Source organism: Thalassotalea nanhaiensis, from assembly GCF_031583575.1.
Classification (GTDB): domain Bacteria; phylum Pseudomonadota; class Gammaproteobacteria; order Enterobacterales; family Alteromonadaceae; genus Thalassotalea_A; species Thalassotalea_A nanhaiensis.
Window position 1 is genome coordinate 4,210,013 of record NZ_CP134146.1, and the last position, 57,671, is coordinate 4,267,683.

A 57,671-nucleotide genomic window follows, 5' to 3' on the forward strand; every position below is an offset into this window, starting at 1 on the left:
AGTTGGCATGATTCACCTCAACTAAAAGTAGTTCTTGTAAGTTATTTTGCATATATTTATCTAATGTTTCATTTGCACCCAACGAATTATCCATTGATAAAATAAACGCTTTACCACCTAAGTCTGAGAAGGTTAATTTGTTATATAACTGCAACGCTTTTACGTGTAATTTATTCGCTAAAAATGAATTGCCAACTTGATAAATAAGTCGAATTATTCTTTCTTTTCCTAATGAATTAACAATTAGAATCTGTTGATAAACAATCTGTTTTCCTGTTGCGAGTTCAACCTCCCCATTCGATATATCACTAATAGTCCAAATTGTTTCATCAAAAAGTTTGTTCTGAAAACTAATCAATTCCTTACGATCAGTTTCAAAATAATAAGTTGCAGTAAACACATCTATAAAACTTCCTTTAGTGCTTACTTTTTTATAATCCAATGAATCAGCATGTGGAAAAGTTGGTTGCCATTGTAAAGGTGGGAAATCCTTTTGTTTGCCATTATCGAGGGTAACTAATTCAGCTTTGATATCGTTTTCTTTTTGTTTATATATATAATTTAAAAATGGTCCAAAACTCATAAAAATCAACGTTAAAAAGATAAACCAGTAAGAAGGAAAGTTTACGTTTTTCTTAAAGTTAGATTCTTTGATGTCATACTGAGGCAGTTCTTTATCAGATAAACGATTTCCAATGACAAATAAAATTAATAAAATCACACAGAAGAAAAACCAACCATAAACCAAATGATCAAAGCCAACTGCAGCTTGCATGTCTGAAAGATAGCCTATTAGAATGATTAAAAAGGCCCTAATTCCATTTCCTACTATTGAGACAACAAAGCACAATGTTATGAACAGGGCTTTTTTCCAGAACCCCGTTAAAAACAGGTAAGAATATAAAACCCCGATGGTCACTGTAGAAATTAAAAATCTTATCCCACTGCAGGCCTCTGAGACCACGAACTTCCCGTTAGGGATCTGTATGTACATTCCATCTCTATAAATCGGAATGTTTAATATTTTAGTCAGTCCAACAGAGATATCAGCTGTGATAAATAATAAATAAGGGATCAGAAAGTCGCCAACAGGAATTGCAAATAGCAGAAAGAACAAGGGAAATTTCAAGGTTTTAGTTAGATCTAGACCTAAAAGTGCTAAGCAGATAGATGTGGGGATTAAAAATAAAAAAAACTGTTCAACAATATTGATGCCTGAAAGGGTTCCTACAAACCACATAATAGAAATAATAAGAGTTAAAAATACTCCTAGCCAAGATGGCCCAAATATAACTTCTTGTAGCTTATGCTTTTGTTGGTAAATCAGCCAAATTACTAAGGGAATAATAAAGAATCCATGGCTGTAGGTATTCGACTGAGTCCATGTATTTAGGAGCTTTTGAAACGTTGAATAAAAGATACTTATATAAAAGCCTGAAAATATGGCTAATGCTACAAATAACTGCGGACGAATGGTTTTACTATCCATCACAACTCCCAAGTATTACATCTTGCTTCGGATAAATTGGAAATGTTGAATTTGTAAGATAAACATCTTTCATTGTCGAAAAATTAAAATCTTGGATTAACAAACGAAGCTTATTCTCCATCCGATTTAAATTCGTATAATGTCTAATTTTTGATAATAAAGGAGCGTTGCTTATGCGAGGTTGGTTAGGGTCAATCTCCCATGGGTGAAAATAAAAATTATATGGATGAGTTTCGTGCTGATGGTATGAATTAATCCTATTTTTTGAAAAAAAATAGGGATATAAACGAAAATAGCCGCCACCACCAATACCTACATTTTTATTACCCTTTTTGATAGTTGAAATTGGGATTTCTAATATGCCCTCTTTTCTAGAGTGAGGGAATCTCGGCCAGGATGGCTCTCCATATAAGTCATGACAAATAGGGTAGGTGCTCGAACTATATTTTATCCCCAATTCTGCCAATACTTGATAAGCCCATACTGTTGTTTCATTAATAGAAAAACTCGGAGCTCTATAACCTAATATTTTATCGCCAATTATGTCTTCTATAGTAGATATGCTTCTTGAGACATCAAAAATATATTCATCTCGAGTTTGCTCTGTAATACGGGTATGTTCGAAGCCATGACTAGCAATTTCATGGCCTGAATTATGTATCGTGCGGATCAAATCTGGATATGCTCTGGCAACCCAGCCTAAAATAAAAAAAGTAGCTTTTACGTTATGCTGAGCGAACAAATTTAGGATCTTTTTAGTATTATATTCAACCGTAGGCTTTAATGTTTTCCAATCATTTTTATCTATGGTTTTGGCAAAAGCCGACACATGAAAATAATCTTCAACATCCACTGTCATAGCGTTTTTTACTTTAGCAGACACAGTATTTACCGACCTTTCCCAAATAGCACCACTTCTGCAGTCTGTATTAAAATAAGCAAATCAAGCATGAAACTTCGATGTTTAATGTAATACAAATCAAACTTTAATTTTTCTTGTGCATCTTTATCGTCAGCCCCATAAGGATATTTCAATTGTGCCCATCCGGTAATCCCAGCTTTTACATTATGTCGTTCATTATAATAAGGGATAATTTTCCTAAATTTTTCAACAAATTCAGGGCGTTCCGGCCTTGGACCTACAAAGCCCATATCACCTGCAAGTACATTATATATTTGCGGAAGCTCATCAATTCTATATTTACGTAGATAGTGTCCAACTTTAGTCACCCTTGGGTCACTTATGGATGTACATTCAGCGCCGTTAGGTTCAGAATCTTCTTGCATACTGCGAAATTTAACCATGTTAAAAATTCGCCCATTTAAGCCTACCCTCTCTTGCCAAAAAAAAGCTGGTGAAAATAAACCATTTTCAATCTTTATTGCAAAATATGCCATAAGCATGAATGGCCAAGTAATAACTAAAAGTATTAAAGATAAGCAGGCATTGAACAACCAATCTAATGAATTTCTAAGATCATTATTGGATGTAAAGCCTTCTGAATAAATCACCCAACTTGGATAAATTAAGTTTACGGCTATTTGCCCTGTTTCTCTTTCAATAAAATCCAAAATGTCTGAAACTAGTACTCCCCTAATCTTACAAGCGAACAGCTCATCAACAGGTAAATTCTCACGCCTCTCATCTGTCGCTACGACAATTTCATGTATATGATTATTCAGTACATATTCAATGATACTAGTGTCTAACTTTATTAAATTATCTTCATTAATAAAGACTTCTGTATCACCCGGCATAGAAACAAAGCCAAGTAAATTAAAACCTTTTCGATCAATCTCTCGGCGCATTCTCTTTTCAATAATCAATGCTCTTTGCCCGACACCAAGAACTAAAACATTGCTCCGCGCCAAACCCAACACGTTAAATGCAATCAAGATCAGGCGAAAACTAGCCGATAAAATTAAACTGAACAAGCAAGCATTAAAGAGGATTTGACCATGATAAAGCGGCGATTGAATAAATATCTGTAGTATATTTAACAGCACGAAACTGATGATAATCGCTAAAATCAAACGTTGAGCGATACCACCAAATTTCTCCCTTAGTTTTGATTTATACAAGCCTAACCCTAAACAAGAAAGTTGTAAGGTTATGGTAAAAATCACACCCTTACTGATAAAGTCAAATTGTAGGAACTGCTCAAAAGATTCAATTGATGCAAGCGTGAAGCTCCCGAAAAAAATGAGGACATCAACAAACAGTAAAATCTTTAACATCAAAGATAAGTAATGTGAGTTATTATTTTTCACCCTTAAACCGCCTTGTATTGTTTTTAATAAGCCTATCCATAACCTTTTTAATAATAGACCAACTTAATAAAGATGAGCTTATTTCACTCATTTTTTGGTTAAAAAAGCATCTATGAACTAGTATTTTTAATGTAAAAATAATTAAATTAAGAGTAAGGCTAAAAATATGACAAAAGGATTTTCTCTCTTATATTCAAGAATGTTAGCTACTTTGTTGTGTTTTATAATTTATGGTTGCAGTTCAACACATACGTTACCAACAGCTACCATTTACCCGGCAAAAACAGATACGGCTGCGGCGTATAACTATTTGATTGGCCCTGGTGATCAATTAAATATTTTTGTGTGGCGTAATCCAGAAGTTTCCGGCAGTTTTATTGTGCGACCTGACGGCAAAATTACTACCTCATTAGTTGAAGATATTTCCGCTTCGGGTAAAACCCCTACCCAACTTGCTAGGCTAATTGAGAAACGATTATCAACATACTTACGTGAGCCTATTGTTACTGTAACGATAAATAACTTTGTCGGTCCTTTTAGTGAACAAATTCGTGTTATTGGCGAAGCAACTCAACCTAGGGCGGTTAACTATGGTCAGAATATGACCTTACTTGATGTGATGATTGCAGTTGGTGGCTTGACAGATTTTGCTGACGGTAATGATGCCATATTAGTACGAATCGAAAATGGCAGGCAAAAACAATATCAATTAAACATTGAAGACCTAATAAAGTCAGGTGATATCAAAGCTAATGTGGATGTCTTACCAGGTGATATTATCGTTATTCCAGAAGCATGGTTTTAAACAATAAAAAGATTACTTTGAATGCATGAGCAAATTGAAAAATTTAAAGAAACATTACTAGGTGTTTGGGCAAAAAAACACTATGTAATTATTTCCACATGGCTGATCTGTCCTATAGGTTGGCTAGGTGTTGCTTCATTACCCGATCAGTATAAAGCTTCGGCAAGAGTTTATGTAGATACACAATCTTTATTACGCCCCCTAATGAAAGGCTTAATGGTTGAAACTGATCCCAACACTCAAATTAGATTAATGATAAAGACCTTGTTAAGTCGCCCTAACCTTGAACGTATTGTACGTATGACCGATTTAGACTTACAAGCCCAAAACAATGATGAATTCGAAAAGTTAATTGAAAACTTAAAAGAAGATATCATCATTGATAGTGCAGGTAGAGAAAATATCTACACACTTTCAATTACAGAGAAAGATCCACAACTTGCTAAAAATATTGTGCAAGCAGCGTTAACCGTTTTTATCGAAAACACTTTAGGTGAAACCCGCAGCGATACCGATACTGCTCAACAGTTTCTACAACAACAAATATCTGATTACGAACAACGATTAATTGCCGCTGAAAAACGCCTTACTGAGTTTAAACAGAAATACAGCGGAGTAATGCCAAATGATACCGGCGGTTTTTATACTGCCTTAAATAGTGCAAATTCAAAGTTAAAGGCAACTAAATTAGAATTATTAGAAGCACAAACTCAACTCAAATCAGCAAAAGCACAGCTTTCAAAAGAAAGATCTGTAGGTAAAAATATTTCTGAAAACATCATTAATGACAGCACAATTGCAACTACTTATGATGACCGTATTGTACAATTACAAACCGACTTAGATGCATTGTTAATCAGCTACACCGAACGCCATCCAGATGTTCGCGAGTTAAACCGTCGCTTAAACGAGCTTACGTCGCTAAGAAAAAAAGAGCTAGAAGAGTATTATCAAGCGTTATCCGATAATGAAGAAAGCGGTAACGTTACAGGCAATAATTCATCTAATAACAATCCTGTTTATCAAGAAATGCGCATTCAAATAAATCAGTTAGAAAACTTGGTGGCATCACTCAATGTACGAGTTGAAGATTATCAAAACCAAGTAAACCAACTGAATGCAAAGATACATATTTTGCCTGAAGTAGAAGCCGAATTAGTGGCATTAAATCGAGACTATGCAATTAATAAGAAAAAGTACGAAGAATTATTATCAAGAAGAGAAACCGCTGCTTTAGCAAAACAAGCAGATGCAACCTCGGATAAAATACAATTTAGAGTTATCGATCCAGCAAGAGCTCCTCTTAAACCTACAGGGCCATATCGTATTGCTTACTTTTTTGCAGTTTTTCTCATAGGTATTGTCGCAGGAACGGGCGTAGCTGTGTTAATGATTCAAATTACCCCTTTAGTGGTTTCAACAACACAATTAAGTAGAGAGCTGCAGTTACCAATATTTGGAGTTGTTAGTGCTACTGAAAAATTACATTTAAAAAGTGTTTATAAAAAGAAAACACGCTGGTTTATCACTTCTAATCTAATGCTTATTATTTTATTAATTGTATTTATTACTTACTTTTTGGCACCTGAACTTATTCAGCCACAATTGAAAAGGATTTTCTAATTATGTCTACAATTGAGCAAGCATTGGCGAAGAAATTAGCGGAAAGAGAAAGCCAGCATAGTGAAGAAAAGCAACCTGATAATTCCGCAGAAGTAAGTGGTATCCATAAAGAACAGGTAATCACTTCGACAGAAAGTACTGCAAATAATTACTTCGAAATTGATACACAAAAATTGTCTAACAATGATTTTATTATTCAAGATATAGAGGATAGCAAGCAAACATTAATTGCCGAGTTTCGACAAATTAAACGTAAGCTTTTAAATAATGCATTTGGCGCAGTTGCTAAAACACTACAAAATCCAAACTTGATCATGATCACCAGCCCGAAAGCGAATGAAGGCAAAACTTTTATCGCTTTGAATCTAGCGTTAAGTATTGCTCAAGAACAAGATAAAACCGTGTTATTAATTGATGCTGATGTACTAAGACCAAGTGTATTGAATGAGTGTGGAGTTAAGTCAAAACCAGGTTTAATTGAATACCTTCTGAATGATTCTAAAGACATTAGAGATATTATTTATCACACCAATATAGATAATCTTAAAATAATACCGGCAGGTACTCCTCATCATTTATCCAATGAATTACTCGCCAGCGAGCGAATGGCTAAACTGGCCCAAGAGTTATCCTCACGGTACCCAGACAGGGTTGTTATTTTTGATTCGCCACCATTACTTGGCATTTCAGAGACATCAGTATTGGCACAACTTATGGGCCAAGCATTAATCGCCGTTGAAGAAAATAGAACCTCTTTACATGATGTACAACAGGCAAGTGCATTATTACACGATGAGCTAGCCAAAGGACTGGTATTAAACAAAGCATTTCACGCACAAAAGGAACTATATGGTTATTACGGTTACGGATACGGTAAAAGAACACCTCAATAATTTTTGTTTTATTGCCGTTTGTATACTGATAATTTTTCCAAGCCATGCGAGTGAGTGGCGGGTTCAACCACGCATAGATTTTACAGAAATTTTTACCGATAACGTTGAGCTAGTTCCCGGTAATGCCGACAACAGTTTCGTTTCATTATTATCACCAGGTATCAATATATTTTATCAGTCTGGTGGCGCAAATTTAGAATTAGACTATGCCTATACACAAACACTCTATACCCATGATCACGATCTGGATGATAACTACAATAGTCTTACATCTTCAGGTTCTATTGACTTATGGCCCGATGGATTGGCATTTGATTTTTCCGCATCTATTAGAAATGTTAGTCAAAATACTGCTCGAAACTCTCTAGCAGATCTTGTATCTGCTGATACGGTTGAATATAAAAACTATCGAGCTGGTTTTTCATATAAAGCCGAGTCCTCAAGCTTCAAGATTGACTCAAAAATATCGTTCATACTAGATGAGGCTGAAGATGAAGTTGGCGACCGAGATGGTTATAACGCATATATAAAAAGTGAGAGTGGTAGCAATTCGCGCTATGTATTCTGGAATTTAGACAGCCAATATACCGATTATGAAAACAATGAACGCAAAGGTCGCTTTTATACGGCTGATGCAACTATTGGCTACATTACAAATTGGAAACTAAATCCATTTATCCGGTTTTATGAAGAAGATACCAGTGGCAACCTTAGAGACAGTAAAATACAAGGTACGTCCTCCATTGGAGCTGGCATACGTTGGCTGGCATCCGAACATTTAATTTTAGATGTAGCATATAACTCTGTTGACGAAAAAAGTGATGCTCAAGGGAAGGTTTCAGACAAACAAGATGACTATGTAAGCGGCTCAATAAACTGGCAACCATCTGCTCGCACCGATTTTTTCGCTAAGTATTATCAACGTTTCTTTGGTGACGCTTATCAATTTAACTATCGCCACCGCACTAAACGATTAACCACAACATTTTCATATAATGAAGCTTTGGATTTATTTGATCGCTTAGAATTAGTGCCGGTAAACGTGCAAGATGTATGGTGTATTACAGGAGCAGCAGTCGAAGTTGGTAATTGTATTTTTGCTCCTGATGAAAGTATCGATTTAACTAACTTTACTTTCGCAGGGTTTTATTCCGATCTAGAGCTGCAAGAATCCAACTCTTTTAATCTTAACCAAACCTTTAATTTAACATCAACGTTAGCGCTCAGTAGAATGACTTACCAGTTAAGTTTACGAAAATCTAAAAGAGAAAATCTAGAATTAGAAGACTATGATACTTATGATTTTGCCAGCTTCTCAATAACACGTTTAATGAGTAGAACCACTGAGTTAAACCTTAAGTTTTCATTTAACAAAAACAGTCTTGATCAAAATAACCCGTTAACGTTTGAGCAAATGGACTATTACCGTCTCTATAACATTAATTGGAAGAGACAATTGAACCGCACTCTTAGCGTTACCTTTTCTACGCAGCACCTAAATCGCAATTCCAACCGTTTTGGCTATAGTTATAAAGAAAATCGTGCGTCAATGCAGATAATAAAAGAATTTTAATATGTACGAACAACATTACGGTATGACCTTAAAACCTTTTCAGCTAAGCCCTGATCCAAGATTTTTCTATGCTTCTAATAAACATAAACAGGCACTTTCTTATCTTGAATATGGTTTAGAACAAGGTGAAGGTTTTATCGTGATTACCGGCCCTGTGGGTACAGGAAAAACCACTCTCGCTCAAAGTTTACTAAGCAATTTAGATGTTACAAAAATTCATGCGGTGCAAATCGTAACCAGTAAGCTTTCACCTGAAGATTTACTTTTGGTTATTGCCAAAGAATTTGGATTGTCACCATTATCGCCAGCTAAAGCGCATTTATTGCAAGCCATTGAAGAGCATTTAATGACCTTAAAATTACAAGGTATGCGAGCTCTATTACTGGTTGATGAAGCTCAAAACTTACCTTTGGATAGCGTTGAAGAGTTGCGGATGCTCTCTAACTTTCAAAGTGATAGCAAACCTTTATTGCAAAGTTTTTTACTGGGACAAGAAGAGCTTAAGAGTATTATCTTAAGCCCTGAACTAGAGCAGTTTCGCCAACGTATAATTGCTTCATGCCATCTTCAGTCATTAACAACCGAAGAAATTGAACAATATGTATTGCATCGATTAACGTCTGCTGGAATTGCAAATGCTGAGATATTCGAGCGTGATTGCTTCACTCAAATTCAGCAAATAACAACAGGCATTCCAAGAAAAATAAATCTACTGGTAGACAGGATTTTATTGTACGGTTTTTTAAATGATTTAACTCAATTCACCAGCAGTGAAGTACAAACAGTTATTGATGAAATGGCCGACGAATTAAGCGCCTCGCTTTCAATAAATAATCAACAGCAAGAACTATATAATAACCAACCTGGCGTTCATTTAAATAAAATGGAAAATCGCGATGCACTGCTTAGTTCATTACAAAAAGTTGATAATTATTTACAAGAAAACATCGATCAAAAAATAAAAATGAATCGCTATTTGGATAAGTTGCTAAAACAAAAAAACCTTACCCTATCTCAGTTTGAGAACCCTGAAGACAATTCATAACGGTCCCCCTTATTCTCCTTCCAGTGTTTTTAATTGCAAACCATATTTATCTACCAGTCCGTATAATGTTGGCCTGGTTATACCCAGTAATTCAGCGGTTTTACTCATATTGCCTTCGGCTAATGCAAAGGCTTGTTCAACAGCTTTTGATTCCGCTTTTTCTCGAACACCACGCAAATTAAATTCAGCGAGAGATATATTATCCGACTCTTCAACAAAACCTAAATCTTCACTGGTTATTTGCCCAGTAGCAGCCATGATCACTGCAGATTTTATTTTGTTTTGTAATTCTCGAATATTACCCGGCCAAGAATGCGACTTTAATGCCGCGGCAGCGTTGTCGCTAAACCCTTTGACTTTAACGTTATAATCTTTGCCATATTGTAGTAGAAAATATTGCGCTAAAATAAGCACATCAAAATCCCTGTCTTTTAACGGTGCAATCGGGATCACCATTTCACTAATGCGATAATATAAATCTTCTCTGAAGTTTTTTTCTTCGACCATTTGTTGTAAGTTTTGATTTGTTGCACAAATGACTCGCACATCTACAGCTAACTCTTGCCTACCACCAATTCGCTCTATCACTCTTTCTTGTAAAAAACGTAATAATTTAGCCTGTAAATTAAATGGCATGTCGCCTATTTCGTCAAGAAATAAGGTCCCACCCTCGGCCATTTCAATTTTACCTTTTGTCATTTTATGGGCGCCGGTAAAGGCACCTTTTTCAAAACCAAATAACTCACTTTCCAATAACGTTTCAGGAATTGATGCACAGTTAATGGCAATAAACGGCTTTTTACTTCGATTACTTTGTTGATGTATCGCGTTGGCAATAACTTCTTTACCGGTTCCGCTTTCTCCAAGTAGTAGGGCTGTGATTTCGGTAGGAGCAATACGTTTTACCATATTTCGTAGTTTATCCATCACCACACTACTGCCAATAATACCGCTATCAACGCCACCTAATTCTCTAATTTCTCTGTTTTCAGATTCTATTTTCGCCAGGTTAAATGCTCGCTCAACGATTACATTTATCACATCACCATCTAAGGGCTTTTGATAAAAATCGTAAGCACCTTTAGCCACTGCATCTAATGCGACTTGATGCTCATCATTACCCGTTATTACAATAACCTTGGTAAAAGGAGATAATGTTAAAATCTGCTCTAATGCTTTTAATCCCTCACTTGCATTTGCAGCATCAGGTGGTAAACCTAAATCTAACAACACAACTTTTGGTTCATGCATACGTAGACTTGATATGGCTTGCTCTCTATCACCAGCTAATAGCACTTCATACTGAGACAAACTCCATTTCAGTTGTTTTTGAATGCCTAAATCGTCATCAACAATCAGTAGTTTTTCCATAGCTTTACTCACTTTCCTTGCTTAACTCGTGTAACGGCAATTTAATGGTAAACAAACTGCCCTTTCCAATAGTGCTCTCAACGCTTATCTTGCCATTCATTTCTTCTATAAATTGCTTTGCTTCATAAACACCAATGCCCATACCCGCATTACCTTTTGTAGTACTGAACGGTTTAAATAATTGCTCTCTAATAAATTTGCTGCTCATACCATGACCATCATCCTCAATAGTAATGATTAGTCCATTAGTGTTAATTTTACCACTAACGTTAACCACACCGTCATGCTGACTTGCTTGTTGGGCATTTTGAATCAAGTGAATTAATACATTTAATAATCGCTCTTGCTCTATCCACATCAATAGGTTTTCATCGTAATGACAACTAACTTGAGGGTTATCTTGATTACATATTTCCACTGATTGTCTAATGACATCGCCAACATCTATTTCTTTCTTATTATCTTTGGGAGCTTCGTTACTTTTTTTTCTAAGCTGCAATACAACTTTGTTTAACCGTTCACTCGCTGATTCAACGGTACTAAATACATCGGCGACAAATTCAGGGTTGTGCTGATGTTGAGTCGCATTTTTTGTGATGAGAGACAACTGGGCTTGTATGTTTTTTAAATCATGGAGTACAAAAGCTGACATACGGTGAAATACAGAAAACTGTTGGCTCTGTGCAAGCTTCATTTGCGCGTTTTGCAATGATAGATAATTACCCAGTTGCTTAGACACGGCGAACAAAAAATCTCGATCTTCCCAGTTAAGCATAGGCTTTTCTTGCGGCCCAGGAAGAACAAAATAGCCCATTAAACTTTGTTGGCTATAGGTAGGTATAATTAAGTCAATATGACTTTTTAGTAAAACATTAGACTCAATATCTAAACTAGAATAGCGCTGTGGATAACGTTGATATTCTCGGACATCAACAATCCACTGTTGCTTTTCACAATACAAGTGAACATCGTGCAATTGTTTTAGCACTTGCGCGTTTAGATTTAACTCCCCCTGATAAACTACATCCAAGTCTTCACCGTGAACCTTAAGAAAAGCACAGTAATTTACCTGCAGGCATTCTCCCATTGCTTTGCATGCGCTAACAAATAGATCATTGGAGTCATCATTTTCAATTGCAGCAATTAATTTTAACCATTCAACCCGATAATCATATTTATTGGCAAAGAAGTGCTTTCCAATAAATACTTTTATTTTTGCTCTAAGGCTATTGGCAATAAGTAAAGCCACCAAAGCTAACAGTCCCAGTACCATAAATACAGTACTGAGCAAATCACTCCATTGGCCACCTATGTATCTAATTAAATAGCCTGAAAGGGCCAGAATTAATAAATAAAGGCCACTAAAAACGATAATACTGCTGTAAAAAACTACGTCTCTGGAAATAAATAAATCGGGGCTGCAATCTTTTAATCGTTTTGAGCTTAATAGCAATAACGGCATAACGGCAGCAGTGATAAAACCGCGCGCATACCAAAAATCAAAATCTAATCGATTAACCATAGACGCTTGTGAGTACATCACAAAATCAAAAATAAACAAGCAACCCAGACCTATCGTTAATGGCCAAAGAGCCCACCTTAATTGCTTCTGGTGATTTCTAAATACTTGCTCTAAATTCACCAAAGCAAATAAATTCAAGGCTAATAAAACAATAAACAACCATTCATATTTATTTAAGAACAGAACACTAATAGCACCAAACACCGATAATCCTAGCCAGATCAGTAGGTACTTTTTAACTTGTCGGTTGGCAATAAACTGCTGGAATGACTGCAACCCGGTATTAACGCTAATAAATAATAATGACCAAAATGCTATTTTTATTGCTTCAAAAATAAAGGTAATTTGTAGGGAAAATGATTGATAAACTTGTAGCGCGCACACTGCGACAGAAAGCAGAGTTGTTAAACAGGCATAGATCACTAACTGGCTAGCAAAGGTTTTCTGCCTTGCTACCATTAACAATAAGAAAAACACTAGATAAGCTATAGTCGCAACGCCATAACCAATCAGTCCGAGAAGCTCCATTTGATACTCAATTATTATTATAAAATCAAAGTTTGTTTGAATTTTAAACACTGAGTTTAATAATAGTTCATTTACTCTTATTTGCATGGTATTCCAATCACTTAGAAACTACACAGAGGTGTTTTAGATTTATGAATCTATATGTTTTTTAGGATTTAAAACAATGCAGGCAGAAGAATATTGATTAGAACTAATTTTATTGAAATGGCGCTCTCGGCAGGAATCGAACCTGCAACCTAGACTCCGGAGGTCCATGTGATATCCATTTCACCACGAGAGCGCGTTAGAAAAGGATTCTATTAGATTACCCTCGCCATTTCCATAAAGTTTTTGATATTTATTAGCTGTAGCATTACGGTTATTCAATTCGGTTCATTAAATTAACAATAAATACGATTTTTACGACAAACAAAAAGAAAAAGCACATAAAGATAAATATGTGCGTTTTTTGCGCCCTGTATTTTAGACAGCTTCTCTCAACGTTAAAAACTACATTTCTCAATTAAAAACTTTGCTTCATAGTGAAAGTATCAGAGCATGATTTTTCTAAATGACCGCGGATGCGACTTTAATGACCAAACGTTTATTTCACATTATCTTTTAGCGACGCTAAAGCCAATTTTAATTCTTTATTTTTTAAATAAGTGAGTAGCTGATTATGCTCTTCAAAACATTCTTTAGGTGTGCTGATACGTTTGTAGTTCATGCGCATACGATAAATAACAGGTTGCCATAAATTAACTAAATCATCACCACCAGCTTTGTGTACTATATATCGATGAAATGCCATATCAGTTTCGGTAACGAGTGAGTAATTTTCTTCTTCAAAAGCTTTGATCATAGTCGCCAAAATTTTATCAAGCTGAGAAAAATCTTCTTCTGTTAATTCATTAATAGTCATCTTTATCGCATGGGATTCAATTTTCACACGTAAATTAACCATTAAAGGCTGTAACTCAGCTTTTGGCGCACTGTTGACAATAACACCACAATTATTTTTTGAAATAAGTAAGCCTTCTTTAGTTAGCTGCAGTAATACATCACGCACGGGACCGCGAGAAACATTAAATCGAGCAGCTAGCTCTTGCTCTTTTAACTTCGTTTTTTCAGTTAAAACACCGTTAATAATATCAGCACGTAATTGACGCGCTATTTGTTCGCGTACTGAGACAATTGCAGTTGAGTCAAGCATGACTTATTCATCCTTCAAGTAACAGAAAATTATGGGGCACTATTTATTAGTAAGTGCCCATGATAACAAGGTTACAATAAATTGTTAACAATGATTTAGATAAACAGTCTTTTTATCAAGGTATTGCTCCAAACCATATTTACCATCTTCACCACCACAGCCACTCATTTTTAAACCATAATGAAAACCTTGATGTTGTTCACCAATACTACGGTTAACATAAATCTCACCTACTTCTAATTCATCTGTGCATTTTTCTATCCATGCCAAATTATTAGTATAAAGATAGGCAGACAAGCCAAATTCACAATCATTACTGAAAGCTATCGCTTGCTCTATCGAATTTATTTTTACCACCGGTAAAATTGGCCCAAAGCTTTCTTCATGAATAATGGTCATTTCTTGAGTAACATTTTCTAATACTGTTGGTTGATACCATGCGCCATTTTCATATCCTTCTACCTTGGCTCTAGCGCCTCCAAAAGCAATGGTTGCACCTTCTTCTACAGCTTGTTTTACTTGCCCGTCGATGAAGTCTACTTCTCGTTGATTAACTTTTGGACCCATTTCAGAGTCAGCAGCGAGTGGATCCCCTACCTTTAATTGGCTAACTCGTTTGATAAATTTTTGCATAAATTCATCATAAATATCTTCATGAAGATAGAGTCGTTCGGCACAGGTACAAACTTGCCCACAATTAGCAAATCTGGCCCAAAATAAATCTTCAACGGCATTGTCAATATTCACGTCATTCATCACAACAAAGGGGGCTTTACCGCCCAGTTCAAGCATTACATGGGTTAGATGTTCAGCACTGCTGTGATAAATTGATTGACCTGCTTTGGTACTGCCTGTCATGGTGATCATTTTCGTGATTGGACTTTCACAAAGGTATTTGCCGATAACTGAACCATTACCATTTACTATATTTAACACGCCTGCTGGAATTCCCGCTTCATTGGCTATTTTACCTAGCTCTAAAGTGGCTAATGGTGTTTCGGCAGTTGGTTTTATAACAATGCTATTACCAGTGATCAAAGCAGGTCCAATTTTTCTGCCTGCTAATGCTAAAGGAAAATTCCATGCGGTAATGCCGACCACAACGCCTTTAGGGTATTTGTGAATATAGAGTTTCTCACCTTCATTATCTGACGCTAAAATATCACCTTCCATCGTTAAGGCATTATCGCAAGCGTACTCAATAAATGTCGCTGTTGCTTCCACTTCACCTTCTGCAACCGAAAGCAACTTTCCTTGTTCTTGAACTAATAACCGAGCAAGATCATTTGCCTCTGCACGAATACCTGCAGCAAATTTTCGTAATATTTTAGCTCTATTACGGGCAGTAACTTTTTTCCATGATTTTTGCGCTTTATTGGCAATGTCTAATGCGTATTGTGCATCAGCAATACAACCTTCAGGAATGCTCGCTAGTTGCTCTCCTGTACTTGGGTTATATACTGGAATTTCTCCATCCGACTTAGAAGCAATATATTCGCCATTAATAAAATGTAGGTTATTTTTTATTTGATTCATTTTTATCTTCCCATCCAGCCACCGTCCACAAGGACAGTACTACCATTCATGTATGATGATGCATCCGAGGCTAAAAATACCACGGGACCCATAAAGTCTTCCGGTTTTCCCCAACGTCCTTGAGGAATACGGCTTAATATTGACGTACTACGTTCGCTATCATTTCTTAACGCCTCGGTATTATCGGTAGCAATATAACCAGGTGCAATCGCGTTAACATTGATCCCTTGCGATGCCCATTCATTAGATAAAGCCATCACCAACTGACCAATTGCACCTTTACTTGCCGCATACCCAGGGACATTTATTCCGCCCTGATATGTCAGTAGTGAGGCGGTAAAAATAATTTTACCTGCTTGTCGGCTCAACATCTCTTTGCCAATTTCCCTACTTAAAATAAATTGAGCATTAAGGTTAACTTCCATTACGGTATCAAACAATTCGTCATTATGTTCTGCCGCTGGCGCTCTTAATATAGTGCCTGCATTATTGACCAATATATCAATTACCGGATGATTTTCTTTTACTTTATTAATGAAATGATAAATATCATCACGTTGACTAAAGTCACATTGATAGGAGTGGAATTTCCTGCCAAGCTCAGTCACTAATGCCGAAATTTCAGAGCCTTCTTCTAATGAAGCCGAGACACCAATAATGTCTGCACCAGCTTCGGCCAAAGCTAAAGCCATAGCTTTGCCTATACCTCGTTTGCAACCAGTGACTAGGGCAACTTTACCCGTTAAACTAAATTTGTTTAAAATCATTGTTTCAATTTCCTACGGCTTACTTTAAATATTTGCTTGGCAAGAGACTAGTGCTTTCAGCCCTTGTGGATTACCCGACATTTGCGCGAACGCTTGCTTAATATCAGTTAAATCAGATACCGAAGTTATATAAGGTTCAATATCAATTTCTTTTTTAGCAATCAGCTCTATTGCTTTCTCAAAGTCTTGATGTTCATAAACCCGAGCACCTAATAGCTCCAGCTCTTTCCAAAAAAATTGAAATAGATCTATTGCCGGCTTTTCACTATGAATTGCTACCATACAGATACGAGCTCGCACAGCTGCAATTTCCGTCATCGCATCTATAGCTTGTTTCACGCCTGAAACTTCAAACACAACATCCGCGCCTTTGCCTTCAGTCCAGCTTGATACATACTCTGCAAGATCTTGCTCTATTGGATTAACCGTAAGAATGTCGTTAGCTTTGGCAAAATCCAATCGTGATTCATTCACTTCTGAAATAAGCACTTCTGCGCCAGTACTTTTAGCAACCTGTGCAACCAGTTGACCTATAGGCCCACCGCCAATAATCACGGCTTTTTCACCTGCAACTAATCGCGCTCTCGAAACATCATGGCAAGCAACTGCTAACGGCTCTATTAGGGCGCCCTGTTTAAGTGAAACAGTCTTTGGTAATTTATGCAGTGTCCTTGCTTTAACTGTCCAAAAATTCTGAAAAGCACCCGGGCTATCTATCCCCATAAATTTAAGGTTATGACAAATATGGCTATGACCTGAGTGACATGCAGGACAGTCGTCGCAATAATCTAAAGGTCTAACGACAACTTCATCGCCAAGGGAAAAGTCATTTACATCTTCACCTATTTCAACAATCGTTCCAGACATTTCATGACCAATGGTTTTAGGCGGAGCAACACGTTCGTCCATCACGCCATGATAAATATGCATGTCAGTACCACAGATGCCGACATAACCAACTGCTAATCGTACTTCATCAGCTTTTGGTGCGACCGTTTCTACTTCAGTAATTTTAAAATTTTTATTACCAATATATAGTGCTGCCTGCACAGTGTTTTTTTGATTTGTAGCTTGCATTAAAATTACCTTTTTATTAAATATTAATTCGATGAGGGCCTAATAAATCCATATCGAATATCACGCCATGGCCAGCATCCTGTGGGGCAACAGCCAAGCCTTCTATTAGCTTTAATGGGGTTTTGGTGTATCGATCGATTGGGAAAGAGTGTACTTCTAGGAAACCCGCGTGAGGTTGAGAGGCCATCAATGAGACATGTAACTCGTGCATACCATGACTACATACCGTTAAATTATTAGCCTGTGCTAAAGCCGCAACTTTTAACCAACCGGTAATTCCGCCAATATTAGACGCATCGGGTTGTAAATAACTGAGCTTAGCTTGGGCAATGGCATAACCAAATTCATAAATAGTATGTAAATTTTCTCCCATAGCGGTAGGAATATTAATGCTATCAGCAATACGACCAAAACCTTGATAATCGTCAGGTATGGTGGGTTCCTCAAACCAAGTAATGTCATACTGTTCAACGGCATTCGCTAACTTTATAGCTTGCTCAACTGACAATGAATAATTTGCATCGATCATAAATTTACGATCTTTCCCGAGTAAATTTCTAACCGCGGCAATTCGAGCAACATCAGTACGATAATCAGGTGAACCAACTTTTATTTTTACGGCATTAAAGCCATTATCTAAATAGTTTGAGATATTGGTGAGTAATTTTTCCTCTGAAAAATTCAAATCTATGCCGCCAGCATAAGCTTTGGTTTTATTGCTAGCCCCGCCAGCAACACACCACAATGGTTGATTTAAACGTTTGCAACGAATATCCCATAGCGCAATATCAACAGCTGAAATGGCAAATGAAACTAAACCTCCACGGCCAACATAATGTAAATGCCAGCCCATTTGGTCGTTAAGGTATTCAATGCGATTGGCATTTTCATTCATTAAAAACGGCTTTAGCTCATCTTCAAGTAATGAATAAATAGCTTTGCCACCTTTTCCACCCGTGTAGGTGTAACCAACGCCATGGTAACCATCTTGACAAGTTATCCGACAAAGAATTAATTCAAAATGAGTATGGTCACCATGCATCGCATCATTCAACACCTCATCTAAAGGAACTTGATAATACTCAATTTCAATATTTGTTATTTTACTATTACTATTTTTCATTACTTTGACAATCGTAAATTGTTAACAATATACTATACAGTGTACTTAATTATCTGATAAGGTCAATACATAGCCTGAAAAATATAGAGAAATAATCAATTTTCTATTTTTATTAACTGGCTAAAAGTAGAAGCTAAAAATTTATTAGTTAAGTTTTTCATCTTTATATTAGTTATGTCATTGATTGCTATTATGCTAGATATGAAAGATGAAAAAATGAAGAGTGAATTCAATAACAATCAAATGAAAGGAATAGGCTGATGCCCCACTTGTTAATGATAGGTGAGTGTATGATCGAGTTATCTCAAAATAATGAACTCGGTGAATATAAACAAAGTTTTGCTGGTGATGTATTTAATACAGGGGTTTATATTAAACGCTGCTTAAAAGACAGCGCACAAGTGAGTTTTCTATCAGTTATTGGAGAAGATAAATTGAGTACACAATTTTTGAATTTAATGGCTAATGAGCAAATTAACAGCCGTTATTTATATCGCTGTAAATCAAATAAAATGGGCCTGTATATCATTAATATTGATCAATATGGCGAACGAACTTTTGATTATTGGCGAGAAAATTCTGCCGCTAGACAACTGATGCAACTTATCAAGCAAGATAGTGACAAAATGGCTTTCAGCTCTGTTACTACTCTATTTTTTTCTGGTATTTCAATTGCGATTTTATCACCTGATGATTTGCAAGACTTTTGGAAATTTATTAAGTGTCGTCGCTCTCAAGGTTGCCAAATCGTTTTTGATCCTAATTATCGTCCTGCACTATGGCCTTCACCTGAACACGCAAAAGATGCATTTGAAATTGCTTACTCTCTATCAAACGTAGTATTACCTGGCGTAGATGATCATAAAAATTTATACAATCACCAAACTGCTGCTGAAATTGCCAGTCATTTAGAAGCGAAAGGCATAGGTGAAATCATTATAAAAAATGGCGATCTGGAGGTGCTTGTTAGTGCTAGAGGCAGACGAACTAAAATAGACATTATTCCTGTAACTGAAGTCGTAGATACTACTTCTGCTGGAGATGCCTTTAATGGCGGTTATTTGAGTGCCAGACAAAATGGTAAATCGGTAAAAGATGCGGTCATTTATGCCGCAAACGTTGCTGGTTGTGTTATTCAGCACAAAGGCGCAATTGTGCCAAAAGCTTGTTTTGACACTGCAATAACTCCTTTGGTGTGATTTACCCGTTTATGATTTCTTTGTTCGACCTTTGCTAATAATATCCGCTTTTATATGTGGCTCTAATGCCATGGTCGGCTGAAAAAAAGTGGCTTCATCATAACGCCCGACTTGATCTCTTGGGTTTCTAAAATACGCATTCTTTGAGCCTTGTTGCAAGTCACAATCAAACCTCACCAAAAATGAATTACTTTCTACTACCCGTCTAGCATCATTTGGATTAATGGTACTTTCACTAATATGGCTTAAGCCCCACGAGACACCTTGTCCGTTATTGCTGTCGTTAAATGCATCGGGACAAAATGGACCGCCAGCAACGGGTGGGCAAGTAACCGTTGCCATAATATTAAAATTAATGCCATCAGCAGCATACTGAATGGTATTTTTTTCGGGCCCATCAACACACAGTAATGCGGCAATACCTTCTTTGTATGGGAAAAGAAAGGTTTCATGGCCTGAATTTAATAATGGATTAATGTCAGGTTTGACATAGGGGCCATGTGGATTTTCTGCAATAGCAACACCTTGAGCTCTAACAAGCCAGTCTTTTTCTTTAGAAATTGGCTGTCCTTTATAGAATAACCAAATTCGTCCCTGATAAACGAGTGGATAGGGATCATGGATTGCTCCACCGTCCCACTCGTCATCGCTACCTAAATCAAGAATGCTATGCTCACATCGAGTCCAGGGGCCGTTGGCCGAATCAGCCCAAGCCATACTCACGTCACAATGATCACCTTTTTCACTCTGAAAAGTTCCAGTGAAGGTTTGAAAAAACAAGTAATACTTATCTTCAAAAACAAGGATATCTGGTGTAGTAGCTGATCTATCACCATATTGTCCTGCTGCAGTTCTTGATACAGCAACCCCTTGCTCTTGCCAATCAAAGCCGTCTTTACTGGTCGCATACCAAATATCAGCTAGATCCCAATCAACAGCAGGAAGCTCACCTGTACAACGATCCATGCCAACAGGGTTACTTTTAGTGGCGCGACGCGTATACCAAACGTAATAGGTGTCACCGACCAAAATAACTTTACTGGGATCACGTCTTGATACTTTCTCATCTTTACCAACGCCCGAGATGTAAGAGTATTTAAAGTTGGTAAAAAACTCATTATCTCTGTCATCAGGCTCTGGCCAAACGTCATAAAGCCGCTGCATTGCATGACTAAGCCCTTGAGGTTTATCTTTAGGAAGTTTTCCTAGCATTTTTGTTAACCCTAATTTTAATATTGTGAGCAAAAAATAAGGCTCTCTTTATTAAAAATAAAGAGAGCCTGTTTACTATAAATTAAACTTATTTATTAGAAAACAGCTCTTACACCTAAGCGTAACGTACGGCCATTATATGTTTGGTTGTAATTTCTATCTGTAGGTACGTCATCACCTTTAATTAAATTACCATCGGTACGTGCAGCAGAGAAAAATTCAGTACTTTCTTCTAATACATTACTTACGCTACCAATTAATTCAAAATTTTCTGTGAATTTATAACTAAACGATGCATCTAACTGACCATAATCATCGCGCCAAATAGCCATACCGTCTAAATTATTTATTGGATTCTCTAATGATTCTGAGCGCCAATTATAAGCAACACGAACCATTAAGTTATCATCTTCATAGAAACCCATAATGTTATAAGTATCTTCAGATTGATATTGATACGGTAGATCAACCGACTCATCACCAAAAGACTCTTTAAAGTAATCAGCTTCACTATCAGCATAGGTATAGTTCGCTTGAATACCAAAGTTTTCGAATCCTTTGATAAAGTCAAAATTAGTGAGGAAACCAAGTTCTAAACCACTGATTTTGCCACCTTCGCCATTAATAGGCATAGACACTGATTCAAAGAATAATGGAAATTCTTGTGGTGAAGGTAAAGCAACTTCACCTGCTAAAAAGTCTTCTTCAGTATAGAATGGTTCGCGAGTACCTATTTCAGTTTCATACCCTTCAACTTGTACTTTGCCTAATTCAACAAAATTAAAAATAAAAGTTTCAATATCTTTATAATATACCCCTGCAGAAAACATACCTGTTTCGCTGAAGTAATATTCATAAGAAAGATCGAATTGATTCGCTTCATACGGGTCTAACTTCACATTACCGCCAACGAATGAATCTTCATCAGCAACAGTCCAATCTGGATCATTAATGCCGTCGATATCATACCAACCATCAGTCGTGGTACTTGCCCCAGCTTTTGCTTGATTAAAATTAGGTCGCGCCATCACTTTAGCAGCTGCAAACCTAAGTACCATTTCACTATTAAGTTTGTAACTTAAATTAAGACTAGGCAAAACGTTGTCATAATCATGTTCTAAAGAAATTTGTTCTAATTCCATGCCATGAGTTGCTTCATAATAGCCGCCAGTTAAGGCTTTACTAGTAAGGTCTGTTTGGACATAACGTACACCAACATTACCTGTTAAGTCACCATCCAACATATCGATATTGGCTTGTAGATATACTGCCATGGTTTCTTCTTCATTATCTGCCGAGCCACGTCGATCAGGTGTCATCCCCATAGTTTCAAAGACGCTATCAAAGTCAGTAAAATAAGGAGTTGAACCATCGTCGGTGAAACCAAAGAGTTTATTCATATGAGCTGTATAGCTAGTGATAGCCGTATCAAAACTATGGATCGAATTCCATCCTGTAGGCACTCCAGAATTTGCATTTCCGCCCATAAAGTTTTTCGGGTCAAATCGCTCAGCATTCGCATCATGAAATAAAGGTTCAGCGCCCCATAAGCTCCAGCCACCATTATAATCTTCAAATGCGATTTCCCAAGGGCCAAGGTGCTGTGATGCACTTAGGGTTTCTTTAGTTCGTTTATTCCAACGAGCACCTACTTCAACAGAACTAAACAGTTCACTGCTATCTAAATCATATTCGGCGTCTACTTTAAATGAGGTGTCTTCATCGGTATTTTCTACCGGCAAACGCATAATTGGCCCTTGGTTCAAACGGTTAAGGTTAAAATCAACTAAGCCATCTTGCTCGTATGTTTCACCAGCATGGTTGTCAGTCTTAGCAGCATCGTAATATTCTGTTCCCCAAGGTAAATAAGAGTATTGACGATCAGAGCCAAGTTTAAATAACGCATCATGTTGATCGCCGTTTAACCACCAGTGGTCAAAATTATACAATTGTTGAGTCAGCTGTTCGGTTTCAGCTTTGGAATAACCAGCTGCAAATGAAAGGGTCCATTTTTCTAACTCTATTTCAGCACCAAGTTGTACAGTTAGCGTATCAATATCTGCGCCAATATTTTCATCAACAGGAGAAATATATAAGTTATCAACGGCAAATTCAGTCATGGTATTGGTACTAGGATCAGTAACAACAGAGTCTGCATCAATAGCCCCATAGCCATAAGGAATCCAGCTGGTAAATGAATGGGTTAGAAAATCATCTTCCACTTTGCTGTAGGTTACATCTAAATAGCTATCAATGTTGTCGGCTGGTTGCCACTGCAGGTTGACTAAAACAGAGCTACGTTCGCGCTCACGACCTTGGGCAGAAACGCCCCAACGAGTTGGGTAAAAGCCTTGCTCAGATTCTTCCCAACTCCAGTTTGACATAGAATCTGTTCGAGTATCTATTTGTTCATGTGATACCGCGGCAGCAATACCAAATGTATCACTTAGTGGCGTCATATAAGAAAAAGTAAAAGCGGGAGAGGTCTCTTCATTATTTTCATTATAAACAGCTTCAACAAAAGCCGTGCCTTTAGCTTCACCAACATCGAGAGGTCGAGCCGTTAAGATATTAATCGTACCACCGATACTACCTTCCATATGTTTTGCCATAGGCGATTTATAAACCTCTATGGCAGAGATCATAGAAGAAGGCATACTACTAAAATCAATGCCGCGTCCTTCACCTGCTGATGCTACTGTTTGACCATTAATTAAAGTAAGGTTTAGATTGTCGGCAATGCCACGTATAGTTACTGAAGTTCCTTCTCCGTTATCTCGAGCTATACCCACACCAGTAATGCGTTGTAATGCTTCGGCAATATTTCTATCGGGCATTTTACCTATATCTTCAGCCACTATAGTATCAGACACCACCTCGCTAAACCGTTTACGATTAACCGCTTCGGATAACGAACCACGAAGACCAGTTATTTGAATAACTTCGACTTCGTCGGTGCTTGCTTCGTTTGTTTCTTCGGCCGCAAGGACTGATGGTGCAGTAAGGGTTAGTACAGCTATAGCGTTTATACACGCAAGGTTTAACTTATTTCGATAGAACTGTTTCATGGCTTTGCCTGTTATTTATATAGTTATTTAGAAAACCAAACTAGAACTTTATTCATCCCATAAACTCAGTACTAGTTTTAGATAGTAACGTATCAAATTAAACATTGTCAAAACAAAACAATACAATTGCAGATTGTTAACAATATTAGATTTAATTAATTTATAACTTCCTTTTTACAGATTGTCAACAATTTACATAGTTTATTTTTTGCTCACGTATTTCATTTATATAAATCCCTATTCAGCATCGCAATTGTGTATTGTTGACAATGGGTGTGGGGTATGTAAAAAATAGTCGTTAAAGAAAATTAATAATGACTCGCGATAATGTTAGCCAGATAGTAAATAGCTAAATTAATACATGAATAAGCTGAAGCAGTATTGGCGGTATTAACAAAACTAAGAATAAGGTGAAAAAGTGAAAACGGTACAACTAATATATATCGCCATCTTTGGATTATTATTTGCGTGTGCTGAACAAGATAAACCAGAAGAGTCCACAGCCAAAACAGAAACTACTGCGAGAATAAAGCCTGAATCTTTTATTAGAAAATCCAGTATTTTTTTCACTCAACCGCTTCGAAATGAAATCTCAAACCATGATCATGGCAAATATACTGATTATCATGTTGATGCCACTATGTGGGGCTTCCTGCCTCCTTCTTTTACTAATTTTGATTTTCAAACAAATTTAACAACAACAATGAATAGTTATGTTACTGACACTATTAATCATGACCTTGCTGATGTTGGTTGGGTTTCACGCATAGAATGGGATGTTATTTGGAATGGGATGACATCAAAATATCCTCAAACTTTCCAACAAGCGATGGTTAAACGACTCGATGGCTCAAGTCTGGAAATAAAATGGTTTCCAGGTCATTATTTTTTTTCAACTCACCATCCGTTATTTCGCGAGTATATTGAATGGCAAATTCAAGATGTTGCTTTTTATGATAATGAAAACGTCATTAATAGAGTCGATGCTATCTTGTTTGATTCACAACATTCCAATCCAGCACAATATTATTTAGGTGGAGATTTTAGTGAACATTGCATGGCTAATTTTAATACTTGGTTGGTCAAAAACTTTAGTAATGATGAATTAATTGCACTTGGTATTACTAATATATCAACATTTCACTACGGTGACTTTTTAAAAACTGCTGGATATACCGCGGCTCAATATGAGGCTGAAACCACCACTATTCCCAATAAAATTCCGTTAAACAATGAATACCGCCATTTTTTACAAGATTGGAACAATAGCTACTTAGCTGAATTAGTTCAATACACTGATGAAGTTGCCAAGGCAAAAGGTTACCCCTATCAAGAAGGTGTTGGCTATATTGAGGTAGGCACCAGTTCACCGATACTTGATCCCTATTGGAATGGGATAAGAATGCCCTTTAATGATGAATTTGATTTCTATGTGCAAGAATTTAACCATCGTGCCACCGAGCAGAAAATTAATGGTGACGTAATGCTAATGTACAAACTAGCAGAAGCTATTAATAAACCTTTAGCTTTAACCGCACTGCCTTATCCTGATTGGAATTATATGGTTGATCATCCTGAAGCGGTTGATTTAGTGCGTACATGGATAGCACTCGCGTATGCTAATGGCCAAATTTTTATGGCACCTGAACATATGTGGGCTTATCAGGGGGCATTGCAGCGTTATTACGATCCAGCCATAGGGGATTACGATTATATTTATGCTTGGATAAACGAAAAGTCGCTCATGTTTGATGGCTATGAAACGGTCGCTAACGTTGGCTTAGTATATAGTCACAAAGCTTACCGTGAAACTCAATACGATGAGTTAGATGTATTTTTGGCAGCCTCAGATCTCATGGAACAAAATATCCCTTATAAATTATTAGTCGCTGGTGATAGCTGGTGGCCAAAATATTTAACCGATAGTGATCAAAGCCATGATATGGACAATTTTAACGTGATTGTAAAAACTGACTTTAATGGCGCAACACTTAGCTCATCACAAACAGCAAAGCTTAATTATTATCGAAATAAAGTTGTAAAGTGGTCAGGTAAAGCGTCAATAACTGATTTATTGCCAAAAGAGGTAGCCGTTGATGTTGCACAGGTTGCGCTGTTCCCTAGAGAAAATCCAACCTTAAATGCAACAATGAGCAATGCACCGCGCATTATGCATTTGGTAAACAGAGACTACAATGCCATAACGAGTAGCCTAAACCCAAAAACCAATTTAACCGTAACAATTAACGACAGTTTATATACTGATGTCACATCAGGTTTTGTTGGCGCCACTTATACTCAAGCAGGACAATCAGCCATTCAGTTAGATATCAGCTACGAAAATGGTATCACTAGCGTGAAAATACCAGAATTAAAAAGTTGGGGGTTAATTGAACTATACCCGTTACCATTCAAAGTGCAGTAATTCAGATGTACACATTAAAATCAAATTGATAGTAATTTAAATAAAAAATGTTTACAGCATGTTATTCAATTGCTACATTGGTTTGTAAATTGTTAACAATATTTATTTCTTAATTGTCTTGAATATTAAAAAACATTTCAATCAAAGGTAATAAACAATGACGACATGCACTGAAGTGGTTACTTCCTCAGATTCATATAAGGATATCATGCCAAGAACAACAAAAATTAACTATGGTATAGGAGATTTTGGCAATAACATTATTTGGCATACCATGGGGATATGGCTTGCGTATTTTTATACGGATGTTTACGGTTTAAGTGCAAGTCATGTTGCTGTTATGTATTTAATGCTAAGAATATTTGATGCGATAACCGACCCATTAGTAGGCTTATTGGTTGATAGAACTCGCACTAAACATGGTAGCTGTCGTCCATTTATTCTTTATGGCACTATTCCATTAGCAATAACTTTCATCATGTTATTTTATACGCCAGATCTCGGTGAAACAGGTAAGCTTGTTTATGCTTATGTAAGTTTTTCCTTACTTACCCTTGCTTATACGTTAGTCAATGTCCCATTTTCTGCAATGGCCGGATTTTTAACACGTGATTCAGACGAAAGAACCATGCTGCAATCTTTTCGATTTGGCCTAGGCATGCTTGCCTCAGTTTTTGTTTCATACAGCACACTATCTTTAGTCGGCTTATTTGGTCAAGGTAACGATCAACAAGGTTTCTTTTATACAGCAGTTGTTTTTGCTTTATTGATAGTCGGTTGTTTATATTATTGTTTTTTTACCGTTAAAGAAGTTTACCCAGCCCCTGCTTTAAAAAATGACGAAAAAATGGGGTTAAAAGATCTCATTGGCAGCATTAAAGAAGCCTTTAATAACCAGCAATTAGTAATACTTTTTCTAGGCAATATTCTCTTTTTTATCATTTTAACATTAAAGGCAACCCCTACTGTTTATTATGTCAAAGAAGTATTGATAGACGCTGAACATATGATGACAACTTTCATAACATGGGGAACTGTCGGTGCAACATTAGGGGCGGCATTGTCAGGATTAATGTGGACAAGGTTCGATAAAGTACGCGCTTACAAAATATTAATGTTTGTTTGTGGTGTACTTACTGCTATCCCTTACTGGCTACCAGGCGATGCTTTTTCATCGATATTAATATTAGGTACTGTTGTTTCATTTCTATCATTAAGCATGGTGCCACTTATTTGGAGTATGTTGAGTGATGTTGTTGATTATCAAGTCACGCTGACTGGCAAAAATATGTCAGGACTGTTTTTTGCCCTATTTCTATTTACCCTAAAAGTAGGGCTAGGTGTCGGAGGTGCATTAGCTCTTTGGATTATGGGTGAAACTGGCTATGTCGCTAATATTGCTCAACAAACTCCTGAAGTCGTCGAAAGTATAAATTTTATTAGTACCTTATTACCGGGCATTCTCTTTATTGTTGCAGGCATGATTATGATGTTTTACACCCTAGATAAAGAAAAACGCGCAGAAATAAAATTAAAGTTGTATGGAGAATAATTAGGTGAGTAAGTTAGACAAAAATATGAGTGCAGCAATGCAGCGTCATCAAATGGATGATAGTGAGAATGAATTATATACCCGGTTTCGCTATCAACCAGTAACAGGCTTAGGCTATGAAAAAGGGGTTAACCGTCGCGATCCCAGTACTATTATCAAGGCAAATGGAAAATACTATATTTGGTATACCCGAAATGAATACCAGCAATCAAGTTGGTTAGATGCTGATATTTGGTATGCAACAAGTGACGATGGCATTGCCTGGCAAGAACAAGGGCCGGCCGTAACAAGAGGGCCAGAAGGCTCGTGGGATGAATACAGTGTGTTTACCACTGAAATATTAGTTGCAGAAAACAAATATTATTTATGCTATCAGGCGAAGCAAAATAATGACCCGTTAAATCTCGTAGGTATGGCAACAGCAGAAAGCCCTGATGGGCCATGGACAAAATTAGCAGAGCCTATTTTAGAGCCTTGCCGTGATGGTAAACTTATTAACCCTAAAGAGCACGGGGACTCTAATTGGGGTGCGGCTTTAGAGATGGGTTCATGGGATAGCGGTGCAATACATGATCCCGGCATTATTAAATTTAATGGCCAATATTATTTGTATTATAAAGGACATGCTATTGGTGAAAAAATGTTTACCGATTCCAAATGGGGGCTAGCTATCGCTGATCACCCAGAAGGTCCATATGTTAAGCATGCAGCTAATCCTGTGTCTAATAGTGGTCATGAAACGTGGGTATTTCCATGGAAAACTGGCATGGCGGCAATCGTTGATTGGGCAGGACCAGAAAAAGGCACCATTCAATACTCTGAGAACGGTATAGACTTTGAAATTGTCACAACGCTTGAAGATATTCCCCCAGCAGGTGGTGCTTATGTACCAGACAAATTCTTAAATAACGGCGATGGACAGGGGTTCTCATGGGGACTTGCACATTACGGCGCTTCAGATTGGTGCTTTTTAGTCGGCTTTACGTGTGATTTAACACGTCATGGAGAAAAAGATTTAGGCTGGCACGGTTTCCCACACTACAGCACTATAAGAGATGTAATGAAAGAGCCTGAACGTTTTGGCATTACAAGAGACAATTTATTTCAAAAAAAGTAAATTCCCTAAGGAAAACAAAACCTAAATTGAGTTGTGCCATTAGCCACTTCCGCTTATGGCACAACCCTGCTCGATAAATAATTTACCAAGGATATAATTTTCGTTCTCGGAATAATTCTCCTGTTGGTCCATCCGCATCTATCGTTGCTAACCAAACTGGCGTATCCGCAGGTTCGACTCCTGTCGGGAAGGCCATTTCAAACTCAACGTTTTGAACTTTCTTTTGCTGTTATCAGCCAAGTCACCGCCTTGTTTTCTGATTATTATGCCCAATACTAATTACAGGCATAATTAAAAGGAAACAAATATGACACAGCTTAAAGTAAGCTATTTTGATGTAGATGGTGGCCGTGCAGAGCCAATAAGACTAGCATTTCACTTGGGTGGTATAGCATTTGAAGATTACCGCTTCCCATACACTGATTTCCCACAAGAAGCAGCAAAAACACCGCTTGGGCAGGTGCCTGTTTTATACGTAGATGACGTTTTAATCACTCAGTCGAGTGCAATTTTACGTTACGCTGGCAAGTTAACCAATTTGTACCCTGATGATGTATACCAAGCGCTAATTTGTGATGAAGTGATCGACGTAGCTGAAGACATTATTAACAAAATTGTGCCTACTTTATTTTTAGAAGGTGACGCACAAAAAGTTGCAAGAAAACAATTAGCTCAAGATGGTTTACCAAAATATTTAAGCCATATAGAGAGTAAGTTAATTCAACAAGGTGGTAAGTACTTTGCTGATAATAAACTTAGTATTGCTGACTTAAAAGTTATGTCGATTGTAGGCTGGTTAAATTCTGGAGGTTTGGATCATTTGCCAACGGATCTAGTTGCCAATATTGCGCCACAATTAAACCAACATATGCAACTGATCAGCAGCAATGCTGATATTGCAAACTATTATGCCAATCGCTAATTTATAATAATCAGCCAACCTTTCATCATCAATGTGAGGTTGGCCGCTCTACTTCCCTGAAGTAAGCCAAATAGATGAGCTAATGATAAAATTCAAAAAATATTCTCTTTTAGTATTCATCCTTGCAAATTTTTCTTATGATACTGATTAATGTTTAATCCCTGATTCATGTTATGACCGATAAAACCAGACCTATTGAAAAACCAGTAGAAAAACAACAGCAGTGCCATGTGGTTCTTGCAGGTAATTTAGTTGCCAAGCCTGAGATACGTTATCGAGCAAACCCTGTTGTGCCAATTGCAGAATTTGTTATTGCTACCAATCAGTCGTGGTTTGACAAAAAAACTAATTCGTTTAAAGACTGGACCAGCTACCATAGCTGTCATTTTGAAGGTCACGATGTAGAAAAGCATTTTTTATATGCCGATAAAGGACAGTTGCTTCTTATTCATGGCGCACTGGCCACAAGCAATAAACGACAAAAAGATTTTATCCAAATTGAGTCTTTATCAGTACTGGGCAAAGGTATTCACCTGGGCATCAATCAACTGATTTGTAATGCAACATTAGTGTCAGAGGTTAAATTAGTCACAACTGAAAATAACGTCAGCTTGGCGGAATTTACCGTAACCATTAATGAACCGGGGTTTGTTGAGTCCGATCATCACTTTAAAGGACAAAAAATTACTCGCCTTGTCCACCTTTGGGGGAAAAGTGCTGAGTTTTTTGCAAATAAAGCCAGCATTAACGAACAAATACTTATAGAAGGCACGGTAAGCTACCTTAGTACGAATAAAAAACAGCACCTGATAGAGGCGAAGAAAGTCATCATTTGTCCTGCCCTTTAGCTGCTGTTGTGCTGTTGATGAAATCATTTTGGTTAAAATATAAAGCCTCTATTACATTTTTAGGGGTGTTTTTTCTGATCAGTGCAGGTATCGCACTACTCTTTAATTTTTCTGGCCTGTTATCTCACTTTGACCAAGCTTGGGTTGATAACAACATTAACCAGCAAGGTACTAATGGCATAATATATTTTATTGCTGTAATTGCCTTAGCAACCAGTATAAGCCTGCCAAGACAAGTAGCTGCCTTTGCTGCAGGTTATGCATTTGGTGTCTGGCAAGGTACATTAGTAGCTACATTTGCCGCCGCACTAGGTTGCAGCATAACGTTTTACACTGCACGATTTATTGCCCGTCCATTGGTGATAAAACGCTTTAGTGACAAAGTTGAAATTTTTAATAATTTTCTGCAAAAAGACACCTTTCAAAAAACCTTTATTATCCGTTTAATTCCTGCCGGCAATAATTTTTTATTAAACCTATGTTCAGGTGTTGGTGACATTGACGCGAAACGGTTTATCAGCGCATCGTATTTAGGTTTCTTTCCACAAATGGCAATATTTGCTTTAGCGGGCAGCGGTATTCAAATGAAGTCTTATTGGCAAATTGGAGCAAGCGGTGCGTTAAGCGTTATTGCCTGTATTCTAAGTTACCGTTTGTATAAGCGTTACCAAAGCGAGCTTAACGCTCACCCCAAGACCATTAAATAATAGATGATTCTGTAATCGATAAGTTGATTTTCTTATTTGGAAAGTCAGCTATAAATCGCTAAAATCCTCCCAAACACTCAAATAATATCTGAATGAGATAAAGATGATCGAACGTATTGAAACCAAACAACGCATGAGCCGTATTGTAAAACATAACGGGACCATTTATTTATGTGGTCAAGTTTGTAAGGATGCCGAGCAAGGTATAACCGAGCAAACTCAAACCATGCTGGACAAAGTTGAAGACTTATTAGAACAAGCTGGTAGCGATAAAGAACACATTTTATCTGCAACTATTTACGTTAAAACGATGGATGATTTTGCCGCAATGAATGCCGTTTGGGATAATTGGGTGCCTGAAGGGTTTGCACCGGCAAGAGCCTGCGTTGAAGCAAGTATGGCTAGAGATGCATTGTTAGTTGAAATATCTGTAGTTGCTGCTGAAAAGTAAAACCTTACTCAAGAAACAAGCCCTCCCTTTCCCCCATCCCTGGTTTGGGAGGATAAGCACCTCCATGTGCAAAAAAGGCCCTGATAGGGCCTTTAATTTAAAACATAGTGTTTAGCTTATTTAAGCGTAGTTAAATGCAATACTAAGTTTTTGTAATCATTCAAAAAGTCACTACGGTTTAATCCGCCAGCTTCAACTTTATAACGACCATTAACGATAATGGTTGGTACACCAGTTAACGCGCCTTTACGAGTCATTTCATCTTGAAGTTTTTTCATTTGTTTCGCTTTTGAGTTAACACCAAAGCTAGACATTAATTTTTCAAATTTTTCACCGTCTGCGCCAACACCTTCAAATAACTTTCGTAATTCTGCAGTAGAAGCCAATGGCTTACGCTGAACTTGAATGGCATCAAACATTGCCGCAATTAGTTGCTCTTCTTGAGGCATATGCTCTGCAACAATCATTGCTTTAGTAATGTTGAACTGTACTTCAGGGCTTGCTGCACGTAAAAAATCAACATGATTCTTTTCAAAGCTCACGCCTTCAGGTAAAGACTTTTTAATGTCTTTCATTAGTGGTTCAAAACGTAAACAGTGTGGACAGTAAAATGAAAAATATTCACGTACTTCAGGTTTTGCTGAAGCAGTATCACTTACCACAGTGTAATGTGTGCCTTCTTTATAATCGGCTGCCTGTGAAGACGCTGACGCAAACAGGGCCACAAAAATCAAACTAATAAACTTTTTCATTACTTAACAAATTCCTTGCATATATTTTTATATTTATGACTTGGTGCTAGTTACCTAAGTTCAAACTTAAGCTTGGCTCTTGTAAAATAGCGTGCTGCTCTTTTAACATTAAGATCTGCTGCTCCCAGTATTTTTCGGTATTAAACCAAGGAAAATTTCTTGGGAACGCTGGATCTTGCCAACGCTTAGTTAACCATGCCATATAATTGATTAATCTCATTGAACGCAATGATTCTATCAGTGTTAGCTCATTATGTTCAAATGAAAAAAACTCTTCATAGCCCATTAATAACGTATCCAATTGTAACAATCTATTTTGACGATCGCCAGAAAGCATCATCCACAGGTCTTGAATGGCAGGACCAGTGCGACAATCATCGAGATCAACAAAGTGCGGTCCATCATCAGTCCACAGTATATTTCCTGCATGACAGTCACCATGTAAACGTATCTGTTTAGTTGGTTTATATTGATCTTTGGCAATATCTATCACCTGATCCAGTACCGTAAAGAATGGAAGTTGCAAGCCTGAACTTACCATATTGCCATCGGTAATGATTTCTCGGGCTTGAATTAAGCTTTCTTCGGTAGTTATTTGCGGGCGGCACTCAAATGGTTTAGTGCTGGCAACAGCATGTATTCTACCAACAAAGCGTCCCATCCATTCTAATTGGTCTAAATTATCAACTTCAAAAATTCTGCCACCACGACAAGGAAATACTGCGAAGGTAAAGCCCTGATGAGTAAAAATGCTTTGCCCATCTCTCACTAATGGTGCAACCATTGGTAACTCTGCTGCGGCAAGCTCTAAAGCAAAGTCATGTTCCTCTTGAATTTGCGCTAGGGTCCAGCGATTCGGTCGATAAAACTTAGTGACATACTTCACCAAATCATCATCATGAAATTGATAAACCCGGTTCTCATAACTGTTTAACGCCAGCAAACCACTGGCAACACTAAAACCTGCAGCTTCTAAACCATCAATAATGGTTTCAGGCCTAAGGGATGCAAAACTAAAATCTGCCAAATCACTTGTACTCATCGTTTATTAAAGAACACGCTGCTTTGTTTAATGACCACATCATTATCAGCAGGTTCCGTTTGATGGATAACAAACGAAATATCAGTCATATAATTTTTTAAGTCATAGGGGTCTACTGCAATACTGATGGCAATCGTATGTATTTCTGCGGCATTAACAGTAACAACTTTATCACCCTGCCATTCATAGTTGCCTAAACCTTCAACTTTAATTGCATAGGTCGCTTGATGTTGTGATTTATTCAGTATTTTCAAGGTGTACACATTTTCAATAAAGCCATCGATATTTTCCCGGGCGAGGGCATTTCTATCTCGGATAATATCTAATTGCAGCGGTACACGAGTGGCAATATCATTAATAAAAAAGCCCACCATAACCGTTAATACGATGGCATACATAAACAGTTTAGGTCGCAGGATATGTACGGTTTTACCTTTTAATACCGTTTCAGTGGTGTAGCGGATAAGACCTTTTTTATACTTCATCCGTTCCATTACGCCATCACAGGCATCGACACAGGCACCACAGTTAATGCACTCATATTGTAAGCCATTGCGTATATCAATGCCGGTAGGACAAACTTCGACACAAAGGTTACAGTCAATACAGTCGCCAAGCCCCAACTCTTTAGGATCGGCTTTGCGCCCCCTTGGTCCTCTATTTTCACCTCGGCCGTAATCATACGAGACGGTTACGGTGTCTTGATCAAACATCGCAGATTGAAAACGTGCATATGGACACATATGCAAACACATGATTTCACGCATCCAACCAGCATTACCATAGGTACAAAAAGCAAAAAACAAAATCCACAAGGTAATCAAAAATGACGCATTAAAAGTAAAGAAATCTATGGTGAGTTGCTGCATTGGGGTGAAATAACCAATAAAGGTAATTGCCGTTAATAACGAAAACAGCAGCCAACAGCCATGTTTAAGTGCTTTTCGCCAAAACTTATCAAAGTTCATCTTTTGAGAATCAAGTTTTTTACGCTTATTGGCAGCACCTTCAAACTTTTCTTCGAACCAAATGAAAATGAAGGTCCAAACAGTTTGTGGGCACAAATAGCCACACCAAACTCTACCGAGAAAGGTGGTGACAAAAAACAGCAAAAATGCGCCAATAATACAAATCCATGCAAGCAGGGTTAAATCTTGTGGCCAAAGAGTTAAACCAAAAATGTTAAACCTTTGCTCACCGATATCAAATAAAATGGCTTGTTGGCCGTTGTATTGCAACCAGGGAAGGGCTGCGAACATCGCCAGAAAGAATATATTCATTTTACGACGAATATTTTGGAAGAAACCTTTCACTTTGCGAACATAAATTTGATCACGCGGTTTATATTGCTCAACACTACCCGATTTAGGTCGATGTACCTTAATATTTTTAACAGGAATTGTTTGAGTTTGTACTTTTGCAGGCTTTTTATTGTCAACCATGGCCATTCCAAAATTGAGGCATATTTCTATCGCTCAATTATAACAAGGGTATTCACTAAAAGCGTGATTTAGATTAAGTTTTTTTAATTTTTTAACATTTGCTTAAAATGGGTTATTATCACTATTAATCACTAATTCCGATAAAATCGAGCGCACATGTTTAAAAATCTAATAATAATAATTGTTGCAATAGCGGTGTATTTACACTTTTATCCGAATGAAGAGTTAAATGAATGGTTCAGTGAAACAAAGCAACAGGCGCAAGAGGACTTCTCTGAGATTGCCGATACCAAAGCAAAAGTAGCACCAAGTAAGTTGATTTCAGTATTACAAACTGACTTTAAAAAGTTTTCGAAAAAAGAGGTCGCTTATGTAAAACAAGTTGCAGAAACTCGTGATTCATTAAAAGCATTTCATAAAGAGTACTGCGTAGAGCCTAAGGATAACCCAAGGTTACGCAGACAATATCAATTAAAAGTATGTTCGACTATCGATCAATACAGAATTTTGTAGCGTTATATTAAAAAGATTTTAGCGGTTATTACCTAAATCTTGTAACACCTGAGCAAATTTATCGGCGCTCGATGTTTGCTCTGCGTGTTCACCATTATTGATACACCAACACCCATTTACCATTACATCCTTTATTGGATTATCTTGACTGGCAAACATCATACTGTCTAAAACAAATTTATTTTGATTGGCAAATAAACGCGTCTTATTTTCGTCCAGCACTAATAAATCGGCTTGTTTACCTATCTCAAGCTCGCCAGTATTACTACTGGTGCTAAGTGCTCCGGCTTTCGCAGTATGTTGCCATAAATTTTGCCCGACAGAACGAGTGTCACTGGTTGCTAAGATGGCGCGTTGCTGCTTGATTAACCGTTGTGCATATTCAAGCAGTCGGATTTCTTCAATAGCAGATACGCTGATATGACTGTCAGAGCCGATAGCAACTTGCCCACCTTGGTCCATAAACTCAGTTGTAGGAAAAATACCATCGCCCAAGTTAGCTTCAGTGGTTGGACAAATACCGGCAATCGCTTGCGTTTTTATGATGCCAGCAACTTCTTGTTGATCAATATGAGTGGCGTGAATTAAACACCAGTGTTGATCCAGGTCCATATTATCTAACAACCATTGCACTGGTCGCTTGCCATAATGAGCGACACAATCCTGTACTTCTTTTTGCTGCTCACTAATGTGAATATGTATTGGCGCTTTGTCATCAAGGCTGCGCACATGCTGTACAGCCGCAACTAAAGACTCTTTATCAACTGCACGTAAAGAATGCGGCGCAATACCAACATTGGCATTGCGACTATCTTTGGCCATGGCAAAGCAGTCGCTTACTAATTGATTAAACTGTTCAATTGAATTAATGAACCGTTTTTGGCCATCATTGGGTGCAAGCGGTCCAAAACCACTGAAGCGATACATAACCGGCAGCATGGTTAAACCAATACCAGTATTGTTTGCAGCATTAAAAATTGCCTTAGCCATTGCAGCAAGTGGCTGATGATTTTCACCATCTTTTTGATGATGCAAATAATGAAACTCTGCCACTCGGGTATAACCCGCTTTCAACATTTCAATATACAGCTGCTTGGCAATAACTTCCGCTTGCTCAGTAGAGATATTATCTAAAAACTGATACATAATTTTACGCCAAGTCCAAAAGCTGTCGTTGCTCTCGCTGCCTTGCTCAGAAAAGCCGGCAAAACCACGCTGAAAGGCGTGTGAGTGACAATTAACCATACCTGGGATAACAGCCCCCTTTGCTACCTCGGCATCACTCGCTTGCCCATCGGTAATGTTGGTGATTACACCGTTATCGATGTGTAAGGTTTTATTTTGTTGCCATCCTGAGGCCAGTAAAATATTTTCAGCAAATAGTTTCATCATAATTTTTGGTATCTTGGGGTTATTTATTAACAGCGAACTTCGCCATTGCATCAACAAGCAGCGCTAATTTAGGTTTTACTAAGTTAGCCTCTTGTTCGTTGTACGTTAACGTATCTTCATTTAAGTAAGTACGCTGTGAAAGCTCAAGCTGCAGGGTATGTATGTTACGTTCCAAGTCAGCATATTGACGGGTAATATAACCGCCCTTAAAACGGCCATTGGTTACTTGGCTATAAGGAGAGTAATCAACCGCTTCAACAGCGTCGACTAACTCACTTGCACAACTTACGCCGTTATTCGTGCCAAAGTTGAAGTCAGGCAGTTGGCCGTCAAAAAACCTTGGCACTACAGAGGCAATTGAGTGTGCTTCAAGCATTACCGCCTTGCCAAACTGTTGCTGTAAGCTATCTAACGTTGATGCAATAGCTTGATGATAAGGTTGCCAATAAAGCTTCACCCGGCGTTCATTTTCAGCTTCATCGGGTAATTGTTCTGGTAAATACAGCGGTTTAGATTCAAAACTTGTGGTTGGGCATAACTCAGTGGTATCACTACCCGGATAGAGATTTATTCCCGTAGGGTCTCTGTTTAAGTCAATTACATAGCGACTATATTTAGGCATTAAGATATAGGCACCAAGCTCAATAGCAAAATCATACAACTTATCCATGTACCAATCAGTATCTTGCACCGACAAACCGGTTTCGGTCATCTTCGCTTTGATATCATCTGGGATCTCTTCACCATTATGCGGCATGCTTATTAACAGCGGGATTTTACCTTGAATTAACGTATAAGTAGTGTTGCTCATGAAATGCCTTTTATTGCCGTTGTTATCCAATACTGGTTAAAGCCAGCACCGAACACAAGTTGTATATACAAATTATTGAGTGCCAATTTAACATTTTGCCGGGATGCTGGCAAAGAAATTAAGCAGTTAAATTTGCAAAACCATAAAAGTTTTGTTTTAATCGCACATCTTTCGAAACGAAACTTAATGATTTAAACTGAAACTTATGTCAAAACGAAATACCCAACAACGCCGTCATAATATTCTTAACCAGCTAACCGAAGCTGGCGAGGTAAGCGTTGATCAATTGGCAGCACAGTTTGAAACATCGGAAGTCACTATTCGCAAAGATCTCTCTGCGTTAGAAAAAAGTGGTTTGTTGTTACGCCGTTATGGCGGCGCAGTACCATTACCAAAAGAAATCACCTCATCTGAAAAAGTATCGAACCAAAAGATGGCTATTGCCATCGAAGCGGCAAAACATGTTCGAGATCATAATCGTATTATTATCGACAGTGGCAGAACTACAGCAGCAATTATTCCTGAGCTAAAACAAAAGAAAGGCCTGGTGGTAATGACCAACTCATTATCAATTGCTGACTCATTGAATGAATTAGAAAATGAGCCAACACTTTTGATGACCGGTGGTACATGGGATAGCAGCTCAGAGGCGTTTCAAGGCAAAGTAGCTGAATTGGTACTAAGATCATATGACTTTGATCAGTTATTCATTGGTGCCGATGGCATTGATATAGAACGTGGTACAACAACCTTCAATGAGCTGATCGGTCTTTCGCAAGTTATGAGTGAAGTCGCCCGAGAAGTGATTGTTGTGGTTGAATCAGAAAAAATAGGTCGCCGCATCCCAAATTTAGAGTTGCCATGGCAACGCATAAACACGCTGATCACCGATGATGGATTGTCAGCAGATTTACAACACAAAATTCAAGCACAAGGCATTCAGTTGATTTGTGCTAAAAGTAATTAATATAAATTTAAGGTTTTAATATGTGTGGAATAGTTGGTGCAGTAGCACAACGTGATGTAGCAGACATTTTAGTAGAAGGGTTAAAACGCCTGGAATATCGTGGTTACGACTCTGCCGGTGTTGCCGTTATTGATGATAATAGTAATTTACACCGTGTTCGTCGTTTGGGGAAAGTGCAAGAACTGGCAAGTGCATTAGCAGATTCTCCAGTAAATGGCGGAACGGGCATCGCTCATACACGCTGGGCTACTCATGGCGTTCCAAGCGAAACAAATGCTCATCCACATGTATCAGGCACTAATATTGCCGTTGTTCATAACGGTATTATTGAAAACCATGAACAATTAAAACAACAATTAACCGCACTAGGTTATGTATTTGTCTCTGAAACCGACACAGAAGTTATTGCTCATTTAGTTCACCACGAACTCAAAACAGCTCAGTCATTATTACAAGCAGTACAAAGTGCCAGTAAGCAATTTGAAGGCGCATACGGTACGGTAATTATGGATACTAATGACAAAGACCGTGTTGTTGTTGCACGCTCCGGTAGTCCATTGGTTATTGGTTACGGTTTAGGTGAAAACTTTTTAGCCTCAGATATGATGGCACTATTGCCAGTTACTCGTCGTTTCTCATTTTTAGAAGAAGGGGACGTGGCTGAAATCACTCGTTTTGAAGTAAACATCGTCGATAAAGACGGTAACAACGTTGAACGTGAAATAACTGAAGCATCGGTTAGCCATGACGCCGGCGACAAAGGTGAATATCGTCACTTTATGCTTAAAGAAACCTACGAACAACCAACGGCTATTCGAAATACGCTGGAAGGGCGCTTCACTGACGGAAAAATTAATAGCGACGCGTTTGGACCAAATGCTGATGACATCTTTAAAGACATCGAACATGTACAAATAATTGCTTGTGGTACCTCTTACCATTCAGGCATGGTTGCTCGTTACTGGTTAGAAGAGCATGCCGGCGTATCGTGTAATATTGAAATTGCCAGTGAATTTAGATACCGCAAATCATTCGTCCCTAAAAACGCGCTAATCGTTACAATTTCTCAATCGGGTGAAACCGCAGATACGTTAGCAGCATTACGTTTAGCTAAAGATCTTGGTTATCGTGCCAGCCTTAGTATTTGTAATGTGCCAGGTTCATCATTGGTACGTGAATCAGACTTGGCATTTATGACTAAAGCAGGCGCAGAAATTGGCGTTGCTTCAACAAAAGCATTTACTACCCAGTTAGTTGGATTAATGATGATGACAATCGCCATTGGTCAGCACAAATGCATGGATGATGATGCTCAAAAAGCCATTATTTCATCACTTATGAGCTTACCTAATAAGCTTGAAGAAGTACTGACTTTGGCCAGCAGTATTGAAGGTTTAGCTGAAGATTTTGCCGATAAACAGCACTCGTTATTTTTAGGTCGTGGCGATCAATATCCTATCGCAATGGAAGGTGCGCTAAAGCTTAAAGAAATTTCATACATTCACGCCGAAGCTTATGCCGCCGGTGAATTAAAGCATGGCCCGTTAGCTCTTATTGATGCCGATATGCCCGTTATTGTGGTAGCGCCACGCAACGATTTAATTGAAAAGTTAAAATCAAACGTTGAAGAAGTTCGCGCCCGTGGTGGTTTAATGTATGTGTTTGCCGATGTTGACGCAAAATTTGCCAGTGACGATACAATGAAAGTAATCAACGTGCCACATTGTGATGATGTAATTGCACCAATCGTTTACACCTTGCCGTTACAATTATTGTCGTACTACGTGGCAATTATTAAAGGTACTGATGTTGACCAACCGCGTAACTTAGCAAAATCAGTTACGGTTGAATAAGCATTAACAGCGAACGTAATACCAATTCGGATAATGATGTGATCGTTAGGCGAATTGGTATTAACCAAAGGTCTTCATTTAACATTCACTAAAATCACTACCGGTAATAGGTTTTTGCGGATTATCAGGCGTCACCGAGTCATTTGGCGTGTAGTAATAGGTATAACACTTAGTAGTGTTCAGGTTATAACCATTCGGGTATATAACAAATCCACGTCCTCTTGAGGCACTATCGACGTAATCTCTATTAGGATTACGAAACCAACCACTATTACGATGACGGACACAAAAATCCATACCTTCTTCATCACAATCGTTTGAAGTTACTTGGGCAGTACTACTGATATCCACTAAATGAATAAAGGTATTATTCCATCGACCATCGGCATATCCGCCGCGGATACGAATTCGTTGGCCACTTTTTAACGTGAATCGACTTTTATTGGCATTTAAATTTTCTGGGTGCAGAGTTATTTGCACCGTAACCATATCTCTAGCGGCAGCTATGCTTGCTATTTGAGCTTTCATTACCGCTTGATCGGCAGACTTGGTTAAATCTATAAACTTAGGTACAGCAACCACTGCAAGTACCGCTAACAGTACAACAACGATGACCATTTCGACTAAAGTAAAGCCTAAAGATGGCTGTTTAGTTGTTCGAAAAGCAGCTAAATTGCAGGGGATAAAGCAAGTTCTATGCATCTAATATCGGCCATATAGAGTTAATATTTATAGTTGTTTTTCTATTAACTTAGAGCGTTAATAATTAAAACATACCAAAAACCAACTCAACAGGCACGCATTATAGGTAAGTAATATACTGTTAAACAAGCAAATAGCTCCATCCTACGGTAATGTTAATCCGCAACATTAATCACTAGTTTTCCAGTATTTCTGCCAGAAAATAATCGAGGCAATGCCGCTTGCGCATTTTCCAAACCATCGACAGTAGTATTGCGGTACTGCAATTTACCTTCAAGCAGCCATTGCTCCATGGTTGGTAATATTGTGTCCATTTGCTCTAAATAATCGAGTATTAAAAATCCCTCCATGCGTAAGCGTTTGGTCGCCAGCATAAAGCTATTTTTTAAACCGTAGACTTTCTCTTTTTCTTCCAAGGTTTGGTACTGAGAAATACTGCCCGACACCACAACAACGCCGTTCATTGCCATATTTTCAAGGGCAGCATCAAGCATTTCACCGCCAACGTTATCAAAAAACACATCAATACCATTTGGAAACTGTGCTTTCATGGCTGCCGATATATCCTGCTCATTGCGGTAATCAATAGCACCATCCATGTTAAATTGTGAACAGAGTAGTTCACACTTTTGCTCTCCACCGGCAATACCTACGGTATAACAACCTGTAGCTTTAGCAATTTGACATGCTGCTAGCCCAGTTGCACCAGCAGCACCTGAAACCAGTACCTTACTGTTAGGCGCTATGTTGCCTATTTGATGCATACCAACATAGGCAGTCCAACCGGTTAGACCCAATGCTGACACATAAGCTTCAAGGGGAATTTGCGGATTCGGATTAAACTTAATTGCGCCATTTTGCGCAGTTAATTGCGCTGCTGGTACTACCGCATATTGTTGCCAACCCAGCATGGCAAAAACATGATCACCAACCTTAAAATTATCATCTTTAGATTCTTCTACTCTACCAACAACTAAACCACGCATTACGTCGCCAATTTGTAGTTGCGGTAAATAGTCTTTCTTTTCGCTTAACCATAAACGGTTAGAGGGATCTAAACTCAACAGTAATGTTTTAATTAATACCTCGCCGTCATTTAAATCTGCAAGTGGGACTTCAACAAGTGATAATTCATTGCCCGTTAACTCGCCCTTTGCGTACTCATTAATGATCCACGCTTGTTGATGTTGCATATAGAAGTCCAGTATTAATACAAAGAATGATAAAAGTTTATCACTGTTCGTTATTTAATATGTATTCATTGCCATTACAATTATTATCAAAATCATCCAATCTATTTATTCAATTACAAACATCGATTTATATCGCTTTAATAAATTAACGCTGTGCAGGATAATTACTCCATCGAATTAGCAGACACCAAAGAAACGGTTGTCACCAACAATATTAAAATTTACCGGAGCACCTATGTTAGATATTAAAACAGGCCAATCAATCCCAAGCGTAACATTTCCAACTCGCGTTAATAACGAATGGAAAAACATAACAACAGAAGAATTATTTAAAGGTAAAACCGTTGTAGTATTTTCATTACCAGGCGCATTTACTCCTACGTGTTCGTCTACTCACTTACCTCGTTACAATGAACTAGCAAACACGTTCAAAGAAAACGGCGTTGATGACATTGTATGTTTATCAGTAAACGATACGTTTGTAATGAATGCATGGGCTGCGGACCAGGAAAGTGACAACGTAACATTAATTCCTGATGGTAATGGTGAGTTTACTGACGGCATGGGCATGTTAGTTGATAAAGCCGACTTAGGCTTTGGCAAACGTAGCTGGAGATACTCTATGTTAGTTAAAGATGGTGTGGTTGAAAAAATGTTTATCGAAGAAAATGTTCCTGGCGACCCGTTTGAAGTGTCAGATGCCGATACTATGCTTGATTACATCAACCCAAATGCTAAAAAACCACAAGCGGTAAGTATTTTTACAAAGCCAGGTTGTCAATTTTGTTTAAATGCAAAACAGTTATTAACTGACCATGGTTACGCCTTTGAAGAAATTGAATTAGGAAAAGACGCAAGTTTAACCTCATTAAAAGCAATTACCGGCAATGACACAGTACCACAGGTATTTATTGACAATAATCACATAGGTAGCAGCGAAGACCTTGCTAGTTTTTTAGCAAAATAATTTAACGTTTGTGCTCGCGCACTTTGAAACATGATACCAATTAGAGTAAATTTATTCCCAGCTCAGAGTTTTGTTATAGGATTAATAACAAATAAAATTTGTTTAGATATAGTTTGTCTATATTAAATATATTTTGTGCAGTTAGTAGGCCTATAACAAACTCCCAAAGGGTGAGTTTAAAATGCTTATATGCTGCGTTATTAATTTTGACAAGGGAATAACCATTCTCATCAATCAATGCCTTACCTATAAGCTTTTTAATTCTCACTGAGCAGGATATAACTTACTTTAATTGGTATGTGTCTCTTCCTTACCCACTACAACTTTCAGCCTCTATTTAATCGTATAAATAGGGGCTTTTTTTTGGCCAGGGATGGCCTATATGACAAAAATGCACTAATACAAGGATGTATGTAGGTAGAATAACGCAGGAGCAGTTATCGAGGAGCAATTTTTTGTTTCACTTCATGGATGAAGGAATGCAAATCGCCATGGAAGGCTTTTGATTTGTAACAAGGATGCACTAATACAAGGACGTATGTAGGTAGGTAGAATAACGAAGGAGTAGTTATCGAGGAGCAATTTTTTGTTTTACTTCATTAAACGGTATTAAAACTAACGAAAATCATGACTATTTAATGCTACTATTTACATATTAATCATCAATACAAAATACTATGGATAATCAACCTTATAACCCTTTGCACGGTGTTACTTTGCAAAAAATCGTTACCGATCTTGAGCAGCACTTTGGTTTTAGTGAGCTAGGCAAGCTAATCAAAATAAAATGTTTCACTACCGATCCCAGCATAAAATCGAGTTTGAAGTTTTTGCGCAAAACGCCTTGGGCACGTGAGAAGGTTGAGCAACTTTACATTAAGAACAAACATAAATTGGGATAAACATGAGTGAAACTAAAACCTATAAGGGTAGTTGTTTATGCGGGCAAGTTCAGTATCAAATTAGCGAACCACTAAAAATGTTTCAATACTGTCATTGTTCCCGTTGTCGTAAAATCACCGGCAGTGGCTTTGCGCCAAACATTTTCGTACCTTTACAGCAATTTAGTTGGCTCAGTGGTAAAGACTTACTTGGTCGCTATACCGTACCGGAAGCAAAGTACTTTGCCACCAGCTTTTGTACAAATTGTGGTTCCACCATGCCCTGGTTAACCCAAACAGAGCAAATTTATGTACTACCGGTTGGTACTTTAGATGACGAAATTGAGTTAAAGCCCAGCCAAAATATTTTTTGCGCCGAAACACCTAAATGGCATACCAGCTTTGATCAACTACCTAAGTTTAATCAAGGCCCGAAATAACCTTTTGCTTCTACGACAAAGAGTAAACACCGAATATGACTACAATCGCTTACCGCATTAGTGCCAGTAACCCTAATGCTCACCAATTTACAGTAACCATTGATATACCTTCACATGAGCATTCACAGCTGACATTATCCTTACCATCATGGCTGCCGGGTTCTTATATGATCCGCGATTTTGCTAAAAACATTATTACGTTTAATGCCTCAATGGCACAACAACCAATTGAGTTTTGCAAAACTGACAAACAAACTTGGGTGTTAACAACGAACGGTGCTGCAGTTAGGGTTGAGTACGATATTTATGCATTTGATTTATCAGTTCGCACCGCTTTTTTAGATAATCAGCGTGGTTTTTTTAATGGCAGTTCAACGTTCTTAGAAGTACAAGAATTAGCTGAGCATCCTTGTAGCTTACAGATAATTAAACCTGAAGGGCTAAATAATTGGAAAGTTGCTACCGGATTGCCTAGAGCAAATGGCACCGAAATATATCAATTTGGCGATTATATTGCCGATAACTATCAACATTTAATCGATTGCCCAGTAGAGTTAGGTGATTTTGATGTGATCGAATTTGATGTCGCTAATGTGCCACATTATTTAGTATTTGCCGGCCGCCATTTTGGTGATCGGGAAAGGTTAAAAAATGATATTGCTAAGCTTTGCCAACACCACATTGATTTATTTGGCGAAGCACCGTTTAGTGAATACTGGTTTATCACCAATTTACTTGGTAATGGCTTTGGCGGTTTAGAGCATAAAAACTCAACCGTATTAGTCGCAAGTCGGTTCGACCTACCTAACCCAAATAAACCTGAAGAACTCAGCGATAACTATAAAACGTTTTTATCTCTGTGCTCACATGAATATTTTCATGCCTGGAATGTTTGCCGGATAAAACCAGAAGAGTTTGTCCCTTACGACTTAAGCAAAGAAGTGCATACCAATCAGTTGTGGGCTTATGAAGGGATCACATCTTACTTTGATGACTTTTCATTATTTAGAGCGGGTATTATTCCATTTAAAGACTACTTAACCATTCTGTCTAAAACCATGACTCGTGTTTACCGAGGGCAGGGTGAATTGAAACAGTCGGTAAGCGATTCCAGTTTTGATACCTGGACCAAGTTTTATAAACAAGGCCCTGATGCAGTTAACAATATTGTAAGTTATTACACCAAAGGATCGTTAATCGCTCTGTGGCTGGACTTAACCATAAGAGAACACAGCAAAGGCAAATTTAGCCTGGACAACTTGATGAAAACACTATGGTTAGAGCATGGAAAAACGGGAATAGGTACAAACGAGAAGCACTTTATCAACATCGCCAACCAGTTATGTGACAGTGATATCAGTGAGCAATTTACCCAACTACTACACCGCGCAAATAGAGTCCCACTTGAGCAGCTATTAGCACAAGTAGGCGTCACGTTTGAGCGTGCTCCTTATAAAAAACTAAACAGCTTTGACGGTGAAAATAAATCATCATACAAACCTTACTTAGGCGCATTTTATAAACAGACGCCTGCGGGGCTAAAAGTGACGGTAGTAGAACAAAGCTCTCCTGCTGAGCAGGCGGGATTAAGTGTAGATGATGTAATTATTGCCGTTGATAATTTAAAGGTTAGCGACAAATCGTTGCAATCGTTACTGGATCATACTCCTGAAAATCAACAACTAGATTGCCACGTATTCAGAGATGACAAACTACTGAAATTGCCGTTAACGGTTATTGATACGCCAAAACTTGCGGTGCAGCTTACTGTTGAAAATGAGCAATTAGTTAAAAACTGGCAAAGAATTATCTAGCCTGAGCTCGGGTTACTTAGCGTTATTCCCCCTCCCTAAATGCTCATTTAATAATCCATAAATTAAATGAGCACTTATCTTTCTTTTTTGTATTTAACCTGAACTTGGGTAAAGAAATTAGCTCGCCTATTGCAAACAAATTTAACACTGTAGTAAGGAAAAACAGCTACTAGAAAGCAAGTTGTTATCCCGAGTTCAGCTTATTTAGCCAACCGAAACTTTTTTGAGCCAGATCAAGTGCTGTTTTTCTAGACGCGCTAATCTAGCGAAATAAGGAGAATTGCAATGATTGTTGAGAAACTAAAAGCCTCATTAATTGCTAAGCAAGATGAATTAACAAAACGCTTAGCCGCTATTGAAACAGATTTTAAAAAAGGTCGTAGCCAAGACTTTGCCGAACAATGTACGGAAAGTGAAAACGACGAAGTGCTTGATGAAATCCATCAACAAACTTTGCTGGAACTGCAAAAAATTAAACAAACCCTAGCGATGTTACAAACCGAGCAATACGGTATTTGTACAGATTGTGGCAAGCCCATTTCCAAAGAACGTTTAGAAGCTTTGCCATATACCAAAACATGCTTTAATTGCAGCCAAGAATAGACATTAAACCTTAAAATTAGCGATCAGGAATTGATTATGAATATAGAAAAACACGACTTACATCATGAATTTCCAGAATTTAAAGATGAAATCCGCACTTTAAAGATGAACAACAATCACTTTGCCAAAGTATTTAAAGAATACCATGAGCTTGATCATGAAGTGATTCGCATTGAAGAAGGCGTAGAAAACACCTCTGATGACTATTTAGATCAACTTAAAATGAAACGTCTTAACCATAAAGATGAATTATTTTTAATGTTAAAAAAATACCAGGCAACTCAAGCCTAATCAGGTTAACTTGCTCAGTTATTCTTCTTTTGTAAGAAATAAGCAATATATACACTTAAGCCGATTAATGCTCCGCCAACGACCAGGCGTGCATAATCGGCACTTTCAGAAAAGATTATAATCGCAAATATAACCGCTAATGGCACATAGCCATTATTCATTACCGCTAAGGTTGGTGTATTTACCTGCTTACTACCTTTATTCCAAAAGTAGAAACACAAACCTGAAGAGATCACGCCAAGATATATTAATGCCCACCATTGCTTAGCATCAATATTTACCTGACCTAAATCAACGCTCATTGCTGTATAAACACCGGCCAATAATGCTGCGCCAACATACATCCAAAGCATATTTTCACTGTCGGGTTGATCTTTAGCGACATACTTATAACTTACCTGACCAATAGCAAACGCAATATTAGCGACTTGCAGCAACAAAAATCCGGTAATAAATTCAGCTTGTTGTGGTGATTTAAACACTATAACGCCGGCACCAAGGATTGAGATCAGCACAGGTAATAAATAGCTCACGTTAAAATATTTATTTATTACTGCATTTGCTAATAACACATACAAAGGTGTAAATATGGTAAATACCGCAACCAAATATCCAGGAAGGTATTGATAGGACTGAATATAAGCAAGGTACATTACGCCAAATTGCAACGCTCCTAACAACATCAATTTACTGTTCGGTTTAAATGATTTTAAAAATAGCAGGCATGGTAAAAAAGTAAGCACACATAGCAGTAAGCGAATACTGGCGACCACTTCTGGTTGAATACCGGTTAATTGTCCCTTTATTAAGCCAAAAGAAAATGCCCAAACTATCGACACTAGCACTAAAAAAAACATAAAACCCCTGTAAATTTAATCGCTTTTAACCAGATATGAATCACTAATCATCGGACTTGTAAAAAAGTTGTAAGAAAGCGCTGTATTTTCTGCTATTGTAAAACAATAATAGTGCTAACAGTAACACTATTTTCAGGCTGATAAACATGATGAAAGACATGTATATCAATAATAATAAAAATTAATTCAAGAATTTTCTATGACAACTCAAGCAGAAATAAATAGTGAAATTGACGAGCAACTACAGCTACTTGCCGGCGATATCTTTATTCAACTTGAAGATAGGTTTAATCAACTCGCGGCTAAAATTAGTGAACATGCAAAAATTGATAAACAGCAAGCGTTAGAAAAACAAAAGCTTGAGCTTGATGAAAAAAATAGTGCTGTGCATGAAAAGTTGAGCCAGTCTAAGCACGACTCGGTAAATCTTAAGTTTAGCGAAATAGAGCAGCTGAAAAAGAAACTGCTTACTTACGAAACCAAATACAGCGCACTGAAAGAGCGTGCAATTCAGATTGAAACTCATCTAAAAATTAAGTTAAAAGATGAACAGCATACATTAGAAGACTTACGCTTAACAAAAGAAAACCGTGAACTGCTACAAAGCCAATTAGAACCGTTAAACGAGCAAGTAACCGGCTTAGCCAAAGATAAAGACAAATTATTAAAAGATGTTGAAAAGCTTGATAAAAAATATCAACAACTTAAACAATCAGCTGAACATGATCTAGCTGAGCTAAAAGCAACGTTTGCAGATGATCAAAAAAAACAACAAGAATTAAAATCTAATTTTGAACAACTGAATGAATCACATACCGCGTTACAAGCCAAGTTTACTGAAGTTGAAACTGCTAAAGAAAATGCTGAACAGCTAACCGCTTCGTTGAAAAAAGAGCATAAGGCAACTACAGATAAACTAGTAAAATCTCACAATGAACGCTTAAAAGTTTATGAACAGGCATCAGGTTCAAGTACAGATGCGTTAAAAACAATAGAGACTCAATTAGATAAATCACAACAAACAAATATTAATTTAAAAGACGAAATAAGTGATTTAAAAAGTCAGATAAAAAGCCTTACTCAGGAAAGTAAAACCCTTTCAGTAGAAAGCAAAAATTTAGTTAAAGCGCATAGCCAAGCCATAACAAAGCTTGAGAAGCAGCATAAAACTGACTTTACAGAACAAGATAAAACCCTAAAAAGCAAACAAAAAGAATTAGATAAACAACAACTCGCGCATGATAAGTTGGTTGCTAAAGAGCAACAACAAAGCCAAAAAGTTAGTGAACAAGCGCTACAAATAAAAACGCTAAATTCTGATATCACAGAATTGAATATTAAACTCGATTGTATTAATGAAGCGCATCAAAAAGCACTAGAAAAACAACAGCAGGAGTTTGACAAGCAGTTATCTACGCTGGCCAAAGATAAAGAAGGCATTAGTGAAGTAATCGCTGATTTTGAGAAAAAACTTAATAATGCTCATACAGATAAGCAAGGTTTAGAGCAACAAATTACAGACCTTAAATCAGCTCATCAAGCAGGTCTTGATAAAATCATTGCTGACAGTAGCAAAAAAGAAAAATCATTAAATAACTCTCTTTCTGCTTCTGAAAAACAAGTGACAAGTTTACAACAACAAGTTGATAAGCTAACACAATCACTTAATGCTGAGCAGCAAGATGTTAACAGTGCTACCGCCAGCTTGAAAAAGCAACTTGAGCAGACTGAAGGCTTGCTAGAGCAAAGTGAAAAACAGCAAAAATCTGCTTGGGTACAAAACAGTGCTTTAAAAGACAAAGTGACCAACAGAGATGAGCAATTAGAAGAGTTAAGAAGCAAAAACTCACAAGTTAATAGCCAATTAATTAGCCAACGTGAAAAATCTGAGAACCAACTAAATGCGGTAAAGAAAGAGCAAAAACAAATTCTTGAACAGGCGAATCAGCAAGCACAAGCTACTCAAAACAGCCACCAAGAAAAAATTAGTGATTTAGAATTACAATTATCAGCAGCTCAAACAAGATTTGAAAATTATCAAACTAAAACCGATGAAATACTCGAAAAAGTCAACCAAGATAAAGCTTCTCTTCAGAATCAATATGAGCAATTGCAACAGAGTAGCGCCAGCGGTACTTCGGAAGTTACTCGTTTAGAAGGGCTATTAGAAGCTGAACGAGAAAAAGTTGCTGAATTTGTCCAAAAGAATGCCGCGATAAGATCACGACAAGACTCTAGCGATGATCAAATTCGTAATATGCTGAAAGAATTACGTGATGAGAATCATGAATTAAAACGCCAGTTAGAAAGTGAAGTTGCTGAAATGGAATCTAAACTAACAGAATATCGCTTAAAATTTGAGTATGCTCAAAAACAAATAGCTCTCGGCTAACGTTTAATACAACATCCCGCTTTGAATATTAATGATTATGTGCGCTATAATTAGCGCACTTATCATTTGTGAGACACTCATTGTGCCAGTAAACATCTCTTTGCAAGACCTTTCTCCTTGGCAACAAACCGCTTTCGCCGCAGCAATTCTTGAACGTATGCTACCTAATTATCAAATGTTTTCGCAAGCAGCTGACTTTGGCAATTACAAAGTATTGCGTAACCAATTAGATTTGGTTTGGCAACGACTCGAGCAAGGGCAATTGAAAATCAATTTTGCTGCGCAATTAGAAAAGCTTGAAGATGAAATTCCAGATGTAGATAAGTTTGATTTTTTTGGCGTTCACCCAGCACTTGATACCTGTATGGCTTTAGGCTCTTTACTACAAGGCATGCAAGACAAAGATCCTGATACCATCAATAACGTAGGCTTGTTATCACATAGTAGCGTAAGTTACTACTTAGGTATCTTACTTGCCTCAGAGCAGGAACAACAAAAAGATATTGTTATTAATGAACAAGACATTGAAGATCATCCGTTAATGCAATGGGAAATAGAAACTCAACAAGAGTTATTCATGTCGGTTAAAATCAGCAAAGAAAATAAGCAAACCTGCAAACAATTAAAAGAAATGGCATTAAGTGAAGGCATGTCTAACCTAGGTATCGAAATCTAAGCTTAGGTTTACTAGGAAGTCAAAAATAATCAGCTATTCTTAATATAAGTAAAGAATATTAGGAATAGCTATGTCAGATCACCACACCTATAAAAAGCTCGAAGTCGTCGGTTCGTCACCGCTAAGTATTGAAGCGGCTATTGAAAATGCTTTGGCCGAATGTGCCAAAACCGTAAGTGATATGAATTGGTTTGAGGTTGTTGAAACCCGAGGCCACCTCGTTGAAAATAAAGTGGCTCATTATCAAGTTACGATAAAAGTTGGTTTTAGAATAAAATATAGCTAGCAAATAACAAGGTCAGAGTCCGCCGTTTTAATATGTGACTCTGCTGATCGTTTTTAACTGCGCTGATATAAGCGATAGGCAACCTGACCTGAAATCTTTTCTTTTAACAACTGCCAGTTAACGGGTAACTGCAGATCTGTAAGTTCAGACTCCACTTCTACATATATAACTGCCTCATCTGCTAACAAGCTTTTCGACTCTAGTAGCTCAGCTGTTTGTGCTACAAAGCCCTTTCTAAACGGCGGGTCAATAAATACTAAATCAAACTGTTGCTGTTCGGATTCTAATAAGGTTAAACAGCTGCCTTTATTAATTTGGGCATTGCTTGCTTTTAATAATTGGATATTGTCTTGAATTTGTTTGGCCGCAGTGGCATTTAATTCGTAAAATTGAGTGCTGCTAACCCCGCGAGATAAGGCTTCAAACCCTAAGCTACCCGAGCCAGCAAAGCAGTCTAAACACTTGGCATTGTATAGATAAGGCATTAACCAATTAAAAACCGTTTCTTTTACTCTGTCGGTTGTAGGTCTTAGACCATCGGCCATAATTACAGGAAGTTTACGACCGCGAAACTGCCCGGCGATAATTCGAACTTGACCTGTTTGTTGATTTTGACTTTTTGCTTTACGATTTTTAGCCATTTACTTACCATTTCAGCGAGTTTATTTTATCTTGGTTGGTTTTGCCAAACCAACTATGATGATATTATAAACAAAAAGGCGATTATACCAATCTATCTACCTACCATGGTAAATTTATTGCAGTCGCAATCTCCAACTTATTATCGAATTTATTTATTATGTCGAAGAAGAAAGGCCTTTTTGGCTGGCTGAAAAAAGATAAACCCGCAGTTGATGCTCCCGAAGAAATTTTAGAGGCAGTTGAAAGCACGGCAGAAAATGCAGAAGTAACTGAACAACCAAGTGTAGATGATTCAGAACAGACAGAAACTGTGACTTCTGAAGCTGAAGTACCTGTTGCTGCAGAACCTGCTGAAGAAGAGCCAGAGCCAGAGCCAGAGCCAGAGCCAGAGCCAGAGCCAGAGCAAAAAGCTACACCTGTGGTTGCTGAACCACAACAAAAATCTGGTTTTTTTGCTCGCTTAAAACAAGGTTTAACGAAAACCAGACAAAACCTTGGTGGTGGAATTTTTGATCTATTTCGCGGCAAAAAAATTGATGACGAATTATTTGAAGAGTTAGAAACACAGTTATTATTAGCTGACGTTGGCGTTGATACCACCACTAAAATTATAGATTCTTTGACTGAATCAGCATCGCGCAAGCAACTAAAAGATGCAGAAGCGCTTTATGATTTATTAAAAGCAGAGCTGAAGAAAATATTAGCAACCGTTGAACAACCAGAGCCTGAAACCAACGAAGGCCCACATGTTATTTTAATGGTTGGTGTTAATGGTGTTGGTAAAACCACAACGATTGGTAAATTAGCGAAACAATTTCAAGCCCAGGGTAAATCTGTAATGCTTGCTGCAGGCGATACTTTCCGCGCCGCTGCAGTTGAACAACTGCAAGTTTGGGGTGAGCGTAACGATATCCCTGTTGTAGCTCAGCACACAGGTGCTGACAGTGCTTCAGTTATTTTTGATGCGATTAATTCAGCTAAAAGTAAAGGTATCGATATTTTAATTGCCGATACTGCCGGTCGATTACAAAACAAAGCGCATTTAATGGAAGAATTGATTAAAGTTGTACGCGTGATGAAAAAAATTGACCAAAATGCCCCGCATGAGGTTATGCTAACTATTGACGCTGGTACTGGTCAAAATGCAATAAGCCAAACTCAATTATTTAATGAAGCTGTTGGCTTAACTGGAATTAATGTTACTAAACTAGACGGAACCGCAAAGGGTGGTGTTATATTCGCCTTAGCAGATAAGTTTAGCGTACCAATTCGTTATTTAGGTGTTGGTGAAGGAATTGATGATCTTCGACCATTTGATGGTGAAGATTTTATTGAAGCCCTATTTGAAACACAGGAATAGCACCACCAAATTCAACGTTGTTTAACTAAAATAATAATAAGTGACACACAATGATCCGTTTTAATGCTGTAAATAAAACTTATCCAGGTGGCTTTAACGCCTTAAGAAACATTAGCTTCAATTTAGAGACCGGTGAAATGGCGTTTTTAACAGGCCACTCAGGTGCGGGTAAAAGTACCCTGTTAAAACTGATCAGTGTTATGGAAAAGCCAACTGCCGGGCAAATTCTAATTAACAACAGTGATATATCACGAATTAATTATTCTCAAATCCCATATATGCGCCGCAATATAGGCATGATTTTTCAAAATCATAACTTACTCATGGATCGCACTATTTTTGACAATGTTGCACTACCTTTAGTGATTGAAAACGTAGGTCATAAAGAAACGCGTAAACGAGTTGAAGCGGCATTAGAAAAAGTTGGCCTGGCAAGCAAAATTAAATGCTACCCTCATATGCTTTCCGGTGGTGAACAGCAGCGAGTGGGCATAGCCAGAGCAATTGTTAATAAACCGCCAATCATTCTTGCCGATGAGCCAACCGGTAACTTAGATCCTAAATTATCATTAGATATTATTCGCCTTTTCGAAGAGTTCAACTCTGTTGGCGTATGTGTTCTTATCGCCACCCATGACCTTGGACTAATCGCCAGAATGAAATATCGTACCCTGACATTAAAGCAAGGCACGATGATCACCGATGGTTTAAGTCAGAGTGAAGAGGAGGAAGAGTAATGGCTAAGAAAGAATCAAATGCTTTACTTAGAAAGAGCACTGGCTTCTCATTAAATTCTCTGCTCATGTTACCTGTTCGTCACCTACAACAAGCTCTTGGTAGCTTAGGAGATTTATGGCGAACACCAATGGCGTCTATCATGACCATATTGGTATTAGGCATTAGTTTAACGCTGCCGGCGACTCTGCACCTGTTCACTAAAAATGCCCAACAAGTAAGTTCAAATTGGGATTCTGCTGCGCAAATTAGTGTTTTTTTAAAGCTGTCGGTTAAAGATAAAGACGCGCAAAATCTAGTAAAACGTATTCAGCTATATCCTGAAGTAAAAGAAGTACGTTATATTTCAGCGGCTGATGCATTAACCGAATTCAAAAAGCTTTCCGGCTTTGGTAAAGCGTTATCTTATTTAGATGATAATCCATTGCCAGCAACAATTCTGGTCACTCCATCAAAGCGTTTCAGCCAACCAACCGCAGCACAAGCATTACTGGAAAAGCTAGAAAAAGAAAGAGGTGTAGCTCAAGGTAAACTTGATCTTGAGTGGCTTACCCGTTTAGAAGCCATTATGGTGCTAATTCAAGACATAGTAACGTCATTAGCCATATTGTTAAGCTTATCTGTGGTATTAATTATTGGTAATACCATACGTTTAGCGATTTTAAATCAAAAGAGTGCCATTGCAGTAATGAAAATGGTTGGTGCTACTGATGCCTTTATTCAACGACCATTTATGTATACTGGTTTTTGGTATGGTGTGTTTGGCGGTTTACTAGCAGCAATAACCGTTGCAATCCTTGGTAGCTATCTCGATTACGCGATTGTTGACTTGGCCGAGCTTTATCAAAGCCAGTTTTCATTACAAACCCTAGACTTTGATGAAATCATGTTATTAATACTTACAGCTATTAGCTTGGGCTTACTTGGTAGCTATATTTCGGTTCGACAACATATTAAATCAATAGAACCTAGTGCAGACTGATCAATTTTCAGCTGAATTCATCTCTGGTTACAATTTGAAAAGACTGTTATTGAACTAATTAAATTTATTTGAATCAAACAGTTAAGTAGCATTTTAAGTGCTACGTTTTTTTCGATTAAATTATACTATTTTTTAAATTAGCGATCTCAAAAAAGCTATGATAGTATCCAAAGTCCACCTAATGAATAGGTGTGTAAGAAATAGCGTAAAACAAGGTTTTAAAGAGGTAGAAATGAGTAATACTATGCAATCTATGGCACTAACTGTCCCACAAAGTGGCAGCATTGAATCATACATGCAATCGGCTTATAGCATTCCAATGCTTACTGCTGAAAAAGAGCACGAGCTCGCTACCCGTCTACACTACGATGGTGACTTAAGTGCCGCTCAAGAATTAATCATGTCGCATTTACGTTTTGTTATCCATGTTGCCAAAGGTTACTCTGGCTATGGTTTACCACAAGCTGATCTTATCCAAGAAGGTAATGTAGGGTTGATGAAAGCAGTAAAACGCTTTAACCCGGAAGTAGGCGTACGTTTAGTATCGTTTGCTGTGCATTGGATTAAAGCCGAAATTCATGAATTCGTATTGAAAAACTGGCGCATTGTTAAAATTGCGACAACAAAAGCGCAACGTAAATTATTCTTTAACCTTCGCAAAAACAAAAAACGTCTTGGTTGGTTTAGTAATGATGAAGTTCATACTGTAGCTGAAACGTTAGGTGTATCTACCAAAGATGTACTTGAGATGGAAAATCGCATGGCAAGTAGCGATCAAGCGTTCGACTTGTCTGATAGTGACGATGACGCCGGCCAACAAACCAGCAGTTTTTCGCCATCACAATACCTAGAAGATCACAGTTCAGATTTATCAGAGCAAGTTGAGAGTTCAAACTGGGATAACCATGTTAACAATCAACTAACTCAAGCTATTACTAGCCTTGATGAACGTAGCCAAGATATTATTAGAGCGCGTTGGTTAACCGATGATAAATCAACACTGCAAGATTTAGCCGATAAATATCAAATATCAGCTGAACGTGTTCGTCAGTTAGAAAAAAATGCCCTTAACAAGTTAAAAGGCTCTATTGCTGAACACTAACAATGTAGTGAATAGCTAATAATTGAATAAAAAAGCCAGGTTTAACCTGGCTTTTTTGCATATGGAAGCCTTAAATTCGACAAGAGATGATTCACTGCTAAACTTATTAACTCACAATGAATAAAAACAGCTCAATACAGCACTTTGAAGGAACAAAGGCAGAATATGACAGGAAGAAAAATTTCCGCAATACAAAAGCTCAAGTCTCTTTTAACGCAATATAAACAAACGAAAAAAGTTCAGACTGGCTTACTTAAACTTTCTGAGCTTTGCTGCTTAGTTACAGACATGTCTGCTTTTTATCCTGCTTTACAAAAAATTATTCAACAGCATTTCCCTGCTGAAAATTTATATATTCAGCTATATACACAAGCAAATTCAGACCAAGCCGAACACTTTTATATAGATGAACTTAATTGCTCTCCAATTGAACAACAACTTACCCCTGACATCATCGACTTTATTAATAACATTCCAAATCCTGTATTAATAAATCACGACCAAGTCAGTATTTTAAATAACGACAATAGTATTAATGAAAGACCCTTCCCAACACGAACGAGGCAAACACACTTAATTGATGTGTGGTTAGCTGCGCCATTATTAGTTGAAGGCTTAACCATAGGCATTGTTGGGGTAAAAGGCTTTATCAATCCAAAT

General features: G+C 37.7%; 51 protein-coding genes and 1 tRNA gene (2 of these 52 running past the window's edge). 30 read left to right on the plus strand and 22 right to left on the minus strand.

Translation table 11 applies throughout. The features are described 5' to 3' along the window. The 3 genes in view from xrtA to RI845_RS18350 are tightly spaced (at most 5 nt apart) and all read right to left on the minus strand, a layout consistent with a single transcriptional unit that may run on beyond the window. Positions 1-1,489 carry the 5' portion of an exosortase A gene (xrtA, locus tag RI845_RS18340; protein ID WP_348387621.1) on the minus strand. 2 nt of this gene lie to the left of the window's left edge, so 1,489 of the gene's 1,491 nt are visible here — the first part of the coding sequence; the start codon lies at positions 1,487-1,489; the stop codon is cut by the window's left edge — 1 of its three bases falls inside, at position 1. After that, the gene (locus RI845_RS18345) at positions 1,482-2,372 is read right to left on the minus strand and encodes an XrtA system polysaccharide deacetylase (protein ID WP_348387622.1); all 891 of its coding nucleotides are present in this window, start codon (positions 2,370-2,372) and stop codon (positions 1,482-1,484) included. Before RI845_RS18345 ends, xrtA begins: the two co-directional genes overlap by 8 nt. Positions 2,373-2,377: 5 nt before the next feature. Next, positions 2,378-3,760 (minus strand): TIGR03013 family XrtA/PEP-CTERM system glycosyltransferase, encoded by a 1,383-nt coding sequence (locus RI845_RS18350; RefSeq protein ID WP_348387623.1) that lies wholly within the window; start codon positions 3,758-3,760, stop codon positions 2,378-2,380. A gap of 199 nt (positions 3,761-3,959) precedes the next feature. Here RI845_RS18350 and RI845_RS18355 point away from each other — a divergent pair, with 199 nt between their 5' ends. From RI845_RS18355 to RI845_RS18375, 5 genes are read left to right on the plus strand one after another with little or no spacing between them, the layout of a single operon-like run. Further along, positions 3,960-4,565 carry an XrtA/PEP-CTERM system exopolysaccharide export protein gene (locus RI845_RS18355; protein WP_405054134.1) on the plus strand — a complete coding sequence of 202 codons (606 nt, stop codon included), beginning with the start codon at positions 3,960-3,962 and terminating at the stop codon, positions 4,563-4,565. 21 nt (positions 4,566-4,586) lie between these two features. Beyond that, positions 4,587-6,188 carry an XrtA system polysaccharide chain length determinant gene (locus RI845_RS18360; RefSeq protein WP_348387625.1) on the plus strand — a complete coding sequence of 534 codons (1,602 nt, stop codon included), beginning with the start codon at positions 4,587-4,589 and terminating at the stop codon, positions 6,186-6,188. A 2-nt stretch (positions 6,189-6,190) separates the two neighbouring features. Next, positions 6,191-7,081, plus strand: a complete 891-nt coding sequence (locus RI845_RS18365; protein ID WP_348387626.1) for an XrtA-associated tyrosine autokinase — start codon at positions 6,191-6,193, stop codon at positions 7,079-7,081. Continuing rightward, positions 7,038-8,654, plus strand: coding sequence for a TIGR03016 family PEP-CTERM system-associated outer membrane protein (locus tag RI845_RS18370; protein WP_348387627.1), 1,617 nt, complete (start codon positions 7,038-7,040; stop codon positions 8,652-8,654). Before RI845_RS18365 ends, RI845_RS18370 begins: the two co-directional genes overlap by 44 nt. A 1-nt stretch (position 8,655) precedes the next feature. After that, entirely contained in the window at positions 8,656-9,699 is a 1,044-nt protein-coding gene (locus tag RI845_RS18375) for an XrtA/PEP-CTERM system-associated ATPase (protein ID WP_348387628.1), read from the plus strand. A gap of 9 nt (positions 9,700-9,708) precedes the next feature. Here RI845_RS18375 and prsR read toward each other — a convergent pair whose 3' ends face one another. The 8 genes from prsR to RI845_RS18415 all read right to left on the minus strand — a co-directional run bounded on the left by prsR (position 9,709) and on the right by RI845_RS18415 (position 18,815). Beyond that, positions 9,709-11,070, minus strand: coding sequence for a PEP-CTERM-box response regulator transcription factor (prsR, locus tag RI845_RS18380; protein ID WP_348389560.1), 1,362 nt, complete (start codon positions 11,068-11,070; stop codon positions 9,709-9,711). A gap of 4 nt (positions 11,071-11,074) precedes the next feature. Continuing rightward, entirely contained in the window at positions 11,075-13,207 is a 2,133-nt protein-coding gene (prsK, locus tag RI845_RS18385) for an XrtA/PEP-CTERM system histidine kinase PrsK (RefSeq protein WP_348387629.1), read from the minus strand. Between the two features lie 118 nt (positions 13,208-13,325). After that, positions 13,326-13,400, minus strand: a tRNA-Arg gene (locus RI845_RS18390). 303 nt (positions 13,401-13,703) lie between these two features. Next, complete coding sequence (locus RI845_RS18395; RefSeq protein ID WP_348387630.1) at positions 13,704-14,312, minus strand: GntR family transcriptional regulator; 609 nt, start codon at positions 14,310-14,312, stop codon at positions 13,704-13,706. A gap of 84 nt (positions 14,313-14,396) precedes the next feature. Next, complete coding sequence (gene aldA, locus RI845_RS18400; RefSeq protein ID WP_348387631.1) at positions 14,397-15,848, minus strand: aldehyde dehydrogenase; 1,452 nt, start codon at positions 15,846-15,848, stop codon at positions 14,397-14,399. Positions 15,849-15,850: 2 nt separating this feature from the next. Next, positions 15,851-16,612 carry an SDR family oxidoreductase gene (locus tag RI845_RS18405; RefSeq protein ID WP_348389561.1) on the minus strand — a complete coding sequence of 254 codons (762 nt, stop codon included), beginning with the start codon at positions 16,610-16,612 and terminating at the stop codon, positions 15,851-15,853. Positions 16,613-16,639: 27 nt separating this feature from the next. After that, positions 16,640-17,665, minus strand: coding sequence for a zinc-dependent alcohol dehydrogenase (locus RI845_RS18410; RefSeq protein WP_348389562.1), 1,026 nt, complete (start codon positions 17,663-17,665; stop codon positions 16,640-16,642). 43 nt (positions 17,666-17,708) lie between these two features. Beyond that, positions 17,709-18,815 (minus strand): mandelate racemase/muconate lactonizing enzyme family protein, encoded by a 1,107-nt coding sequence (locus tag RI845_RS18415; protein WP_348387632.1) that lies wholly within the window; start codon positions 18,813-18,815, stop codon positions 17,709-17,711. A gap of 275 nt (positions 18,816-19,090) precedes the next feature. Between RI845_RS18415 and RI845_RS18420 the strand changes: the two genes are divergently transcribed. Further along, positions 19,091-20,014 (plus strand): sugar kinase, encoded by a 924-nt coding sequence (locus RI845_RS18420; RefSeq protein ID WP_405054135.1) that lies wholly within the window; start codon positions 19,091-19,093, stop codon positions 20,012-20,014. A 9-nt stretch (positions 20,015-20,023) separates the two neighbouring features. Here RI845_RS18420 and RI845_RS18425 read toward each other — a convergent pair whose 3' ends face one another. Further along, positions 20,024-21,226, minus strand: coding sequence for a glycoside hydrolase family 117 protein (locus tag RI845_RS18425; protein ID WP_348387634.1), 1,203 nt, complete (start codon positions 21,224-21,226; stop codon positions 20,024-20,026). A 95-nt stretch (positions 21,227-21,321) separates the two neighbouring features. Continuing rightward, the gene (locus tag RI845_RS18430) at positions 21,322-24,294 is read right to left on the minus strand and encodes a TonB-dependent receptor (RefSeq protein ID WP_348387635.1); all 2,973 of its coding nucleotides are present in this window, start codon (positions 24,292-24,294) and stop codon (positions 21,322-21,324) included. A gap of 418 nt (positions 24,295-24,712) precedes the next feature. Here RI845_RS18430 and RI845_RS18435 point away from each other — a divergent pair, with 418 nt between their 5' ends. The 7 genes from RI845_RS18435 (at position 24,713) to RI845_RS18465 (ending at position 32,316) form a co-directional block, all read left to right on the plus strand. Continuing rightward, positions 24,713-26,719: a hypothetical protein gene (locus RI845_RS18435; protein WP_348387636.1), complete on the plus strand. Its 2,007-nt coding sequence runs from the start codon at positions 24,713-24,715 to the stop codon at positions 26,717-26,719. Positions 26,720-26,876: 157 nt separating this feature from the next. Further along, on the plus strand, positions 26,877-28,271 hold the full coding sequence (locus RI845_RS18440) for a glycoside-pentoside-hexuronide (GPH):cation symporter (RefSeq protein WP_348387637.1): 1,395 nt from the start codon (positions 26,877-26,879) through the stop codon (positions 28,269-28,271). 4 nt (positions 28,272-28,275) lie between these two features. After that, positions 28,276-29,388 (plus strand): glycoside hydrolase family 117 protein, encoded by a 1,113-nt coding sequence (locus RI845_RS18445; protein WP_348387638.1) that lies wholly within the window; start codon positions 28,276-28,278, stop codon positions 29,386-29,388. Positions 29,389-29,695: 307 nt separating this feature from the next. Next, a complete protein-coding gene (locus RI845_RS18450) occupies positions 29,696-30,310 on the plus strand; it encodes a glutathione S-transferase (RefSeq protein WP_348387639.1) in 615 nt (204 codons plus the stop codon). A gap of 173 nt (positions 30,311-30,483) precedes the next feature. Further along, the gene (locus RI845_RS18455; protein WP_348387640.1) at positions 30,484-31,158 is read left to right on the plus strand and encodes a single-stranded DNA-binding protein; all 675 of its coding nucleotides are present in this window, start codon (positions 30,484-30,486) and stop codon (positions 31,156-31,158) included. 17 nt (positions 31,159-31,175) lie between these two features. Then, complete coding sequence (locus RI845_RS18460) at positions 31,176-31,865, plus strand: TVP38/TMEM64 family protein (RefSeq protein ID WP_348387641.1); 690 nt, start codon at positions 31,176-31,178, stop codon at positions 31,863-31,865. Between the two features lie 103 nt (positions 31,866-31,968). After that, positions 31,969-32,316 (plus strand): RidA family protein, encoded by a 348-nt coding sequence (locus tag RI845_RS18465; protein ID WP_348387642.1) that lies wholly within the window; start codon positions 31,969-31,971, stop codon positions 32,314-32,316. Between the two features lie 116 nt (positions 32,317-32,432). On the opposite strand, the gene RI845_RS18470 is transcribed toward RI845_RS18465, so the two are convergent. From RI845_RS18470 to ccoG, 3 genes are read right to left on the minus strand one after another with little or no spacing between them, the layout of a single operon-like run. Then, positions 32,433-33,068, minus strand: coding sequence for a thiol:disulfide interchange protein DsbA/DsbL (locus tag RI845_RS18470; protein ID WP_348387643.1), 636 nt, complete (start codon positions 33,066-33,068; stop codon positions 32,433-32,435). A gap of 46 nt (positions 33,069-33,114) precedes the next feature. After that, complete coding sequence (locus RI845_RS18475) at positions 33,115-34,095, minus strand: serine/threonine protein kinase (RefSeq protein WP_348389563.1); 981 nt, start codon at positions 34,093-34,095, stop codon at positions 33,115-33,117. A gap of 11 nt (positions 34,096-34,106) precedes the next feature. Continuing rightward, positions 34,107-35,552, minus strand: a complete 1,446-nt coding sequence (ccoG, locus tag RI845_RS18480) for a cytochrome c oxidase accessory protein CcoG (protein ID WP_348387644.1) — start codon at positions 35,550-35,552, stop codon at positions 34,107-34,109. 156 nt (positions 35,553-35,708) lie between these two features. Here ccoG and RI845_RS18485 point away from each other — a divergent pair, with 156 nt between their 5' ends. Next, positions 35,709-36,065 (plus strand): hypothetical protein, encoded by a 357-nt coding sequence (locus tag RI845_RS18485; RefSeq protein WP_348387645.1) that lies wholly within the window; start codon positions 35,709-35,711, stop codon positions 36,063-36,065. A gap of 18 nt (positions 36,066-36,083) precedes the next feature. Here the strand turns inward: RI845_RS18485 and RI845_RS18490 are convergent, their stop codons facing one another. After that, positions 36,084-37,457, minus strand: a complete 1,374-nt coding sequence (locus RI845_RS18490) for a formimidoylglutamate deiminase (protein WP_348387646.1) — start codon at positions 37,455-37,457, stop codon at positions 36,084-36,086. Between the two features lie 19 nt (positions 37,458-37,476). Beyond that, entirely contained in the window at positions 37,477-38,268 is a 792-nt protein-coding gene (gene hutG / locus RI845_RS18495) for an N-formylglutamate deformylase (protein WP_348387647.1), read from the minus strand. Positions 38,269-38,473: 205 nt separating this feature from the next. On the opposite strand from hutG, the gene RI845_RS18500 reads away from it, so the two are divergent. Then, on the plus strand, positions 38,474-39,235 hold the full coding sequence (locus tag RI845_RS18500; protein WP_348387648.1) for a DeoR/GlpR family DNA-binding transcription regulator: 762 nt from the start codon (positions 38,474-38,476) through the stop codon (positions 39,233-39,235). Between the two features lie 20 nt (positions 39,236-39,255). Further along, positions 39,256-41,088 carry a glutamine--fructose-6-phosphate transaminase (isomerizing) gene (glmS, locus tag RI845_RS18505; protein WP_348387649.1) on the plus strand — a complete coding sequence of 611 codons (1,833 nt, stop codon included), beginning with the start codon at positions 39,256-39,258 and terminating at the stop codon, positions 41,086-41,088. A gap of 78 nt (positions 41,089-41,166) precedes the next feature. Here glmS and RI845_RS18510 read toward each other — a convergent pair whose 3' ends face one another. Next, entirely contained in the window at positions 41,167-41,790 is a 624-nt protein-coding gene (locus tag RI845_RS18510; protein ID WP_348387650.1) for a prepilin-type N-terminal cleavage/methylation domain-containing protein, read from the minus strand. A gap of 155 nt (positions 41,791-41,945) precedes the next feature. Further along, positions 41,946-42,983, minus strand: coding sequence for an NADP-dependent oxidoreductase (locus RI845_RS18515; protein ID WP_348387651.1), 1,038 nt, complete (start codon positions 42,981-42,983; stop codon positions 41,946-41,948). A 235-nt stretch (positions 42,984-43,218) separates the two neighbouring features. Here RI845_RS18515 and RI845_RS18520 point away from each other — a divergent pair, with 235 nt between their 5' ends. From RI845_RS18520 to RI845_RS18545, 6 genes are all read left to right on the plus strand, one after another. Beyond that, complete coding sequence (locus RI845_RS18520; protein WP_348387652.1) at positions 43,219-43,950, plus strand: glutathione peroxidase; 732 nt, start codon at positions 43,219-43,221, stop codon at positions 43,948-43,950. 677 nt (positions 43,951-44,627) lie between these two features. Further along, positions 44,628-44,852 carry a VF530 family protein gene (locus RI845_RS18525; RefSeq protein ID WP_348387653.1) on the plus strand — a complete coding sequence of 75 codons (225 nt, stop codon included), beginning with the start codon at positions 44,628-44,630 and terminating at the stop codon, positions 44,850-44,852. A gap of 2 nt (positions 44,853-44,854) precedes the next feature. Beyond that, positions 44,855-45,271, plus strand: a complete 417-nt coding sequence (locus RI845_RS18530; protein WP_348387654.1) for a GFA family protein — start codon at positions 44,855-44,857, stop codon at positions 45,269-45,271. Positions 45,272-45,306: 35 nt separating this feature from the next. Next, positions 45,307-47,085, plus strand: coding sequence for a M61 family metallopeptidase (locus tag RI845_RS18535; protein WP_348387655.1), 1,779 nt, complete (start codon positions 45,307-45,309; stop codon positions 47,083-47,085). 285 nt (positions 47,086-47,370) lie between these two features. After that, the gene (locus RI845_RS18540; RefSeq protein ID WP_348387656.1) at positions 47,371-47,688 is read left to right on the plus strand and encodes a TraR/DksA family transcriptional regulator; all 318 of its coding nucleotides are present in this window, start codon (positions 47,371-47,373) and stop codon (positions 47,686-47,688) included. A gap of 36 nt (positions 47,689-47,724) precedes the next feature. Further along, on the plus strand, positions 47,725-47,979 hold the full coding sequence (locus RI845_RS18545) for a YdcH family protein (protein WP_348387657.1): 255 nt from the start codon (positions 47,725-47,727) through the stop codon (positions 47,977-47,979). A gap of 14 nt (positions 47,980-47,993) precedes the next feature. Here the strand turns inward: RI845_RS18545 and RI845_RS18550 are convergent, their stop codons facing one another. Further along, positions 47,994-48,836 (minus strand): EamA family transporter, encoded by an 843-nt coding sequence (locus tag RI845_RS18550; RefSeq protein WP_348387658.1) that lies wholly within the window; start codon positions 48,834-48,836, stop codon positions 47,994-47,996. A gap of 199 nt (positions 48,837-49,035) precedes the next feature. Here RI845_RS18550 and RI845_RS18555 point away from each other — a divergent pair, with 199 nt between their 5' ends. The 3 genes from RI845_RS18555 (at position 49,036) to RI845_RS18565 (ending at position 52,190) form a co-directional block, all read left to right on the plus strand. Beyond that, the gene (locus RI845_RS18555) at positions 49,036-51,228 is read left to right on the plus strand and encodes a coiled-coil domain-containing protein (protein ID WP_348387659.1); all 2,193 of its coding nucleotides are present in this window, start codon (positions 49,036-49,038) and stop codon (positions 51,226-51,228) included. Positions 51,229-51,310: 82 nt separating this feature from the next. Next, on the plus strand, positions 51,311-51,904 hold the full coding sequence (locus RI845_RS18560; RefSeq protein WP_348387660.1) for a YjaG family protein: 594 nt from the start codon (positions 51,311-51,313) through the stop codon (positions 51,902-51,904). Between the two features lie 70 nt (positions 51,905-51,974). Further along, positions 51,975-52,190, plus strand: coding sequence for a dodecin (locus RI845_RS18565; RefSeq protein ID WP_348387661.1), 216 nt, complete (start codon positions 51,975-51,977; stop codon positions 52,188-52,190). Positions 52,191-52,243: 53 nt separating this feature from the next. On the opposite strand, the gene rsmD is transcribed toward RI845_RS18565, so the two are convergent. Then, positions 52,244-52,831: a 16S rRNA (guanine(966)-N(2))-methyltransferase RsmD gene (gene rsmD, locus RI845_RS18570; RefSeq protein ID WP_348387662.1), complete on the minus strand. Its 588-nt coding sequence runs from the start codon at positions 52,829-52,831 to the stop codon at positions 52,244-52,246. A 158-nt stretch (positions 52,832-52,989) separates the two neighbouring features. Here rsmD and ftsY point away from each other — a divergent pair, with 158 nt between their 5' ends. The 5 genes from ftsY to RI845_RS18595 all read left to right on the plus strand — a co-directional run. After that, positions 52,990-54,192, plus strand: coding sequence for a signal recognition particle-docking protein FtsY (ftsY, locus tag RI845_RS18575; RefSeq protein WP_348387663.1), 1,203 nt, complete (start codon positions 52,990-52,992; stop codon positions 54,190-54,192). Positions 54,193-54,242: 50 nt separating this feature from the next. After that, positions 54,243-54,929 carry a cell division ATP-binding protein FtsE gene (ftsE, locus tag RI845_RS18580; RefSeq protein WP_348387664.1) on the plus strand — a complete coding sequence of 229 codons (687 nt, stop codon included), beginning with the start codon at positions 54,243-54,245 and terminating at the stop codon, positions 54,927-54,929. Then, a complete protein-coding gene (ftsX, locus tag RI845_RS18585) occupies positions 54,929-55,909 on the plus strand; it encodes a permease-like cell division protein FtsX (RefSeq protein ID WP_348387665.1) in 981 nt (326 codons plus the stop codon). Before ftsE ends, ftsX begins: the two co-directional genes overlap by 1 nt. A 232-nt stretch (positions 55,910-56,141) precedes the next feature. Then, a complete protein-coding gene (rpoH, locus tag RI845_RS18590) occupies positions 56,142-57,011 on the plus strand; it encodes an RNA polymerase sigma factor RpoH (protein WP_348387666.1) in 870 nt (289 codons plus the stop codon). 165 nt (positions 57,012-57,176) lie between these two features. Continuing rightward, a protein-coding gene (locus RI845_RS18595) for a putative bifunctional diguanylate cyclase/phosphodiesterase (protein ID WP_348387667.1) crosses the window boundary here: on the plus strand, positions 57,177-57,671 show its 5' end (the start). It continues 1,512 nt past the right edge of the window; only the first 495 of its 2,007 coding nucleotides appear in the window; it begins with the start codon at positions 57,177-57,179; the stop codon falls past the right edge of the window.

What these genes read in the sequence shown, in the direction of transcription:
- prsR (WP_348389560.1), bottom strand. Translation starts at nt 11,070, where the DNA reads ATGGAAAAACTACTGATTGTTGATGACGATTTAGGCATTCAAAAACAA.
- RI845_RS18555 (WP_348387659.1), top strand. Translation starts at nt 49,036, where the DNA reads ATGACAACTCAAGCAGAAATAAATAGTGAAATTGACGAGCAACTACAG.
- RI845_RS18525 (WP_348387653.1), top strand. Translation starts at nt 44,628, where the DNA reads ATGGATAATCAACCTTATAACCCTTTGCACGGTGTTACTTTGCAAAAA.
- RI845_RS18530 (WP_348387654.1), top strand. Translation starts at nt 44,855, where the DNA reads ATGAGTGAAACTAAAACCTATAAGGGTAGTTGTTTATGCGGGCAAGTT.
- aldA (WP_348387631.1), bottom strand. Translation starts at nt 15,848, where the DNA reads ATGAATCAAATAAAAAATAACCTACATTTTATTAATGGCGAATATATT.
- rpoH (WP_348387666.1), top strand. Translation starts at nt 56,142, where the DNA reads ATGAGTAATACTATGCAATCTATGGCACTAACTGTCCCACAAAGTGGC.
- RI845_RS18450 (WP_348387639.1), top strand. Translation starts at nt 29,696, where the DNA reads ATGACACAGCTTAAAGTAAGCTATTTTGATGTAGATGGTGGCCGTGCA.
- RI845_RS18440 (WP_348387637.1), top strand. Translation starts at nt 26,877, where the DNA reads ATGACGACATGCACTGAAGTGGTTACTTCCTCAGATTCATATAAGGAT.
- RI845_RS18415 (WP_348387632.1), bottom strand. Translation starts at nt 18,815, where the DNA reads ATGAAAAATAGTAATAGTAAAATAACAAATATTGAAATTGAGTATTAT.
- RI845_RS18455 (WP_348387640.1), top strand. Translation starts at nt 30,484, where the DNA reads ATGACCGATAAAACCAGACCTATTGAAAAACCAGTAGAAAAACAACAG.
- hutG (WP_348387647.1), bottom strand. Translation starts at nt 38,268, where the DNA reads ATGAGCAACACTACTTATACGTTAATTCAAGGTAAAATCCCGCTGTTA.
- RI845_RS18470 (WP_348387643.1), bottom strand. Translation starts at nt 33,068, where the DNA reads ATGAAAAAGTTTATTAGTTTGATTTTTGTGGCCCTGTTTGCGTCAGCG.
- RI845_RS18360 (WP_348387625.1), top strand. Translation starts at nt 4,587, where the DNA reads ATGCATGAGCAAATTGAAAAATTTAAAGAAACATTACTAGGTGTTTGG.
- RI845_RS18425 (WP_348387634.1), bottom strand. Translation starts at nt 21,226, where the DNA reads ATGCTAGGAAAACTTCCTAAAGATAAACCTCAAGGGCTTAGTCATGCA.
- rsmD (WP_348387662.1), bottom strand. Translation starts at nt 52,831, where the DNA reads ATGGCTAAAAATCGTAAAGCAAAAAGTCAAAATCAACAAACAGGTCAA.
- RI845_RS18375 (WP_348387628.1), top strand. Translation starts at nt 8,656, where the DNA reads ATGTACGAACAACATTACGGTATGACCTTAAAACCTTTTCAGCTAAGC.
- ftsE (WP_348387664.1), top strand. Translation starts at nt 54,243, where the DNA reads ATGATCCGTTTTAATGCTGTAAATAAAACTTATCCAGGTGGCTTTAAC.
- RI845_RS18565 (WP_348387661.1), top strand. Translation starts at nt 51,975, where the DNA reads ATGTCAGATCACCACACCTATAAAAAGCTCGAAGTCGTCGGTTCGTCA.
- RI845_RS18460 (WP_348387641.1), top strand. Translation starts at nt 31,176, where the DNA reads ATGAAATCATTTTGGTTAAAATATAAAGCCTCTATTACATTTTTAGGG.
- RI845_RS18420 (WP_405054135.1), top strand. Translation starts at nt 19,091, where the DNA reads ATGATAGGTGAGTGTATGATCGAGTTATCTCAAAATAATGAACTCGGT.
- RI845_RS18395 (WP_348387630.1), bottom strand. Translation starts at nt 14,312, where the DNA reads ATGCTTGACTCAACTGCAATTGTCTCAGTACGCGAACAAATAGCGCGT.
- RI845_RS18465 (WP_348387642.1), top strand. Translation starts at nt 31,969, where the DNA reads ATGATCGAACGTATTGAAACCAAACAACGCATGAGCCGTATTGTAAAA.
- ftsY (WP_348387663.1), top strand. Translation starts at nt 52,990, where the DNA reads ATGTCGAAGAAGAAAGGCCTTTTTGGCTGGCTGAAAAAAGATAAACCC.
- RI845_RS18485 (WP_348387645.1), top strand. Translation starts at nt 35,709, where the DNA reads ATGTTTAAAAATCTAATAATAATAATTGTTGCAATAGCGGTGTATTTA.
- ftsX (WP_348387665.1), top strand. Translation starts at nt 54,929, where the DNA reads ATGGCTAAGAAAGAATCAAATGCTTTACTTAGAAAGAGCACTGGCTTC.
- RI845_RS18545 (WP_348387657.1), top strand. Translation starts at nt 47,725, where the DNA reads ATGAATATAGAAAAACACGACTTACATCATGAATTTCCAGAATTTAAA.
- RI845_RS18550 (WP_348387658.1), bottom strand. Translation starts at nt 48,836, where the DNA reads ATGTTTTTTTTAGTGCTAGTGTCGATAGTTTGGGCATTTTCTTTTGGC.
- ccoG (WP_348387644.1), bottom strand. Translation starts at nt 35,552, where the DNA reads ATGGTTGACAATAAAAAGCCTGCAAAAGTACAAACTCAAACAATTCCT.
- glmS (WP_348387649.1), top strand. Translation starts at nt 39,256, where the DNA reads ATGTGTGGAATAGTTGGTGCAGTAGCACAACGTGATGTAGCAGACATT.
- RI845_RS18520 (WP_348387652.1), top strand. Translation starts at nt 43,219, where the DNA reads ATGTTAGATATTAAAACAGGCCAATCAATCCCAAGCGTAACATTTCCA.
- RI845_RS18355 (WP_405054134.1), top strand. Translation starts at nt 3,960, where the DNA reads ATGTTAGCTACTTTGTTGTGTTTTATAATTTATGGTTGCAGTTCAACA.
- RI845_RS18490 (WP_348387646.1), bottom strand. Translation starts at nt 37,457, where the DNA reads ATGATGAAACTATTTGCTGAAAATATTTTACTGGCCTCAGGATGGCAA.
- RI845_RS18430 (WP_348387635.1), bottom strand. Translation starts at nt 24,294, where the DNA reads ATGAAACAGTTCTATCGAAATAAGTTAAACCTTGCGTGTATAAACGCT.
- RI845_RS18515 (WP_348387651.1), bottom strand. Translation starts at nt 42,983, where the DNA reads ATGCAACATCAACAAGCGTGGATCATTAATGAGTACGCAAAGGGCGAG.
- RI845_RS18500 (WP_348387648.1), top strand. Translation starts at nt 38,474, where the DNA reads ATGTCAAAACGAAATACCCAACAACGCCGTCATAATATTCTTAACCAG.
- RI845_RS18510 (WP_348387650.1), bottom strand. Translation starts at nt 41,790, where the DNA reads ATGCATAGAACTTGCTTTATCCCCTGCAATTTAGCTGCTTTTCGAACA.
- prsK (WP_348387629.1), bottom strand. Translation starts at nt 13,207, where the DNA reads ATGCAAATAAGAGTAAATGAACTATTATTAAACTCAGTGTTTAAAATT.
- RI845_RS18365 (WP_348387626.1), top strand. Translation starts at nt 6,191, where the DNA reads ATGTCTACAATTGAGCAAGCATTGGCGAAGAAATTAGCGGAAAGAGAA.
- RI845_RS18535 (WP_348387655.1), top strand. Translation starts at nt 45,307, where the DNA reads ATGACTACAATCGCTTACCGCATTAGTGCCAGTAACCCTAATGCTCAC.
- RI845_RS18540 (WP_348387656.1), top strand. Translation starts at nt 47,371, where the DNA reads ATGATTGTTGAGAAACTAAAAGCCTCATTAATTGCTAAGCAAGATGAA.
- RI845_RS18370 (WP_348387627.1), top strand. Translation starts at nt 7,038, where the DNA reads ATGGTTATTACGGTTACGGATACGGTAAAAGAACACCTCAATAATTTT.